General features: G+C 71.5%; 46 protein-coding genes, 1 tRNA gene and 3 pseudogenes. 20 read left to right on the top strand and 30 right to left on the bottom strand.

What is annotated here, in order from left to right:
* Positions 1 to 156, bottom strand: a pseudogene (locus Q0R63_RS13115) (aminotransferase class I and II); the annotation flags it as partial.
* Between the two features lie 29 nt (positions 157 to 185).
* Positions 186 to 1,466: an MFS transporter gene (locus Q0R63_RS13110; protein WP_295697926.1), complete on the bottom strand. Its 1,281-nt coding sequence runs from the start codon at positions 1,464 to 1,466 to the stop codon at positions 186 to 188.
* Positions 1,467 to 1,692: 226 nt separating this feature from the next.
* Between Q0R63_RS13110 and Q0R63_RS13105 the strand changes: the two genes are divergently transcribed.
* Positions 1,693 to 2,229 (top strand): YbhB/YbcL family Raf kinase inhibitor-like protein, encoded by a 537-nt coding sequence (locus tag Q0R63_RS13105; protein WP_295697923.1) that lies wholly within the window; start codon positions 1,693 to 1,695, stop codon positions 2,227 to 2,229.
* Between the two features lie 15 nt (positions 2,230 to 2,244).
* Here Q0R63_RS13105 and Q0R63_RS13100 read toward each other — a convergent pair whose 3' ends face one another.
* The 3 genes from Q0R63_RS13100 to Q0R63_RS13090 form a co-directional block, all read right to left on the bottom strand.
* The gene (locus Q0R63_RS13100) at positions 2,245 to 3,462 is read right to left on the bottom strand and encodes an acetate kinase (RefSeq protein WP_295697921.1); all 1,218 of its coding nucleotides are present in this window, start codon (positions 3,460 to 3,462) and stop codon (positions 2,245 to 2,247) included.
* Complete coding sequence (gene pta / locus Q0R63_RS13095; RefSeq protein WP_295697919.1) at positions 3,459 to 5,582, bottom strand: phosphate acetyltransferase; 2,124 nt, start codon at positions 5,580 to 5,582, stop codon at positions 3,459 to 3,461. The genes Q0R63_RS13100 and pta overlap by 4 nt, the downstream gene beginning before the upstream one ends.
* Before the next feature lie 67 nt (positions 5,583 to 5,649).
* A complete protein-coding gene (locus Q0R63_RS13090; RefSeq protein ID WP_295697916.1) occupies positions 5,650 to 7,050 on the bottom strand; it encodes an MFS transporter in 1,401 nt (466 codons plus the stop codon).
* A 108-nt stretch (positions 7,051 to 7,158) separates the two neighbouring features.
* Here Q0R63_RS13090 and Q0R63_RS13085 point away from each other — a divergent pair, with 108 nt between their 5' ends.
* The 4 genes from Q0R63_RS13085 (at position 7,159) to Q0R63_RS13070 (ending at position 9,932) form a co-directional block, all read left to right on the top strand.
* The gene (locus Q0R63_RS13085; protein WP_295697911.1) at positions 7,159 to 8,445 is read left to right on the top strand and encodes an alpha-hydroxy-acid oxidizing protein; all 1,287 of its coding nucleotides are present in this window, start codon (positions 7,159 to 7,161) and stop codon (positions 8,443 to 8,445) included.
* A 94-nt stretch (positions 8,446 to 8,539) separates the two neighbouring features.
* Positions 8,540 to 8,622: transfer RNA gene (locus tag Q0R63_RS13080), tRNA-Leu, on the top strand.
* Positions 8,623 to 8,979: 357 nt separating this feature from the next.
* Positions 8,980 to 9,453 carry a hypothetical protein gene (locus Q0R63_RS13075; protein WP_295697908.1) on the top strand — a complete coding sequence of 158 codons (474 nt, stop codon included), beginning with the start codon at positions 8,980 to 8,982 and terminating at the stop codon, positions 9,451 to 9,453.
* 293 nt (positions 9,454 to 9,746) lie between these two features.
* The gene (locus tag Q0R63_RS13070) at positions 9,747 to 9,932 is read left to right on the top strand and encodes a BldC family transcriptional regulator (RefSeq protein WP_295697905.1); all 186 of its coding nucleotides are present in this window, start codon (positions 9,747 to 9,749) and stop codon (positions 9,930 to 9,932) included.
* Between the two features lie 149 nt (positions 9,933 to 10,081).
* Here the strand turns inward: Q0R63_RS13070 and Q0R63_RS13065 are convergent, their stop codons facing one another.
* The 6 genes and pseudogenes from Q0R63_RS13065 to Q0R63_RS24605 form a co-directional block, all read right to left on the bottom strand.
* Positions 10,082 to 11,065, bottom strand: a complete 984-nt coding sequence (locus Q0R63_RS13065) for an NAD(P)H-binding protein (RefSeq protein ID WP_295697903.1) — start codon at positions 11,063 to 11,065, stop codon at positions 10,082 to 10,084.
* 47 nt (positions 11,066 to 11,112) lie between these two features.
* On the bottom strand, positions 11,113 to 11,547 hold the full coding sequence (locus Q0R63_RS13060) for an SRPBCC family protein (RefSeq protein WP_295697901.1): 435 nt from the start codon (positions 11,545 to 11,547) through the stop codon (positions 11,113 to 11,115).
* Between the two features lie 76 nt (positions 11,548 to 11,623).
* Entirely contained in the window at positions 11,624 to 12,400 is a 777-nt protein-coding gene (locus Q0R63_RS13055; protein ID WP_295697898.1) for a CPBP family glutamic-type intramembrane protease, read from the bottom strand.
* Positions 12,370 to 12,726: a TraR/DksA family transcriptional regulator gene (locus Q0R63_RS13050; RefSeq protein WP_295697895.1), complete on the bottom strand. Its 357-nt coding sequence runs from the start codon at positions 12,724 to 12,726 to the stop codon at positions 12,370 to 12,372. The genes Q0R63_RS13055 and Q0R63_RS13050 overlap by 31 nt, the downstream gene beginning before the upstream one ends.
* Positions 12,723 to 13,559, bottom strand: a complete 837-nt coding sequence (locus Q0R63_RS13045; RefSeq protein ID WP_366521126.1) for a TIGR03557 family F420-dependent LLM class oxidoreductase — start codon at positions 13,557 to 13,559, stop codon at positions 12,723 to 12,725. The genes Q0R63_RS13050 and Q0R63_RS13045 overlap by 4 nt, the downstream gene beginning before the upstream one ends.
* Positions 13,475 to 13,681, bottom strand: a pseudogene (locus Q0R63_RS24605) (LLM class flavin-dependent oxidoreductase); the annotation flags it as partial. The pseudogene Q0R63_RS24605 and the gene Q0R63_RS13045, both read right to left, overlap by 85 nt.
* A 109-nt stretch (positions 13,682 to 13,790) precedes the next feature.
* Here Q0R63_RS24605 and Q0R63_RS13035 point away from each other — a divergent pair.
* Entirely contained in the window at positions 13,791 to 15,599 is a 1,809-nt protein-coding gene (locus Q0R63_RS13035; protein WP_295697929.1) for a glycoside hydrolase family 15 protein, read from the top strand.
* Between the two features lie 109 nt (positions 15,600 to 15,708).
* Here the strand turns inward: Q0R63_RS13035 and Q0R63_RS13030 are convergent, their stop codons facing one another.
* Entirely contained in the window at positions 15,709 to 17,016 is a 1,308-nt protein-coding gene (locus Q0R63_RS13030) for a cation:proton antiporter (RefSeq protein ID WP_295697892.1), read from the bottom strand.
* A 163-nt stretch (positions 17,017 to 17,179) separates the two neighbouring features.
* Here Q0R63_RS13030 and Q0R63_RS13025 point away from each other — a divergent pair, with 163 nt between their 5' ends.
* Positions 17,180 to 19,519 carry an FdhF/YdeP family oxidoreductase gene (locus Q0R63_RS13025; RefSeq protein WP_295697889.1) on the top strand — a complete coding sequence of 780 codons (2,340 nt, stop codon included), beginning with the start codon at positions 17,180 to 17,182 and terminating at the stop codon, positions 19,517 to 19,519.
* Here the strand turns inward: Q0R63_RS13025 and Q0R63_RS13020 are convergent.
* Positions 19,516 to 20,493 (bottom strand): annotated as a pseudogene (locus Q0R63_RS13020) (TIGR03557 family F420-dependent LLM class oxidoreductase); the annotation flags it as partial. The gene Q0R63_RS13025 and the pseudogene Q0R63_RS13020 overlap by 4 nt on opposite strands.
* Before the next feature lie 315 nt (positions 20,494 to 20,808).
* Here Q0R63_RS13020 and Q0R63_RS13015 point away from each other — a divergent pair.
* Positions 20,809 to 21,588, top strand: a complete 780-nt coding sequence (locus Q0R63_RS13015) for an ANTAR domain-containing protein (RefSeq protein WP_295697887.1) — start codon at positions 20,809 to 20,811, stop codon at positions 21,586 to 21,588.
* Positions 21,589 to 21,625: 37 nt separating this feature from the next.
* Here Q0R63_RS13015 and Q0R63_RS13010 read toward each other — a convergent pair whose 3' ends face one another.
* Together Q0R63_RS13010 and Q0R63_RS13005 are read right to left on the bottom strand one after the other, a co-directional pair.
* On the bottom strand, positions 21,626 to 22,336 hold the full coding sequence (locus tag Q0R63_RS13010) for a GAF and ANTAR domain-containing protein (protein WP_295697884.1): 711 nt from the start codon (positions 22,334 to 22,336) through the stop codon (positions 21,626 to 21,628).
* Complete coding sequence (locus Q0R63_RS13005) at positions 22,336 to 23,037, bottom strand: ANTAR domain-containing protein (RefSeq protein WP_295697881.1); 702 nt, start codon at positions 23,035 to 23,037, stop codon at positions 22,336 to 22,338. Before Q0R63_RS13005 ends, Q0R63_RS13010 begins: the two co-directional genes overlap by 1 nt.
* A 214-nt stretch (positions 23,038 to 23,251) precedes the next feature.
* On the opposite strand from Q0R63_RS13005, the gene Q0R63_RS13000 reads away from it, so the two are divergent.
* The 3 genes from Q0R63_RS13000 to Q0R63_RS12990 are packed head-to-tail and all read left to right on the top strand — an operon-like array spanning position 23,252 to position 26,138.
* A complete protein-coding gene (locus Q0R63_RS13000; protein ID WP_295697878.1) occupies positions 23,252 to 23,587 on the top strand; it encodes an ANTAR domain-containing protein in 336 nt (111 codons plus the stop codon).
* 51 nt (positions 23,588 to 23,638) lie between these two features.
* Positions 23,639 to 25,066: an aldehyde dehydrogenase family protein gene (locus Q0R63_RS12995; protein ID WP_295697875.1), complete on the top strand. Its 1,428-nt coding sequence runs from the start codon at positions 23,639 to 23,641 to the stop codon at positions 25,064 to 25,066.
* Between the two features lie 52 nt (positions 25,067 to 25,118).
* Complete coding sequence (locus Q0R63_RS12990) at positions 25,119 to 26,138, top strand: NAD(P)-dependent oxidoreductase (protein WP_366521125.1); 1,020 nt, start codon at positions 25,119 to 25,121, stop codon at positions 26,136 to 26,138.
* Between the two features lie 51 nt (positions 26,139 to 26,189).
* Here the strand turns inward: Q0R63_RS12990 and Q0R63_RS12985 are convergent, their stop codons facing one another.
* The 8 genes from Q0R63_RS12985 to Q0R63_RS12950 form a co-directional block, all read right to left on the bottom strand.
* Complete coding sequence (locus tag Q0R63_RS12985) at positions 26,190 to 27,077, bottom strand: NAD(P)-dependent oxidoreductase (protein ID WP_295697870.1); 888 nt, start codon at positions 27,075 to 27,077, stop codon at positions 26,190 to 26,192.
* A 94-nt stretch (positions 27,078 to 27,171) separates the two neighbouring features.
* Positions 27,172 to 27,966: a FadR/GntR family transcriptional regulator gene (locus tag Q0R63_RS12980; RefSeq protein WP_295697866.1), complete on the bottom strand. Its 795-nt coding sequence runs from the start codon at positions 27,964 to 27,966 to the stop codon at positions 27,172 to 27,174.
* A 51-nt stretch (positions 27,967 to 28,017) separates the two neighbouring features.
* Positions 28,018 to 29,034: an ABC transporter permease gene (locus Q0R63_RS12975; protein ID WP_295697863.1), complete on the bottom strand. Its 1,017-nt coding sequence runs from the start codon at positions 29,032 to 29,034 to the stop codon at positions 28,018 to 28,020.
* Complete coding sequence (locus tag Q0R63_RS12970) at positions 29,027 to 29,305, bottom strand: hypothetical protein (RefSeq protein ID WP_295697860.1); 279 nt, start codon at positions 29,303 to 29,305, stop codon at positions 29,027 to 29,029. The genes Q0R63_RS12975 and Q0R63_RS12970 overlap by 8 nt, the downstream gene beginning before the upstream one ends.
* A complete protein-coding gene (locus tag Q0R63_RS12965; RefSeq protein WP_295697858.1) occupies positions 29,232 to 30,542 on the bottom strand; it encodes a sugar ABC transporter ATP-binding protein in 1,311 nt (436 codons plus the stop codon). Before Q0R63_RS12965 ends, Q0R63_RS12970 begins: the two co-directional genes overlap by 74 nt.
* 64 nt (positions 30,543 to 30,606) lie before the next feature.
* Positions 30,607 to 31,620, bottom strand: a complete 1,014-nt coding sequence (locus Q0R63_RS12960; protein ID WP_295697855.1) for a sugar-binding protein — start codon at positions 31,618 to 31,620, stop codon at positions 30,607 to 30,609.
* 164 nt (positions 31,621 to 31,784) lie between these two features.
* Positions 31,785 to 33,284 carry a four-carbon acid sugar kinase family protein gene (locus Q0R63_RS12955; RefSeq protein WP_295697853.1) on the bottom strand — a complete coding sequence of 500 codons (1,500 nt, stop codon included), beginning with the start codon at positions 33,282 to 33,284 and terminating at the stop codon, positions 31,785 to 31,787.
* Positions 33,281 to 33,952, bottom strand: coding sequence for an aspartate/glutamate racemase family protein (locus Q0R63_RS12950; RefSeq protein ID WP_295697851.1), 672 nt, complete (start codon positions 33,950 to 33,952; stop codon positions 33,281 to 33,283). Before Q0R63_RS12950 ends, Q0R63_RS12955 begins: the two co-directional genes overlap by 4 nt.
* A gap of 161 nt (positions 33,953 to 34,113) precedes the next feature.
* On the opposite strand from Q0R63_RS12950, the gene Q0R63_RS12945 reads away from it, so the two are divergent.
* A complete protein-coding gene (locus tag Q0R63_RS12945) occupies positions 34,114 to 34,707 on the top strand; it encodes an excalibur calcium-binding domain-containing protein (protein WP_295697848.1) in 594 nt (197 codons plus the stop codon).
* Positions 34,708 to 34,779: 72 nt separating this feature from the next.
* Here the strand turns inward: Q0R63_RS12945 and Q0R63_RS12940 are convergent, their stop codons facing one another.
* From Q0R63_RS12940 to Q0R63_RS12930, 3 genes are read right to left on the bottom strand one after another with little or no spacing between them, the layout of a single operon-like run.
* A complete protein-coding gene (locus Q0R63_RS12940; RefSeq protein WP_295697846.1) occupies positions 34,780 to 36,252 on the bottom strand; it encodes an MFS transporter in 1,473 nt (490 codons plus the stop codon).
* A complete protein-coding gene (locus Q0R63_RS12935) occupies positions 36,249 to 36,779 on the bottom strand; it encodes a PadR family transcriptional regulator (RefSeq protein WP_295697843.1) in 531 nt (176 codons plus the stop codon). Before Q0R63_RS12935 ends, Q0R63_RS12940 begins: the two co-directional genes overlap by 4 nt.
* A 48-nt stretch (positions 36,780 to 36,827) precedes the next feature.
* Complete coding sequence (locus Q0R63_RS12930; protein ID WP_295697841.1) at positions 36,828 to 37,763, bottom strand: MucR family transcriptional regulator; 936 nt, start codon at positions 37,761 to 37,763, stop codon at positions 36,828 to 36,830.
* A gap of 218 nt (positions 37,764 to 37,981) precedes the next feature.
* Between Q0R63_RS12930 and Q0R63_RS12925 the strand changes: the two genes are divergently transcribed.
* Positions 37,982 to 38,392 (top strand): PPOX class F420-dependent oxidoreductase, encoded by a 411-nt coding sequence (locus Q0R63_RS12925; RefSeq protein WP_295697838.1) that lies wholly within the window; start codon positions 37,982 to 37,984, stop codon positions 38,390 to 38,392.
* 11 nt (positions 38,393 to 38,403) lie between these two features.
* Positions 38,404 to 39,534 carry a 5-methyltetrahydropteroyltriglutamate--homocysteine S-methyltransferase gene (locus Q0R63_RS12920; RefSeq protein WP_295697836.1) on the top strand — a complete coding sequence of 377 codons (1,131 nt, stop codon included), beginning with the start codon at positions 38,404 to 38,406 and terminating at the stop codon, positions 39,532 to 39,534.
* A gap of 14 nt (positions 39,535 to 39,548) precedes the next feature.
* Here Q0R63_RS12920 and Q0R63_RS12915 read toward each other — a convergent pair whose 3' ends face one another.
* Positions 39,549 to 41,555, bottom strand: coding sequence for a DUF5107 domain-containing protein (locus Q0R63_RS12915; protein WP_295697835.1), 2,007 nt, complete (start codon positions 41,553 to 41,555; stop codon positions 39,549 to 39,551).
* A 243-nt stretch (positions 41,556 to 41,798) separates the two neighbouring features.
* Between Q0R63_RS12915 and Q0R63_RS12910 the strand changes: the two genes are divergently transcribed.
* Positions 41,799 to 43,079 carry an ROK family transcriptional regulator gene (locus Q0R63_RS12910; RefSeq protein ID WP_295697832.1) on the top strand — a complete coding sequence of 427 codons (1,281 nt, stop codon included), beginning with the start codon at positions 41,799 to 41,801 and terminating at the stop codon, positions 43,077 to 43,079.
* 51 nt (positions 43,080 to 43,130) lie between these two features.
* Here the strand turns inward: Q0R63_RS12910 and Q0R63_RS12905 are convergent, their stop codons facing one another.
* Positions 43,131 to 43,964, bottom strand: coding sequence for a DeoR/GlpR family DNA-binding transcription regulator (locus Q0R63_RS12905; RefSeq protein WP_295697829.1), 834 nt, complete (start codon positions 43,962 to 43,964; stop codon positions 43,131 to 43,133).
* 131 nt (positions 43,965 to 44,095) lie between these two features.
* Here Q0R63_RS12905 and Q0R63_RS12900 point away from each other — a divergent pair, with 131 nt between their 5' ends.
* From Q0R63_RS12900 to Q0R63_RS12885, 4 genes are read left to right on the top strand one after another with little or no spacing between them, the layout of a single operon-like run.
* Positions 44,096 to 45,007 (top strand): SIS domain-containing protein, encoded by a 912-nt coding sequence (locus tag Q0R63_RS12900; protein WP_295697826.1) that lies wholly within the window; start codon positions 44,096 to 44,098, stop codon positions 45,005 to 45,007.
* A 21-nt stretch (positions 45,008 to 45,028) separates the two neighbouring features.
* Positions 45,029 to 46,030 carry an ROK family protein gene (locus tag Q0R63_RS12895; RefSeq protein WP_295697823.1) on the top strand — a complete coding sequence of 334 codons (1,002 nt, stop codon included), beginning with the start codon at positions 45,029 to 45,031 and terminating at the stop codon, positions 46,028 to 46,030.
* A complete protein-coding gene (locus Q0R63_RS12890; RefSeq protein WP_295697820.1) occupies positions 46,027 to 46,965 on the top strand; it encodes a 1-phosphofructokinase family hexose kinase in 939 nt (312 codons plus the stop codon). The genes Q0R63_RS12895 and Q0R63_RS12890 overlap by 4 nt, the downstream gene beginning before the upstream one ends.
* A gap of 13 nt (positions 46,966 to 46,978) precedes the next feature.
* Positions 46,979 to 47,815: a class II fructose-bisphosphate aldolase gene (locus tag Q0R63_RS12885; RefSeq protein WP_295697818.1), complete on the top strand. Its 837-nt coding sequence runs from the start codon at positions 46,979 to 46,981 to the stop codon at positions 47,813 to 47,815.
* A 110-nt stretch (positions 47,816 to 47,925) separates the two neighbouring features.
* Here the strand turns inward: Q0R63_RS12885 and Q0R63_RS12880 are convergent, their stop codons facing one another.
* A complete protein-coding gene (locus Q0R63_RS12880) occupies positions 47,926 to 49,140 on the bottom strand; it encodes an amidohydrolase family protein (protein ID WP_295697815.1) in 1,215 nt (404 codons plus the stop codon).
* 140 nt (positions 49,141 to 49,280) lie between these two features.
* Here Q0R63_RS12880 and Q0R63_RS12875 point away from each other — a divergent pair, with 140 nt between their 5' ends.
* Positions 49,281 to 51,608: an FUSC family protein gene (locus Q0R63_RS12875; protein WP_295697812.1), complete on the top strand. Its 2,328-nt coding sequence runs from the start codon at positions 49,281 to 49,283 to the stop codon at positions 51,606 to 51,608.
* 39 nt (positions 51,609 to 51,647) lie between these two features.
* Here the strand turns inward: Q0R63_RS12875 and Q0R63_RS12870 are convergent.
* On the bottom strand, positions 51,648 to 52,483 hold an 836-nt coding region (locus tag Q0R63_RS12870; RefSeq protein WP_295697809.1), incomplete at its 5' end, for an AraC family transcriptional regulator.

Below are 52,483 nucleotides of genomic sequence, written 5' to 3'. Positions count from 1 at the left end.
GACGATGATCTCCGCGACGAGGACCTTGACGCCCTGCCCGGCGCCCCGGAACTTCAGGACGTAGGTGCCGTCGTCGCTGGCCTCGACGATCCCCGGGAGCGACCCGCCCTCCCGCAGGGGGGTGACGTAGCGGGTCGCGGTCAGCTGCTCGAGCACCACCTGAGCCTAGGGGAGGGCCCGGCAGCCTAGGGGAGGGCGGGGTGTGGGGGGAGCCGTGGGCCGGCAGCCCGCGACCACCGGCGGCCGATGACGAGCGCGAGGCCGAGGTACCAGAGGGAGGCGGCCCCGAGCACGGCATACGACTTGCCGGTGGGGGGCAGGACGAGGGCGGCGATGACGGTCGCGAGGACGAAGACGGCGTTGAGCGCGACGTCGTAGATGCTGAACACCCGCCCGAGGTAGATGTCGCCGACGACCCGTTGGATGGTCGTGTCGACGCAGATCTTCACCGACTGGGTGGTGATGCCGAGGCCGAGCGCGGAGACAACCACCGCCCAGGGGACGAACAGCGCCGCCGGGACGACCTGCACGACGGCGCCGAGCAGGGCGACGGCCACCAACCAGCGGGCGGTGCCCCAGCGCCGGACGAGCGACGGCGTGATGACCGCCGCGATCCCGAAGCCGACCCCTGAGGCCCCGACAGCCAGCCCGAGACCCGCGAGCCCAGCGGCGCCCGGACCACCGAACTGGTTGCGGTAGAGCAGGACCGTCGCGACGATCATCAGGGCGTAGGGGAGTCGTGTCGCGGTGACGACGCCGAGACCCAGCCGCGCCAGCGGTGGCAGGTGGCGGGCGGCGTCGAGCAGCCCGCGGTAGACGTTCCCGACCGCGTCGCGGACCTCTGCGGTGACCTCGTCGAGGGACGGGCCGAGCGGCGGGAGCCGGGTGGCCGCCAGCGCGGAGAGGGCGTAGACGAGGGCCCCGAGCAGCAGCACGATCGCGTTGCTGCCGGTGAGGCCGTCCACGCCGCCCCCGATCCCGAGCCCCACGAGGTAGGCCAGGCTGCCGGCGGTCGGTGCGACCGCGTTGGCCGTGACGAGCCGGTCGCGGGAGACGACGTGCGGCTGCCCGGCGGAGAGGCCCGCGAGCTGGAAGCGGTTGACGGAGAAGGCGGTGAGGACGAGCAGGTAGAACAGCGGACTGACGTTGTCGCGCTGCACGAGGACAGCGATTCCGAGGAGCAGCACGGTGCGGATAGCGTTGCTCAGCAACAGGATCCGGCGCCTCGACCAACGGTCGAGGAACACCCCGACGAAGGGTCCGAGGACCGTGAAGGGCAGCAGGATGGTGGCGAACGCCGCCGCGATCGCTCCGGCCGTGGGCGCTCGCTCGGGGGAGAAGAGCACCGTGGACGCCAGTGCCGCCTGGAAGATCCCGTCGGACAGCTGGGAGACCAGGCGCACCCCGAGGAGCCTCCGGAACCCGGCGAAGCGCAGGAGGACGACGAGGTCCCGGAAGAACGTCACGGCCGTCAGCCTAGGTCCCGCGACGATGGGCCAGACGCACCTCGGACGAACGGGCGACGCACCCAATCCGCTCCTTGGGCGGCCCCGAACAACTGGTGGGGCGGCCGGTCGCCGGAGCGGGTCATCGATCCGATCGGGCGAACACGGCCCGGCCGCCCCACCTCATCGGCGCCTTCGTGGTGAGGGGTAGCGTGCGAAGCCACGTCCCCGACCTCAAGGAGCTCCCGTGCCCGACCACTCCTACGACCCGTATGCGGCCCTGCCGCAGGTCCCGTCGTTCACCGTCACCTCCACCGACGTGGTCGAGGGTCAACAGCTGCCCAACGACCAGCTGAGCGGCATCTTCGGAGCCGGCGGCAAGGACATCTCGCCGCAGCTGAGCTGGTCCGGATTCCCCGAGGCGACGAAGAGCTTCGCCGTCACGGTCTACGACCCCGACGCCCCCACCGCCGCCGGCTTCTGGCACTGGGCGGTCTTCAACATCCCCGTCTCGGTCACCGAGCTCGCCACCGGCGCCGGCGACGAGGCGGGCAGCGGACTGCCCGACGGCGCGGTCCAGCTCAAGCACGACGGGGGAGTGCGGCAGTTCCTCGGCGCGGCGTCACCGGCCGGCCACGGACCGCACCGCTACTTCATCGTCGTGCACGCGGTCGACGTGGAGTCGCTCGAGGTCCCGGCCGACGCCACGCCGACCATTCTCGGCTTCAACCTCTTCACCCACACCCTGGGTCGGGCGCTGATCATGCCCATCTCCGAGTCCTGAGCGGGGCGCCGGCCCTCACCCTCGGCCGAGGAGCTCGACCACCTGACGGGCGATCTCGAGCTCCTCGTTGGTCGGGACGACGAGGACCGCGACCTCGCTGTCACCGGTCGAGATCCGGTGCTCCCCGGAGGTTGCGGCCGCGTTGGCGACCGGATCCAGCTCGAGGGTCCGCCCGCCGAGGCCGCCGACGCCGTCCAGGGCGGCGGCTCGTATCTCCGGGCTGTGCTCCCCGACCCCGGCCGTGAAGACGACGGCGTCGACGCGGCCCAGCACGGCGGCATACGCGCCGATGTACTTGCGGATCCGGTATGCCGTGATCTCGAGCGCCAGCCGCGCCTCGTCGTCGCCGGCGTCCACGCGGTCGGTCAGGACCCGGAAGTCGCTGTCGCCGATGAGCGCCAGCAGCCCGCTCTCTTTCGTGACCCCCCGGTCGAAGTCCTCGACGCTGATGCCGGCCCGGGCCAGGTGGCCGGGGACGGAGGGGTCGAGGTCGCCAGAGCGCTGCCCCATGACGAGTCCCTCGAGGGGTGTGAGGCCCATCGAGGTGTCGATGCTCCGACCGCCCTCGATCGCGGCCGCGCTCGCACCGGCACCGAGGTGGAGGACGACGAGGTTGGTCTCGGCGACCGGCCGGTCGAGGACGACGGCGGTCCGCCGGGAGACGTAGGCGTAGGACGTGCCGTGGAAGCCGTAGCGGCGCACGCCGTGGACCTCGCGCCAGAGCTTGGGCACGGCATAGGTGTAGGCGTGCGGCGGCAGGGTCTGGTGGAACGCCGTGTCGAAGACGGCGATCTGCGGGGTGTGGGGGAAGTGCTCGGTCGCGCCGCGGATGCCGTCGAGGTGGGCCGGGTTGTGCAGCGGCGCGAGGGGCACGAGGTCGGCGATGGCCTCCCGCACGGCGTCGGTGACGAGGGTCGGAGCGCTGAACCGGTCACCGCCCTGGACCACCCGGTGGCCGACCGCGGCCAGCTCGCTCTCGACCAGGTCCGGACCGTGGTCGCGGAAGGCGTCGACGAGCACGTCGAAGGCCGCTGCCGCGTCGGCGCACGGTGCGCGGCGCCGGTGCGTCTGCCCGTCGCTCCCGGTGTGGGTCGCGTTGTCGCCGAGGTCGTCGCCCGTGCGCCCGATCCGATTGACCAGTCCGGCGGCCAGCGTCGCGCTGGTGTCGGCGTCGATGAGCTGGTACTTCAGCGATGAGGACCCGGCATTGATGACGAGGACGAGGGTGCTCATGCGTGGGATACCGCTGTCGTCGTCGGGGATTGGTGGTCCTCGAGATCTGACGTGGCCGCGGCCTGGATCGCCGTGATGGCGATGGTGTTGACGATGTCGCGCACCAGCGCTCCGCGGCTGAGGTCGTTGACCGGCTTGCGCAGGCCCTGCAGCACCGGGCCGATGGCGACGGCGCCGGCGCTGCGTTGCACCGCCTTGTAGGTGTTGTTGCCGGTGTTGAGGTCCGGGAAGATGAAGACCGTGGCCCGGCCGGCGACGGGGCTGTCCTTGAGCTTGGTCGCGGCGACGGCCTGGTCGACCGCGGCGTCGTACTGGATGGGTCCCTCGACCGACAGCTGCGGCGCCCGTCTGCGGACGAGTTCCGTTGCGGTGCGGACCTTGTCGACGTCTGCGCCGGTGCCGGACACCCCTGTCGAGTAGGACAGCATGGCGATCCGCGGGTCGATGTCGAACTGCCGTGCGGTGGCCGCCGAGGAGATGGCGATGTCGGCGAGCTGCTCGGCCGTGGGGTCGGGGTTGACGGCGCAGTCGCCGTAGACCAGGACCCGGTCGGCGAGGCACATCAGGAAGACGGACGAGACGATCGTGGTGCCCGGCGTCGTCCGCACCACCTCGAGGGCGGGCCGGATCGTGTGCGCGGTCGTGTGGACCGATCCTGAGACCATCCCGTCGGCAAGACCGTCGAGCACCATCATCGTGCCGAAGTAGCTGACGTCGAGCACGACGTCGCGGGCCTGCTCGAGGGTGACGCCCTTGGACGCCCGCAGCGCGGCATACTCCCTGGCGAAGCGTGCGCGCAGCGCCTCGTCCTGGGGGTCGATGAGAGCAGCCGCGGAGACGTCGAGGCCGAGCTGGTCGGCGCGGGTGCGGATGACCGACGGGTCACCGAGGAGGGTGAGCCGGACGACGCGACGGCGCAGCAGCTGGTCCGCCGCTCGCAGGATCCGGTCCTCCTCGCCCTCGGGCAGGACGATGTGGCGGTCGGCCTCGCGGGCCCGGTCGAGCAGCCGGTGCTCGAACATCAGCGGCGTGACGACGGTGCTCGGCGTGACGTCGAGCCGGTCGAGCAGGGCGGCCACGTCGAGGTGCTGCTCCACGAGGGCGAGGGCGGTCTCGATCTTGCGGGTCGCCGACCGGGTGAGCCGGCTCGTCACGGCGGCCAGCCTGGCGGTGGTCTCCATCGTGCCCGAGTCACAGGTGATGACCGGCACGTGGACGTCGAGCCCCTCGATGAGGCGCGAGATCGGCCCGGGGAGGTCGAACCCGCCGTTGAGGACGATCGCCGCCGGGCTGGGGAAGGTCTTGGAGCGGTGGGCGAGGAGCAGGCCGAGGAGGACGTCACCGCGGTCGGCCGGCGCCACGACGATGCAGCCCTCGAGGAGCCGGTCGAGGACGTTGGGCATCGTCATCGCGGCGACGACCAGGGCCAGCGCCTCACGGTCGAGCAGCGACTCGTCGCCGTAGAGCAGGGCTCCGTCGACGGCGGCCATCAGCTCGCGGACGGTGGGGGAGTCGAGGATGGGGTCGGAGGGGATGGCGTATGCCGGTGCGGCGCCGGTGGAGGTCCGGGCCAGAACGGCGAGGGTCGCCGCGAGCTGCGCCGGTGCGACGCGGTTGGCGACGACGGCGAGCACCGCGGCGTGGTGGGCACGGGCCTCGTCCGCGACGACCTCGACGGCGGTCCGGACCTGCTCGGGTGACCGCCCCGCCCCCGTGACGACGAGGATCATCGGCGCATCGAGGTTGGCGGCGATGATCGCGTTGTAGGAGAACTCGGTCGGCGAGGTGACGTCGGTGTAGTCCGAGCCGATCACGAGCATCGCCTCGTGGTCCTGGGCCACCGTGTGGAAGCGGTCGACGATGGTGGACATCGCGGCCTCGGGGTCGGCGTGCACCGCGTCGTAGCCCACCCCCGAGGCGCTGCGTGCCGTGAGGCCGTTCCCGAGGCGTGAGAGCAGGAGATCGAGCACGTAGTCGGCGCTGGGGTCGTCGGTGCGCACGATCGGTCGGAAGATCCCGACCCGCCCCACCCGTCGACTGAGCTGGTCGAGCAGTCCGAGGGCGACGGCCGACTTGCCCGAGAGGCCCTCCGCGGACGCGAGGTAGACGCTCGTGGCCATGGGGTCACGCTATCCCGCTCGGGCCCGACTCCGAGTCGAGCGGGCTCGACTCCGAGTCGAGTGCGCGTCAGGTCGGCGGCGCGGCGGCGCGGTCGTCGCGGATCAGCGCCCACGAGATGGCGCCGCCGACGGCGAGCAGAGCCGCGCAGATCCACATCGCGGTGCCGTAGGCGCGGGAGAACGCCACGGGGCGTTGGTAGTCAGCGCCGGACAGGCCCACGATCGCCGGCAGCGCGGCGACGGCGAGCAGGCTCCCGGCGCGGGCGACGGCGTTGTTGACTCCACTGGCCACACCGGCATACCGGTCGGGGGCGGCGCCGAGCACGGTCGCGGTCAGCGGGGCGACGAGCAGGCAGAGACCGAGGCCGAAGACGGTGATGCCGGGGAACACCCCGAGCCAATAGGAGTCGCCGGCACCGAGCCCCGCGAGGAGGGCGACCCCGACCCCGCAGACGAGCGGGCCGACCGTCATCGGGATCCGTGGCCCGATCCGCGTCGCGAGGGCGCCACCGCGCGAGGCGAGGAACAGCATGAGGACCGTCAGCGGGAGCGTCGAGAGACCGGCCGCGAGCGGGCCGTAGCGCAGCACGGTCTGCAGCTGGAGGGTGAGGAAGAACATCACGGCGCCGAGGGCGGCATACGTCAGCAGGGTCATCAGGTTGGCGCCGCTGAACTGCCGGCTGGCGAACAGGCTCGGGGGCACCATCGGGTGACGGGTGCGGTCCTCGACCACGACGAACAACGCCCCGACCAGCAGGCCGGCCACGATGACTCCCACCGTGCGGAACATGCCCAGTGCCTCGGACTGCACCAGGCCGTAGGTCGTCACCGCGAGCGCGAGCGTCGCGAGGACCGCGCCCGCGGTGTCGAAGCCGTGGACCGCCTCCTCGTCGCGCGTCTCCGGGACGCTGGCGAGAGTCATCCACACCGTCAGCGCACCGAGGGGGATGTTGAGGAGGAAGGCCCAGCGCCAGCTCGCGTACTGGACGAGCCAGCCGCCGACGAACGGCCCGGCCGCCGACGCGATGCCACCGAGACCCGACCACGAGCCGATCGCCTTCGCCCGGTCGAGCGGACGGATCGACGCCTCGATCATCGCCAGGCTGCCCGGTGTGAGGAGCGCGGCGCCGATGCCCTGCACGACCCGGGCGACGATCAGCTGACCGGGGGTCTGGGCGAGGCCACAGGCTGCCGACGCCACGGCGAACCACACGACCCCGACCAGGAAGACCCGCCGCCGGCCGTAGCGGTCACCGAGCGAGCCGCCGAGCAGGATGAGGGCCGCCATCGTGAGCAGGTAGCCGTTGGTGATCCACTGCAGGTCGGTCAGGCTGGCGTGCAGGTCCGCGCCGATCCGCACGAGGGCGACGTTGACGACGGTCCCGTCCAGCATCGCCATCCCCGACCCGAGCACCGCGGCGGTGACGATGCCGCGACCGGTGCGGGAGCTGAGCACGATGCCGGACACCTCGGCAGTGTCGCAGGGCCAGCGAGCCCAGGACCCGAAAAGCGCGTACTTGAGGGCAGAGCGCCCGAGCCCGTATGCCGCGGAAAGAGTGGGCGGTAGCGTGCCAGCGTGACGATCGGCGTCGGGCGACTGCGGCAGAACTCCATCTATCGGGCCGGGGTGCTCGGCCGGCGGCCGCTGGTCCCCACTGACCCGACGGAGCTCGAGGCACGGGCGCGCGCGGCGATGTCGGCGCGGGCGTGGGCCTACGTCGCCGGGGGAGCGGGCGACGGCGCGACGATGCGAGCCAACCGAGCCGCCTTCGACCGGTGGGCGATCGTCCCGCGGATGCTGCGCGACGTCTCGCAGCGGGACCTCTCGGTGGAGCTGCTCGGACGCACCCTGCCGGCGCCGGTGCTCGTGGCGCCGGTGGGGGCCGCGGGTCTCGTGGCCCGCGACGCGGACGTCCTCATCGGGGCCGCGGCGGCCGAGCTCGGGGTCCCCTACATCTTCTCCAACCAGGGCAGCGCGCCGATGGAGGCGACGGCGGCGGCGATGGGCGACTCGCCGCGGTGGTACCAGCTCTACTGGAGCACGGACGAGCAGCTCGTCGACAGCCTCGTCGGCCGGGCCGAGGCGATGGGCGCCGAGGCCCTCGTCGTCACGCTCGACACGACGATGCTGGGCTGGCGGCCGCAGGACCTCAACCTCGGGTCGCTGCCGTTCGCGCGCGGGGTCGGTATCGCGCAGTACACCTCCGACCCCCGCTTCCTCGAGATCGTCCGGGAGCGGGTGGCGAGGGCGTCCGGGGGCGAGAAGCCCTCTGCCGCAGTCACGCTCGGTGCGCTGCGCACCCTCGCGTCGATGGCGCGCGAGACCCCGGGCGGCTTCCTCGACAACCTCCGCTCGCCGATGCCGCGCGCCGCCGTCGAGACCTTCCTCGAGATCTACTCCAAGCCATCGCTGACGTGGGACGACATCGCGACCCTGCCCGGACGGACTCGACTTCCGGTGCTGCTGAAGGGAATCCTCCACCCCGACGACGCGCGTCGGGCCCTCGACCTCGGCGTCGCGGGGATCGTCGTGTCCAACCACGGGGGCCGGCAGGTCGACGGGTCCGTCGCCGCGCTCGATGCGCTGGTCGACGTCGTGGCGGCGGTGGCGGGGCGGGCGCCCGTGGTCTTCGACAGCGGCATCCGCTCCGGCGCCGACGTCGTCAAGGCGGTCGCCCTCGGCGCCACGGCTGTCGCGGTGGGCAGGCCACACATCTACGGACTGGCCCTCGCCGGGCAGGCCGGCGTCCGAGCCGTGCTCGAGAACATCATCGGCGAGCTCGACCTGACCCTCGGCCTGAGCGGGGTCGCGTCCGTGACGGAGCTGCGCGAGCACGGGACCGACGTGCTGCGACGGGTGTGACGGGTGGGACCCGCCGTTTCGTGGATAGCGGCTGCTGCGTGCTACCGTTTCCGGCGCAGCAGGGGGCCTTCCACGAGGCCCTGATGCACACCCTGTCCGGGTGGCGGAATGGCAGACGCGCTAGCTTGAGGTGCTAGTGCCCTAACGGGCGTGGGGGTTCAAGTCCCCCTCCGGACACCGCAGCTCAGCACCTCTTACGACTCAGCCCCTCCTACGACCCAGCCCCTCCGCCGTCGCGGAGGGGCTTTGTCGTGCGTCGGCAGCGCCAGGGCTGCCCTCGGCTCACAGGCTGTGCCCAGAGATCTCCCTGCCGTTCCGCACGTTGCCCGACTCCTGCCACGGCATACCATTAGTCCGAATTGCTCCAATTGGGGTTTCGCGACGGAGGAGGTGAGGCATGGGATCCGTCCGGAGGAACACGTGGGGTGGCAGGCCGCATCCCGATCGGCCTCCCCGCGCTGTTCGGCAGGCGCCTGGGGGCGCTCGGGGTGCAGGACCACCGACCCAGGGGACCCATCACACAGGAGCACCATCATGCGCAGAATCATGGTCGCCGCCGTAGCAGTCCCGTTGATCTTGGCCGGATCGACAGGAACTGCCAACGCCGACACCCCCTCCACAGCTCGGGCCGTCTTCTCCCACAACCTCCTCGGAGCCAGCTCGTTCGCCCAGTCCGGGACCAGCATCAGGGTCACCGGCCTCTACTCCGGCCTCAAGCCGAACCGCGCCTACTTCACCGTGGTCTACGGGAACGGCATCTGCGATCCGGCCCAGGCGTTCCCGGTCGGACCGTTCTGGACCAACCAGAACGGCATCGCGACGCTCGACACGACCGTCACGGCTCCCGCCGGGCTCGTGTCCGGCACCATGTCGATGTCGGTCCGTCGTGGTGACAACCAGACGGACATCGACCACGACGGGAAGAAGGGCCCGACGGACGTCGTCGCGGTACCCGGTCACCCCTCCATCGGTCTCATCGAGTGCAACGGACACCCGACGGTCGGCTGATCGTCGCGATGCCCATCGGGCGCGCGTCCACGGGAGGAACCGTGGGCGCGCCGCCCGGGTCGGCGGGCACGGGTCGACCGCGGAGCGTCTCGCCCAACGGAAATGCCGCTAAAATGGGGCAAAGAGTCGCAGATCGACGGTGCGGACGATTTTTAGTGATCGAGACCACAGATTTTGGGCAGACATTTGCCAAGAAACAGTAAAGGAATGGCAAAAGCCGCGTAGAGTCCTCTCGTAGACAGCCGCGGTGGGGGACACCCGGCGCACCCGATGACTCTGGGGAGAGACTAGACATGATGCAGCACGAGATCCAACACGAGCAGCTCCTGACGCCGCGCGAGGTGGCCTCACGGTTCCACGTCGACCCGAAGACGGTCACCCGCTGGGCCAAGGAGGGCAAGCTCACCGCACGGCGCACCCTCGGTGGTCACCGGCGCTACCTCGACAGCGAGGTCACCCGCCTGCTCGGGGCGCACTGACACTTCACCGCACCGCACCGCGACGGTGACCAAAAGGGTCGCCACCGATCCCGGCGCAGGGCCACCCGGCCCGGCGCCGGGATCTGCCGTCGAGAGGGCCACGTCCGCCCGGCTCAGCGGCCGCCGACGGGCCAGCGTCCCCGGGTCGACTAGCGGGTGCGGGTCCATTCCGGGTCGCCGATGGAGGGGGCGCAGGGGTCTGCGCCGATCGACGCCCCGTCGGCACCCTCGCCGAAGCGCAGGAGCGAGCGCTCCACGGCCTGCCGCAGCCCGGTCATCTCGCGCCCCGGGTCACCGAGCCGCTCGCGCACGTCCTCCGAGGCGACCATGTCGTGGCGGAGGCTGGCCATCAGGGACTCGACCGTCGGGGTCGGCACGTCGGTGAGCTGACCGGCCAGCCAGCCGACGATGTCGTCCGGAAAACCGGGGATGGGGATCCGCACCCGTGTCAGGTGGGCCACGTCGGCATACAGCTGCAGGAGCTCGGGATAGGTCAGCCGGTCCGGACCGGCCAGGTCGACCTTGCCGGTGACCTCCGGGGCCTCCACCGCGTCGGCGAGGAGCACCACGGCGTCGCTGACCGAGACGGGTTGGACCCTGGTGTTCTGCATCCAGCTCGGGATGGTCTGGACGAGGGGGATCCGCTCGGAGATCTGGCGGACGATCTCGAAGCTCGTGGAGGCCGAGCCGATGACGATGGCCGCCCGCAACGTCAGGGTGGAGGCGGCGGACTCGGCCAGGGCCTCCTCGACCTCCAGCCGCGACACGAGGTGCTCCGACAGGTCGTCACGGGGGACGTCCGGGATGATCCCCGAGAGGTAGACCACGCGGCCCACGCCCTCGATGTTCACGGCGTCGCGCATGTTCTCCGCCGCTTCCCTGTCGGTGCGCCGGAAGTCCTCCGCGTCGAGCCCGTGGATGAGGTAGACCGCGGCGTCGACGCCCCGGACGGCCGCGACGACGTCAGGGAGGTCGAGGGCGTTCATCTGTCGCCACTCCACCTCGCCCGCCCACGGGTAGTCGCAGGACAGCTCGCCCGTATGCGTCGCCACGACGTCGTGCCCTCGTGAGAGCAGCTCGGGGACCAGGCGCGAGCCGATGTAGCCCCGGGCTCCCGTGACGAGGATCCTCACCGGTGCTCCGTCGCCCAAATGCCGACAGCGTTGGGAGACACGGCTGCTCAGTGACCGGGCAGCCGGTTGAGGACCTCGGTCATCTGCTTCTCCGTGTCGGTCGCGACCTTCTCGAAGACGAGCTTCATGGCCGGCGCCGCCAGCACGGCGAGCCCGTGCATCTCGAGGTCCGCGGTGTAGGTGATCTCGCTCCCGCCTGCGCCGGACGCCACGACGACGATCGTGTCCGTCGAGGTGGCCGAGTCGTTCTCGCCGACGAGGACCACCCGGTCGTGCGAGACCTCCTTCAACGTGTAGGTCAGCTCGGTGGTCACACCGGCGATCTTCGAGACGTTGTGCCAGGTCGTGCCGACACCGATCGGACCGGCGCCCTCGCGGGTGCAGGACTCGGTCCCCGGGTCCCACTCCTCGGCGTGCGAGAAGTCCTGGAGGTAGTCGAGCACGGTGGACGGCGAGGGGGTGACGGTGAACGTCCGGGACACGCTGGGCACGGGATTCCTCCGGGGAGTCAAGGTGTGGCAAGGCATGGACAGGTACCCGCGATGGGCTGCGGGCAACCTAGCCGAGGATCGGCGGCAGCAGGAAGAGCATGCCGAGGGACCAGGTCAGATGGGTGATCATCGGCGCCAGCAGGCCGCCCGTCATCCGGCGCTGGAGCGCCACGAGGAGCCCGAGGACGAGCGCCGCGAACACGAGCATCGCGTTGCCCGACGTCACGGTGGTCAGGGTGTAGACCGCCGTCGAGACGAGGACGGGCTGACGACGCCCGATGGCAGCGAAGAGCGCCCCGCGGAAGAAGAGCTCCTCGGCCAGGCCGTTGACGACGGCGATGACGGCCACCACGGCGAACGAACCCAGCCGCGCGTGGTCGAGGACGGCGTTCACGGCCGCCCGGAGCGGCGGGACCTGACGCACGACCAGCGCCCCCAGCACGAAGAGCGTCACCACCGTCAGGCCGAGCAGCAGGGCCGCGAACCACGGTCGCACCAGCCCGTCCGCGCTGTGCTGTCGGATCGAGCGGTGCCGCCGGATGTATCCCAGGTGCAGGGGACCGGACAGCAGGGCCCCGACGACCCAGCACCCTGCGAGCAGCGCCGTGGCCAGGTAGAACAGAGGGTCACCCGGCGGCAGGCGCAGCGACCACCCGAGCAGGCCGGACCCGATGACGAGCGTGAGGGCGGCGACCCAGCGCCGCCGCCGGAACTCGGCGTCCGACTGTTGGTGGTCACGGGGCACGGGCTCGCCGACGATGCTCGAGCCGACGAAGGACGACCACGACGGCCCCATCCCCCGCGCGCGACCCGTCACGAGGCGGCGGCCGCGCAGTCGAGGCACAGCTGCGCAAACGGTCGCGCCTCGAGGCGCGCCGCACTGATCTGCTTTCCACAGACCGCGCAGCGCCCGTGCTCCCCGGTCTCGACCCGCTCGAGGGCGGCGGTGATCTCGTCGAGCCGCTTGCGCGATGCCGTGATCAGCGTGGCGAGGCGGGACCGCTCGAAGGCGATCGTCGCGCCCTCCGGGTCGTGCTCGTCGTCGGCGTTCGAGTCGGCCGAGGACTCGACCACCGCCTGCATGTCCGCCTCCATGGCCACGACGAGCGCGAGCGTGGTCTGCTGCTCGTGCCGGAGCCGAGCGCTCACTGACTCGAGTGCCTCGCTCACCCGCGCAGCACCGGGAGGACGTCCGTGCCGTAGGCGCGGATCATGTCGGCGTAGTGGGGACCCATGTTGGCAACATAGATCTCGTCGAAGCCGGCGTCGAGGAAGGGCCGGTATGCCGCGACGTGCGCCTCGGGCGAGCAGCCCGCCGTCGCTCCTTCGGCGATCTTCTCCCGGGTCACGAGGGTGGACGCCTGCTCGAAGTGCTCCACCGTCGGCAGGACCTGGGACAGCTCGCCGGGCAGCCCGGCATTCGGCCAGATCTCGTGGGCGAGACGGACGCCCTCGTCCTCGTCGGGCGCCCACGCGACCTTGAAGCCGGCCTGCGTCACCGCCCCCGCCTTCGCCTTGGCGCGGAAGCGCTCGACCAGCTCCTTGTCGGGCGTGGTGTTGACGTAGCCGTCCGCGATCCGGGCCGCGAGATCAGTGGCGATCGGTCCGAACCCGGACATCAGGATCTCGGGCGGCGTCTCGGGGAGGGTCCAGATCCGGGCGTTCTCGACGGTGTAGAACTCGCCGTGGTGGGTGATGTCGTCACCGGTCCAGAGCTGGCGGATGACGTCGATCGCCTCCTCGAGCATGGCCAGGCGCACCGGTGCCGGCGGCCAGGCGTCGCCCAGGATGTGCTCGTTGAGCGCCTCACCGCTGCCCAGCCCGAGGCGGAACTTCCCTCGCCGAGGAGCACCGCGCTCGTGGCCGCCGCCTGGGCGATGATCGCCGGGTGGATCCGCACGGTCGGGCAGGTGACGGCCGTCGTCACCGGCAGGTCGCAGACCTGCGAGATGGCACCGATCATTGACCAGACGAGGGCGCTCTCGCCCTGGGCCCGCGTCCACGGGTGGTAGTGGTCGCTGATCCAGAGCGCGTCGAAGCCGGCCTCTTCAGCGAGCCGCGCCTGCTCGAGGATCTCGGCGGGCGAGAACTCCTCGCAGGAGAGGAAGAATCCGAACGTCGTCATGGTGCGTCCCTTCTCGGTTTCTCAGGCACTCGGTGTCCGCGGGCCGTCGGTCCCGTGAGAGAACTGACCCATGCCCTCCGACCCGTCCGTTCATGCGTCGACCGCCGAGATGCCGGGGGACGACCGGGGCGCCCGCGCACCGCGAGCCCTCAGGGACCCGGACGGCTACGCCGACCTCGAGTCGTATGCCGCGATCGGTGACGGTCGCACGATCGCGCTGATCGCCCGCGACGGGCGGATCGACTGGCTGCCGCTGCCCGACATGGACTCCCCGCCGGCCTTCGCCGCCGTGCTGGACGCCGATCACGGGGGCTTCATCGCCCTCCGGCCGACGGCCGCGTTCACCGTGGAGCGGCAGTACGTGCCCGAGACCAACGTCCTGACGACGACCTTCACCACCGCGACCGGGCGGGCCCGGGTCACCGACTCGCTCAACACCGGCGTGGCCGGGCGGCTGCCCTGGGCCGAGCTCGGTCGCCGCATCGACGGCCTCGAGGGGAGTGTCGGGCTCGAGGGTGTGGTCGCGCCCGGCACCCGGCTCAACACGGCGTCCCCCTGGGTGCAGGAGACCTCGGTCGGGATGGTGCTGCGCCTCGGCGGGCTGACGATGGCGGTCCGCACCCTCCACGAGGACGACGTCACGATCACCGACGACCGGATCCACGCGTCCTTCACCACCGCTCCCGGCTCGCGCCACCTCCTCGGCCTCGTCGCCACCGAGGGCGAGCCCCTGTTCGTGCCCACGCCCGAGGCGGTGGACGAAGGGGTCGGCCGCACCATCGCGAGCTGGCAGGCCTGGAGCTCGACCTTCGACTACGACGGCGACTGGGAGCCGGCCGTCCGACGGTCCGCCCTCGCGCTGAAGCTGCTCATCTACGCCCCCTCCGGCGGCGTCGTCGCGGCGCCGACGACGTCGTTGCCCGAGTCGGTGCGGGGAGGCAAGAACTGGGACTACCGGTATGCGTGGGTGCGCGACACGGCATACACGCTCACGGCACTGTTCCGGTTCGGGCTGCGGGAGGAGACCCACGCCGCCATCAGCTGGCTGCTGGCGACCATCCGCCGGCACGGACCGGAGCCGCGCATCCTCTATCGCCTCGACGGGTCGCTGCCGCCGAACGACGTCGAGGAGCACGACGTCCCGGGGTGGCGGGGGATCGGTCCGGTGGTCAGCGGCAACCGGGCCTCCGACCAGCTGCAGCTCGGAGTCTTCGGTGACCTGTTCAGCATCGTCCAGCTCTACGTCGACCACGGCAACGTCCTCGATGCGGACACGGGACGGATGCTCGCCTACGTCGCCGACATGGCCTGTGACGCCTGGCGGAGCAAGGACTCCGGCATGTGGGAGCTGGAGGAGCCGCAGCACTACACGACCTCCAAGCTGGGCTGCTGGCACGCCCTGACCAACGCCGTGCACCTGGCGGAGCTCGGCCAGATCCCCGGTGACCCGTCGCGGTGGCGCGCCGAGGCCGAGCACATCCGCGCCTGGGTCGACGCCAACGCCTGGTCTGCGGAGGTCGGCGCCTACGTCTGGTATCCGGGCACCCCCGACCTCGACGCCTCGATCCTGCTGCACGCGATCAGCGGCTTCGACCGCGGCGAGCGGATGAGCTCGACCCTCACCGCGGTCCAGCGCGAGCTCGGCGTCGGGCCCCACCTCTACCGGTTCACCGGGGCGGCCGACGAGGAGGAGACCTTCGTCGCCTGCTCGTTCTGGATGGTGTCAGCCCTCCACCTCGTCGGCCGCGAGGAGGAGGCGCACGACCTCATGGACGCCCTGCTGCCGTCGGTCAACGACGTCGGGCTGCTCGCCGAGATGCTCGATCCGCAGACCGGCGCGCACCTGGGCAACCTGCCCCAGGCCCTCAGCCTGCTCGCCCTGATCAACGCGGCCATCACGGCGACGACCGACCGGTAGTCGGCGCCCCCCCACCCTCGTTCCGGACACCCGTTTTATCAAGTCCTTGGCCGCCCTGACGCCGAGGACTTGACAAAACGTGTGCTTGGAACGAGGCAGCGCACCCGGGTCAGGACGTGGCGACCTGGGCCGCGGCGTCCCGCCGGCGTTCGAGCCAGGCCAGCGCCGGGGTGGCCGCCACGCCGTGGACGAACACCGACAGCACGATCGTGAAGGCGACCGTGGACCAGAGCCATCGCACCTCGGGGAAGCTCGCCTGACCGGTGGCATAGGCGAGGTAGTAGATCGAGCCGACGCCCCGGACGCCGAAGAAGGCCGTGACGACGGCCTCCCGGGGGCCGAGGCTGCCTGGCCCCTCGCGGCGACGGGCGACTGACAGCGCGAGCCAGCCGCTGAGGGGCCGGATGACGAACACCAGGGCCAGCCCGAGGGCGACGCCTCGCCCGTCGAGGTGGTCGAACACCCCACGGGTGGCGGCGACCCCGAGCACGAGCAGGACGAGGAGGGTCAGCAGCCGCTCGAGCCGCTCGACGACCCCGTGCATCGCCTCGTGATAACCGTGGGTGCGGTCGGTGGCCCGCACGGTCATCGCGCAGACGAACACGGCCAGGAAGCCATAGCCACCGACCAGCTCGCTCAGCCCGTATGCCGTGAGCAGCGCCGCGAGGGCGAGCAGGGGATCGCCCCGCTCGGCGACCCGCAGCGACGCCCGCGGTGCCCGGAACGCCACCGCCGCGAGCACCTTGCCGACGACGACGCCGGTCACGACGCCCAGGACGGACTCGAGGACGAGGTCCTTGCCGACCCAGCCCAGCCCCCACGTGGCGACCGAACCGGCGCCGGCCAGAAGGATCGCCGCGTGCACGAAGGGGAAGGCGAGCCCGTCGTTGAGCCCCGCCTCCGAGGTCAGGGCGAAGCGCACCTCGTCCTCCTCGTCGATGTCCGCGTCGCTGCCGACCTGGGGGCCGTCCACCTGGACGTCGGCCGCGAGGACGGGGTCGGTGGGCGCGAGCGCGGCCCCGAGCAGCAGGGCCGCGGCGGGACCCAACCCGGCGGCCCACCACCCGAGCAGGGCGACGGCGGCGATGGTCAGCGGCATCGCGACGAAGAGCAGCCGCCACGCCGGTGACCAGTGCCGCCAGGACGCGCGGTCCCGGAAGGTGAGCGGTCGGTCGAGCGCCAACCCGACCCCCATCAGCGCCACGAGGAGCGTGATCTCGGTGAAGTGCTGGACCACTTCGCGGTGGACCACCGGATCGGCGTCGAGACCGTCGGCCACCGGGGTCAGGCCGATGAGCATCCCGACGCCGACGAGCACCATCGGGGCCGACACGGGGAACCGGGTCAGGGCCGTCGGCAGGACGACCGCGAGCAGGAGCGACAGCCCGATGACGAGGTAGGTCGCGGTGGGGGACACGGTCTCCGTCTCACGTCGGCAGCGGCTCTGGCAGGCGCCGCCTCGCGCGTTCCTGCTGGGCGCGACGGGTGTCGAGTGTGACACGCTCGATCGGATCCGGGGGATCCGGACGGGAGCCCCCCTGGCAGTGTGGCTGACATATCCGTGGGGTAGAAAGACCGTTATGGTGCAGCTGGTCGGACGGCAGATTCCCGCAGAGATCCACGAGATCGACGAGGATGACCTCGAGGTCACCCCACCCAAGTCGGCCGCGGCCGGCATCCCGGCGGTGGCGGTGTCGATGAAACGGGCCATCACCTCGATGGGGCCGGTGCGGACCGCGCAGGCGCTGCTCAAGCTCAACCAGGCGGACGGCTTCGACTGCCAGGGGTGTGCCTGGCCGGACCCCGACCCGAGCAAGCGGCATACGGCGGAGTTCTGCGAGAACGGCGCGAAGGCAGTCTCCGAGGAGGCGACGACCCGGCACGTCGAGCCGGAGTTCTTCCGGCAGCACAGCATCGAGGAGCTGGGGCAGCACACCGACTACTGGCTGGGGAAGCAGGGCCGGATCACCCAGCCGATGGTCCGGCGCGCCGGCGCGACCCACTACACGCCGATCGCCTGGGACGAGGCCTTCGACCTGATCGGCACGACCCTGCGCTCGCTCGACACCCCCGATCGCGCGGTCTTCTACACCTCGGGCAAGACCTCCAACGAGGCGGCGTTCACCTACCAGCTGCTCGCCCGGGCGTTCGGCACCAACAACCTCCCGGACTGCTCCAACATGTGCCACGAGTCGACGTCGCTCGCGCTCGCCGAGGTGATCGGTATCGGCAAGGGCAGCGTCAGCCTCGACGACATCCACGACGCCGAGCTGATCGTCATCGCCGGCCAGAACCCCGGCACCAACCACCCACGCATGCTCACCGCGCTCGAGATGGCCAAGCAGAACGGTGCCAAGATCCTCGCGATCAACCCGCTGCGCGAGGCGGGCCTCATCCGATTCGACAACCCGCAGACCCCTCGTGGACTGACCGGGGTGGGTACCGCGCTCGCCGACCTCCACCTTCCCGTCCGCGTCAACGGCGACCTCGCGCTGTTCCAGGCCATCGGCGCGCTGCTGCTGGAGGCCGAGGACGAGGCGGCCGCTGCCGGGTTGCCGGGCAGCGTCCTCGACCTCGAGTTCATCGAGCGCCACACCTCGGGCTTCGCCGCTTGGGCGGAGGGCCTGCGCGGCCTCGACTGGGACCTCGTGCTCCGTGCCACAGACCTCACGATGGACGACATCCGTTCTGGTGCACAGATGTTCGTCGAGTCGAAGAAGACGGTGATCTGTTGGGCGATGGGGATCACCCAGCACCGCAACTCCGTCGCGACGATCAAGGAGATCGCCAACCTCTCGTTCGCGCAGGGCAACATCGGCAAGCCCGGGGCCGGCCTCTGTCCGGTGCGTGGGCACTCCAACGTCCAGGGCGACCGCACGATGGGCATCTGGGAGCAGATGCCCGACAGCTTCCTCGACGCGCTCCGGGACGAGTTCCACTTCGAGCCGAAGCGTGAGCACGGGCTCGACACGATCAACTCGATCCGGGCGCTGCGCGACGGTGAGGCGAGCGTCTTCATCGGGATGGGCGGCAACTTCGTCGGGGCGACCCCGGACACCGCGGTCACCGAGGCGGCGATGAGCTCGGCCCGCCTGACGGTCCAGGTGTCGACCAAGCTCAATCGGTCGCACGTCATCTGCGGCGAGACCGCCCTGATCCTGCCCGCCCTCGGGCGCAGCGAGCGCGATCTCACCGGTGGCGTCGTCCAGCGGGTCACCGTCGAGGACTCGATGTCGTCGGTCCACGCCTCCCACGGACCCCTGCAGCCGCCCAGCGAGCACTGCCGCTCGGAGGTCGACATCATCTGCGGCATCGCGGCGACCACCGTCCCGGGGGTCGGCCAGATCCCCTGGGAGGAGTTCCGCGCCGACTACACGACCATCCGCCACGCGATCTCGCGCGTGGTGCCCGGTTGCGAGGCGTATGCCGAGAAGGTCGACCGCCCCGGCGGCTTCGTCCTCCCGCACCCGCCGCGTGACTCGCGGACCTTCAAGACGGCCACCGAGCGGGCCATGTTCACCGTGTGCCCCACCGACGTCCTGCAGGTCCCGGAGGGACGGCTGCTGCTGCAGACGCTGCGCAGCCACGACCAGTTCAACACGACCATCTACGGGCTGGACGATCGTTACCGGGGAATCAAGAACGGGCGGCGCGTCGTGTTCGTCCACCCCGACGACATCGTGGGGCTGGGGGTTCACGACGGCCAGCTGGTCGACCTCGTCAGCGAGTGGACCGACGGGTCGGAGCGGACGGCCCCCGACTTCCGGGTCGTCTCCTACGACACCCCGCGCGGCTGCGCCGCCGCCTACTACCCCGAGACCAACGTCCTCGTGCCGCTCGACTCCAGCGCCGTCGGAAGCAACTGTCCCGCTACGAAATCGGTGATCATCCGGCTCGAGCCGAGGCTGCGGGACGCTTAGGCGCCCGGTGCGGCCGCCCGGAGCTTCTCGAGCAGCGGTGCGGCCGCCTCCTGCAGGAAGCGGTCGGTGGTGTCGCCGCCGATCTGGACGAGCGCGATGTCGGTGAAGCCGGCCTCCCAGAACGGCCGGACCGCCTCCACCACGGCGTCGAGGTCGGGTCCGCACGGGATCGAGTCCGCGACGTCCTTCGGGGTGATGAACTTCGTGGCGCCGTCGAAGCCTGCGGTCGTGGGTAGGTCGGCATTGACCGCCCAGCCACCACCGAACCACCGGAACTGCTCGTGCGCCCTCGCCACGGCGTCCTCGGTGCTGGACGGGTCCCAGCTGATCGGCAGCTGACCGATGGCCCTGGCCCCCGCACCGATCTTCGGCCGGTCCGCGAGGCCGTTCCAGGCGCTCACCAGGTCGGCGTCCGGCTCCGTCGCGACGAGGTGGTCGGCCAGCGGCCCGAACGTCGCCACCGCCTTGGGCCCCCCTGCGGCGACGGCGATCGGCACACCGCCGTCGGGAAGGTCCCAGATGCGCGCGGAGTCGACCTCGAAGTAGTCGCCGCGGTGCGTGACGAGATCGCCCGTGGGGAGGGCCCGGATGATCTCGATCGCCTCCGCCAGCATCGCCTGACGAGTGTCGACCCCCGGCCAGCCGCCACCGATGACGTGCTCGTTGGGGCTCTCCCCGGCCCCGAGCCCGAGGGTGAACCGGCCGTCGGACAGCAGCTGCATCGTGGCCGCCTTCTGGGCCACGACGGCGGGGTGGTAGCGCATCGTCGGACAGGTGACGTAGGTCATCAGCTCCATCTCGCTCGTGGCCTGGGCCACCGCCCCGCCGAGCACGCTCCACGCATACGGGGCGTGCCCCTGGGCCGCGAGCCAGGGTGAGTAGTGGTCGCTGGACACCGCGAAGGAGAAGCCGGTGCCCTCGGCCAGCTGGGCGAACCGGACGAGATCCTTGGGGCCACTCTGCTCGGTCATGAGGGTGTATCCGAATCAGGTCATGCCTGGGGGTACCCCTGCGGCCGACCACCGAACCGGACCCCGCCGATCCGGGCCCTGCCGATGCAGGCTCGGCCTGCGACAGGCTCGCTCGACACCGACCGGATCGGGAGGGCTCTCGGTTTGAACCGGTCCCGAACTGGCCGACGGGACCACCCCCCACTCCCAAGGAGACCCCGCTGAGGTGTGCCGGTACCCGCTGAGGGCGGGGGTCACACGTCCGATCTGCGATAGTTGCGTCTCAGGACGTTTCGGCTCAACCACTGCCGTCGGGTCCCGCTCGAAGGAGGCCCCTTCATGAAGGTCGACGCGAAAACTCAGCAGCCGCTCTCCGATCTCGCGGCGCGTTTCGTGGACATCGTGGCCTCGGTCAACGCCGGCGGCGCGTCGTCGGCCGTGGAGCAGGTGGTGCAGCAGGCCCGGAGCCGGGTCCCCGGCGCGGACTCGGCCAGCATCACGACGTACCGCCGAGGTCAGTTCACGACGACGGCGGCCTCCGACGACCTCTCACGGCACGGCGACGACCTGCAGTACGAGCTGGGCTCCGGCCCCTGCGTGGACGCGGTGGTCGACGACGCGATCTACACCCCGCGGGACATCGCCGTCGACGAACGCTGGCCAGAGTACGGTCCCCGGGTCTCCGACGAGCTCGGGGTGTCCTCGATGCTCTCCTTCCGCCTGCACACCGGAAGCACCGAGTCGCTCGACGGCCTCAACATCTACTCCCGGACCGTGGGCGCGTTCGACGAGGATGCGTTCCTCACGGGGCTGTTCCTCGCGACCCAGGCATCGCTGGCGATCAGCCGTGCGAAGGTCGAGAACCTCGAGAAGGCGCTCGCCACGAGCCGGGAGATCGGGACGGCGATCGGGGTACTCATGAGCAGCTCGAAGCTGACCCGCGAGCAGGCCTTCGGGCTGCTGCGGGTCGCCAGCCAGGAGTCCAACCGTCGACTGCGGGAGGTCGCCGCTGAGGTCGTCGACACCGGGACGCTGGGGCCGGCACGGCCTGCCCGTGCCCCTCGAACGGCTCGACCGGTCCGACCCCTCCGACCTGCCCCGCCGCCTCGACCGGCCTGACCCGCTCGACCGCCACCCGCGATCGACCGGGACGACGTCAGCGTGCTGCGGACCCGGGCTGCACGCTGCGGAGGATGTCCTCGGCCACTTCGGTGAGGGAGTGTCCTGCTCGCTGAGCCCGTCCCAGCAGATCCCCGTATGCCGCGGCATACGACAGCCCCTCGCGGTATCGGAGGACGCCCTTCGCCTGCTCGATCACCTCCCGCCCGAGCAGTGCCGCCTCCACTCGCTCCCGGAGCTCTGCGGAGGTGAACTGCGATGTCGTGACGATGGCGAGGCTGGCGACGTTGGCGAAGGCCTGCTGGAGGCGAGCCTCCTCGGCGCTGAGGCTCCGTTCGACGGTGGCGAAGGTGCTGAGCACCCCGAAGGTCTCCCCGTGCCACCGCATCGGGACAGCGTGCACGGAGTGGAAACCCGCGTCGACGACGACCTGACCGACATCGTCCCATCGCCTGACGATCTCCTCCGCCGAGGCGGCGGCGATCTCGTCGTCGGTGCTGAGGACCTCGAGGCAGGGACCCCGGTTCTGCTGGATCTGAAAGAGCTCGAGGTGGGCAGCATCGTGGGAGGTGCTGCTGAGGAGCTCGAGCTCCCCGTGATCGGTGGTGACCAGGACCCCGACCGTGTCGGCCGAGAGGGCGCTGGCGCATTCGTCCAGGAGGGCGACGAGCACTCCGGCGACGTCGTCGACCGAGACGCAGATGGCCATCGCGTCGGCCAGCGACTGGGCCGCGGTCTTGGAGGTCATCAGGGTCGGGCGCCGTCGTCGCGCGAGAAGTCGAACGTCAGCTCGTTGACGCTGCGGGCCATCTCGGTGAGCGACACGTTGTCGGCGAAGGCGTGGGCTCGCAACAGGGCCATCGCGTCGTCGCTGTGGATCCCGAGCTGGGCCATGACCATGCCGGTCGCCTGGTGGACCAACGCCCGGGAGGCCCACGACCCGAGTCCCTCCGGCGTGTCGCTCGCGGGATCGCTGAGGATGGCCGCGCCGATGGAGTTCGCCACGAAGGACGCGATGTCGGCGTTCTCCGTCAGCAGCCGAGGAGGCAGCTGGTAGACCGTGAAGACACCGATGACGGAGGCGCCCGACGACATCGGGAAGGCGTGGACGGACACCTCGCCGACCGCCGCGAACGCCGCCTCGACGAACACCGGCCAGACCGCCGAGCGGCCTTTTGAGACAATGGCGCTCATCATCGAGCCGCGGCGTGAAGCGTCCGCGCCCGGACCCTCGCCGAGGACCTCCTGGAGGTCTTCCAACCGCGCCGCCGCGTCCGTGGTGGAGCACAGGGTCAGGCGCTGGGGTTCGGTGTAGGCGAGGGTCAACGCGCCACCGTCACCCCCGAGGAGGGAGACCCCGGCGGCACACAGCCGGTAGGGGAGCGAACGGGTCCGTTCGTCGAAAGCCACCGCACGGGTGAGTCGGGCGAGCACTTGGGCCTTCTCCACTGTCCGTCCGTCCCTCGTCCGCTTCGGCCAATGTACGCGCAATCCGGAAGGCGAGACATCACATCGCGCACCACGGGTGCGCATCGGCGGCGAGTTTGGCAGGATTTGGCGTTGTGGGGCGGCTGCTGGGAGTGACGCGTCGCCGACCGCCGCGCAACGACACGGGACGACACGGGAGAACGCCAGCATGACGACATACCGCGAAGAGAGTTCCGTGGACACCCGCGAGGACGATCTCGGCACCACGCGAGGCGATCCCGCTGCGCCGACCTGGGCGGACCGGCAGGACGCCATCCGGGGTCGCCAGGACGCGGAGCCGTTGATGGGTGCGGTGCTCGACCTGGTCCACGACCTCGACGAGCAGGTCACGAACCTCAAGGTCGCGCTGCAGAGCAACCGGCGGATCGGGATCGCCATCGGCATCGTGATGAGCCAGCGCCGGATCACGGACGAGGCGGCCTTCCTCGCACTGCGCGGGGCGAGCCAGAACAGCAATCGCAAGCTGCGCGACGTGGCCGAGGACGTGATCTACGCCGGTCGCCTAGATTGAGGGCCGACGGCAGCCGCGACGAGGCGCTGCCACGGACGGCAAGGACCCCCCATGCGCGAGATCACGAGGTTCTACATCGACGGCGAGTGGGTGGAGCCGGCCCTGCTCTCCCTCCTCGACGTCGTCGACCCGGCGACCGAGAAGGTGTCCGGGCACGTGGCCATCGGCAGCGCCGCAGACGTCGACAAGGCCGTCGCTGCCGCTCGGGCGGCGTTCGAGTCGTGGTCGCAGACCTCGGTGGCGCGGCGCGTCACGGTGCTCGACGCGGTCATTGCCGAGTACCAGCGGCGGATGCCCGACCTCGCCGCAGCGGTGACCGCGGAGATGGGGGCGCCGGACAAGCTCTCCGCCAGGGTCCAGGTGCCCATCGGGCTCGCCCACCTGATGACTGCAGCCGCCTCCCTCCCCGGCTACTCCTTCGCCGAGGACCGCGGCACCTCGCGGATCGTCAAGGAGCCGATCGGGGTGTGCGGATTCATCACGCCGTGGAACTGGCCGCTCAACCAGGTGCTGTGCAAGGTCGCCCCGGCGATGGCGTGCGGTTGCACGATGGTCCTCAAGCCGTCGGAGCAGGCGCCGTTCAGCGCGGCCATCCTGGCCGAGATCATGGATGCCGCGGGCGTTCCTGCGGGGGTCTTCAACCTCGTCAACGGTGACGGCGCCGGAGTCGGCGCCGCCCTCGCCGCGCACCCCGACATCGACATGATCTCGTTCACGGGGTCCACCCGCGCCGGCATCGAGGTGGCCCGCAACGCCGCCCCCTCGGTCAAGCGGGTCGCGCAGGAGCTCGGTGGCAAGAGCCCCAACATCCTGCTCGACGACGAGGATCTCGCCAAGAACGTCGGCACCGGGATCCTGCAGATGATGAGCAACTCCGGGCAGAGCTGCAACGCCCCGACCCGGATGCTCGTGCCGCAGCAGCGGATGGACGAGGTGGTGGCCGCGATCATGGCCGTGGCGCCGAAGCTCACGGTCGGCGGCCCCGCATCCGGGGCGATGCTCGGGCCGGTGGTCAACGCGTCGCAGTTCGACAAGATCCAGGGGCTCATCGGCCGAGGCCTCGAGGAGGGCGCCACGGCGGTCATCGGCGGCACCGGACGCCCGGCCGACCTCTCGACCGGCTACTACGTGCGCCCCACCGTCTTCACCGGGGTTACCAACGACATGGACATCGCACGGACCGAGATCTTCGGACCGGTGCTGGTCGTCATCGGCTACGACGACGTCGAGCAGGCCATCGCGATCGGCAACGACACGGAATACGGGCTCGCGGGCTACGTCTCCGGTCGAGACATCGACGAGGCGCGCCGGGTGGCCTCGCGGCTGCGGGCCGGCTCGATCTCGGTCAACGCCGCCCAGCTCGACCCGGGGGCTCCGTTCGGCGGCTACAAGAAGAGCGGCAACGGCCGGGAGTGGAGCGACTACGCCTTCGGCGAGTTCCTCGAGGTGAAGTCGATCCTCGGGTATGCCGCGGTGTGAGTCACCGGAGGAGTCGCCGATCTGAGCGGCATCGAATCTGAGCGGCATCGAAGTGAGGAGCAGGGAAGTGCAGCAGGACGAGTCGCCGGCCGGCACGGCTGGCACGGCTGGCACGGCTGGCACGGCTGGCACGGCTGGCACGGCTGGCACGGCTGGCACGGCTGGCACGGCTGGCACGGCTGGCACGGCTGGCACGATCGGGTGGCTGGGCCTCGGGGCGATGGGGTCCCCCATGTCACTGCGGCTGACCCGGTCGGGCTACCGGGTGCAGGCCTTCGACCCCAGCCCTGACCGGGCGGCGGCGCTGGGTCCGGCCGTCACCGCCGCGCCCACTCCGGCGGCGGCGGCGTCGGGCGCCGACGTGGTCGTGGTCATGGTGGCCTCTCCCGGGCAGGCGGAGAACGCGATGTTCGGCGCCGACGGCGCCGTCGCCGGCCTGCGGCCCGGCACGTCGGTGGTGGTCCTCAGCACGCTCGGTCCGGCCTGGGTGCGCAAGCTCTCCGGGCGGCTGCCCGAGGGCGTGCGCCTGGTCGACGCACCGGTCAGCGGTGGAGTGTCGCGGGCCGTGCAGGGGACGTTGCTCATCATGGCCGCCGGAGCTGAACCGGTCGACCGGGAGGTGCTCGGCGCCCTGGGGGAGGTTGTCACGGTGGGCACGACCCCAGGGCAGGGGCAGGCGATGAAGATGGTCAACCAGGTCCTGTGCGGTGTCCACATCGCCGCCGCCGCGGAAGCGCTCACCCTGGCGGAGTCGCTCGGCATCGACCCCCAGCTGGCGTGGGAGACGGTGCGGCGGGGAGCGGCGGCGTCCTTCATGCTCGACGACCGCGGCGAACGGATGGTCGCACCCACCGGCGGTCCGGTCCGCAGTGCGGTCGGACTCTTCGTCAAGGACCTCCACCTGGTGCTCGCCGAGGCCGCCGCCACTGGCCTGCCGATGTCCGTCGTGGCTGCGGCAGCAGGGGTGTTCGACGACGCAGCGGACGCCGGCCTGGCCGCTCATGACGACAGTGAGCTCTTCGACCACCTGCTGCGCCGACGGGGCGCCGCCGGTGGCGCCCGGTCGTCCTGACGACCGGACACCCCGGTGGCACTGCCCGGCGTCCCTCGTGCTCGCCAGGGATCAGCCCTGCGGGAGCGCCCGGCCCTGCTCGTCCAGGTAGTCGCGCCAGGAGCGCTTGGGCGACCACCCCAGCACGTCCATGGCCTTGCGGGAGCTGATGCCCGAGGCGTCGGTGCGGTCGAGCGGCCGCAGCTCGATCTGGTCGCCGTAGTACTCCGTGAGGATGGCGGCGAAGTCCCGACCCCCGACGTTGTCGGGTGAGGCGATGTAGAAGACCTCGTGCCCCGGGAGGTCCGACTCGGCCGCCAGCACGATGGCGTCCGCAAGGTCGTAGGCGTCGATGTAGCTCCACAGGTTGGGGCTGAGGACCGCTGCGTCACGGATCTGCGGTCCGAGGTTCTGCTCGTAGTTGCCCTCGAACTGCACCCAGCTCGGCCGCAGCGAGATGGCGCGGATGTCGGAACGCTGGACGGCGGCGTCCATGAGCTGCTCCCCGAAGAGCTTGGTCAGGGCGTAAGGGTCCTGGGGGTGCGCAGGGTGGAGCTCGTCCACCGGCGCGTAGTCGGGCAGGAAGGGACGCTCGGGGAAGAAGAACCCCGGCACCGTCTCGCTCGAGATGTTGACGAAGCGCTTGACCCCGAAGCGGATGGCCGCCTCGATGACGTTGAAGGTGGCCATGATGTTGGTCTGGAACACGACGTGAGGAGGATTGCCAGTGGGCTCGGGGATGGCGGCCGTGTGCACGACGACGTCCGCGCCGCGGATGACCGCGAAGGCGTCGCCGGCATCGGTGAGGTCCGCCATCCGGTAGTCGGCGCTGCCGTCCGGTTTGCGCTCGAAACCCGGACGGGTGAGGTCGGTGGCGAGCACGTCGTGCCCCGCGTCGAGAAGGGCCTGGGTGGCGGCGCGACCGACTTTGCCGTGCGCTCCGGTGACGACGATCTTCATGGGGATGTCCTTAAGGTCGAGAGGGGTCGGGAGGGGGCCGCGCACCGAGGGGTCGGCGGCGGGGAGGTTAACGGTGGGCCGGGTGGGGACCGGTTCAGCTGGTGCGGGCACCGGAGGAGCCGGCCCGACGCCGCTGCGGCAGGTCGTCGTCCCCGGCCCGGATGGCCAGGATCGAGGCGCCGGGGTCCAGCACGTAGGTGTCCATGTCCTTCTCGGTCTGGTCCATGTGGTTGCGCATGGCCCGGCCGGCCTTGGTCGAGCTCCCGCGACGCACGGCATGGAGGATGAGCTGGTGGTGCTCGATGGCGTGCGCGCGCACGGGCGCGTGCGCCGACGTCTGGTGTCGCGTGAGCTGCATGATGCGCGAGAGGGGGTCGAAGAGCGCGGTGATGAAGTTGTTGCCCGCCGCATCGAGGACCCGCTGGTGGAAGGCGATGTCGGCCGCCACGAAGCCCCTGACATCGCTGGTCGAGGCCGTGGTCCGCATCAGATCGAGCTGCCGCTGCATCTCCTCCAGGTCCGCGTGCGTCCGTCGTTCTGCCGCCAGCTCCGCCACCGCCACCTCCACCACGCGTCGGGCCTCGATGAGCTGGCGCGGCAGGGCCAGTCGGTCCGTGTGGTGCGCGGAGCGGGCGATGAGGAGCACGGGGTCGAGCACCGACCAGCTCGTCGGAGGGTTCACGAAGGTCCCCCGCCCCTGCTCGACCCGGACGACGTCCTTGCTCGCCAGCTCCTTGATCGCCTCGCGGACCGTCAACCGGCTCACGCCGGTGCTCTCGGCGAGGTCGGTCTCGCTGGGCAGGGGGACGTTGGTGAGGTAGCGGCCCTCGAGGATGTCGTTGAGCAGCTGCTGCGCCAGTCCCTCGGCCAGCGAGCGCCGAGCCGTCATGGTTCTCCTCGGTGGGTTCTGAGGTGTGTCGATCGAAGGTAGCGTCGCCCATCAACCGCGCCGCCGTCTCTGTCGCCAGATGTTGAGGGCTACCGCCGCAACGATGATGACACCGCTGAACACCTGCTGCCAGTAGGCGGAGATGCCCAGCAGGATGAGCCCGTTCTGGATGAGCGCCAGGAGCAGGGTGCCGAGGACCGTGCCGAGGATGCTCCCCTCACCACCGAACAGGCTGGCCCCGCCGATGACGACCGCACCGATGGCCACGAGCTCGTAGCCGTTGCCCGCCGACGGTTGACCGACGCTCAGCCGGGCGGTCTCGATGACCGCCTCGAGCCCGGCCAGCCCGGCAGCGATCGCGAAGATGATGATCTTGGTGCGCCGGACACGGATGCCGGAGAGGACTGCGGCCTGCTCGTTGGAGCCGACGAAGAACACGTTGCGGCCGAACCGGGTCCGGCTGAGCACGAGGTGGGCCACGACTGCGACCCCGGCCGCGATCCAGATGGGGATGGGGATCCCGGCGAGCGACCCCTGCCCGAGGACGAGGAACGGGGCCGGCAGCCCGCTGATCGTCTGGCCCTGCGTGATGCCCAACGCCAGCCCCCGGGCGACCGCCAGCATCCCGAGCGTGACGACGAACGGAGGGATGGCCGTGGTCGCGACGATGACGCCGTTGACGAGCCCCACGAGCACGCCGCAGACCAGGGCCAGCCCGGCCGCCAGGAGCGGTGGCAGGGTGAGGTTGACCATGAACTCACCCGTGAGGATGCTGACCAGCGCCACCGTGGAGCCCACCGAGAGGTCGATGCCGCCCGCGAGGATGACGAACGTCATGCCGACCGCGATGAGCAACGACAGGGACGCCTGGCGGCCGACGACGATGAGGTTGCCCGAGGTCAGGAAGTAGGGCGACCGCAGGGCCAGGAAGACCACGAGAAGGACGAGGACGCCCGCGAGGCCGGCCTCTCGGGCGGCAAGGACCCCCCGCACCCGGGAGGCCGCGGCAACCCGGGGGGATCGGTCCGCGTTGGCGGCTGGTGCTTCGGTCGTGGTGGTGTCAGACATCGTCGTCTCCTGGTCGGTCGTTCGTTGAGTCGTGCACTCCGGTCGCGAGCGCCATCACCTGCTGCTCGTCGGCGACCACACCGGCGAGCTCGCCGACCAGGTGGCCCTCACGCATCACGAGCACGCGATCGGCGATCCCGAGCACCTCGGGCAGCTCCGAGGAGATGACCACCACGGCCACACCCTCGGCCGCCACCTCACGCACGAGGCGGTAGATCTCGGCCTTGGCGCCGACGTCGACACCGCGGGTCGGCTCGTCGAGGATGAGCACCTTGTGGCGCGAGAACGACCTTCTGCTGGTTGCCCCCGCTGAGTGTCCCCACGGCCGTCTCGACGGACGCCGCCTTGACGGTGAGGTCGGACGCGAGCCGGGTCGCCATGGCGGAGTCCCGGCGCCGTGACATCAGCCCGCGGGTCGACACCTCGTCGAGGCACGCCGACGACATGTTCGTGCGGATCGGGAGTCCGAGGAAGAGGCCCTGCTGCTTGCGGTCCTCCGGGACGTAGGCGATGCCGCACTCGATCGCCTCCCGAGGGTTACGGGGGCGGACCTCACGGTCCCCGACGTGGACGGTGCCAGCCGTCGGGCGGGTCTGCCCGAAGATCGCCAGTGCGGTCTCGGTCCGCCCTGCGCCGACGAGGCCGGCGACGCCGACGATCTCACCGGCACCCACGTCGAAGCTGATGTCGACGACGCGCGGACCGGCGTGCAGACCGCGGACCGACAGACCCGGCATACCCCCCTCGGGCAGGTCCACCACCCGGCTGCCGTACATGTCCACGAGGTCCCTGCCCACCATCATGTTGACGACCCGACCGGGGGTCACGTCGCCGACGGGATGCACCCCGACGACCGCCCCGTCACGCATCACCGTGATGGCGTCCGAGACCGCAAAGACCTCCCGCATGCGGTGCGAGACGTAGACGACGGCGACCCCCCGCTCTCGTAGCCGATGGACCAGGGCGAGCAGCTTCTCCACCTCGTCCTCGGTCAGCGACGAGGTGGGCTCGTCCATCACGATCAGTCGCGCGTCGAGGGACAGCGCCTTGGCGATCTCGACCATCTGACGCCGGGCGAGGTTGAGCCGGCCGACCTGTGTGGTCGGCTCGGCATCGACGCCCAGCTCGGCCAGCAGCATGGCCGTGGCCCGGTTCATCGACCCGAAGTCGACGGCGCCGAAGCGGGTCGGCTCGCGTCCGGCGAAGACGTTCTCCGCGATGCTGAGGTGCTCCGCGAGCATCAGCTCCTGGTAGATCACCGCGATCCCGGCGGCCTGGGAGTCCCGGGGGTTGCGCAGCACGGTCGCCTCGCCGGCCACCTCGATGCTGCCGGCGTCGGCGCTCGCCGCGCCGGCGAGCACCTTGAGCAGGGTGGACTTGCCGGCACCGTTCTCGCCGACGAGACCCATGACCTGCCCGGGGTCGACGCTGAGGTCGACCCCGCGCAGCGCCTGGACGCCGGGGTAGTTCTTGACGATGCCCTGCATCCTGATCAGGGGTGACGTCACGGGGCACCGTGCCTCTCCGCAGCTCGGGACTCGCCCGACGGCTGCACCGGAATGGGTCGGGGCATCAGTGCGGCGCGGTGCTCTGGAACTGGTCCAGCGTGGCCGGGGTCACGACCTCGACTCCGGTGTCGACGTTGAACCCGTCCTGCTGGACCGGCTTGTTCGTGTGCGCCCCGACGAGGATGTCGAGGGCCTGGGCGGTCATCGCGTAGGGCTTCTGCGAGATCAGCGCATTGACGCAGCCGTCCTTCATGCCCTGCACGCCCTGGGGGACGACGTCGAACCCGACGGCCTTGATCTTCCCGCAGAGGTTCGCCGACTTCAGGGCCCCGGCGATGCCGGGCAGGTCCGATCCGCCGATGCCGACGAAGCCGGTAAGGTCGGGGTGGGCCTGGAGGATGGTCTCCGCCTTGCCCTGGGCGTCGGCGATCGACTCCCCGGACTCCTCCGTGGCGACGATCTGGATGCCAGGGTGCTTGGCGAGACCGGCCTTCAGCCCCTCGAGGCGCTGGTTGAGGTTGGTGGCGCTGAGCGACCCGATCACGATGGCGACCTTGCCGGTCTCTCCCATCGCGGCGACCAGGGCGTCGGCCTGGCGTTCTCCGGCGGTCTTGTTGTCGGTGCCGATGTAGCCCTGCACCTTGCTGTCGGGCACCGGTCCGTCCCAGGCGATGACGGGGATCCCGGCGGCGCGGGCCTGGTCGATGATGCTCTTGACGCTCCCGGGGTCGTTGGGGGACACGGCGATCCCGGCAGGCTTCTTGGCCAGGATGGACTCGAAGATCGACACCTGGGCGGCGGCGTCATCGGTGTCGGGGCCGAGGAACTGCGCCTTGACCCCCAGCTTGGTCGCCTCTGCCTCCATGCCCTTGCGGGCAGCGACCCAGTAGGGGTTGTTGAGCGACTTCGGCAGGAAGACGTAGGTGTCCCCACTGACGTTGTTCGCACTTCCGCCCGCAGCCCCGGCCGTGGCGTTCGCGGCCAGTCCGGTCCCGGGGCTCGAGGCACCCGAGCTGCAGGCGGTGACGGTGAGGGTGAGGCTGAGGGCGATGGCTCCGCCGAAGGCAACGCTGCGCATGACGACTCCTAGGAGTGGGGGTTGGTGGTGATGTCGGTGAAACAGGTGGTGGAGCACTCGGGCCGGGTCACGGTGCGACGCGGCGATGGACAGGTCTTGGGGACGGACGACGTGGTGGGACGACGGGCCGAAGGTCGGCCCGGAGGCCACTCCGGGTGCGGTGGTCACGCACGCGTGGAGCCCCTCAGGGTGAGGACCGCGTCGCGCAGCGTCGTCTCGTCGCCGACGTTGCCGGCGAAAACGACATAGGGAAGTCCGGACAGCGGGCCGGGGGACGCGGGTCGCTCGGCGGCGTCGTCGGCGGCGTCGTCGGTCGCGGCGTCGGTCGCGGGCTCGTTGCGCCACACCGACACGATGCCCGGGAAGAGCTGGCCGAGGACGAGGGCGCGCCTGATACCCAAGCCGTGCATCGCGATGTCGTGGGAGGTGATACCCCCTTTGCCGATGACCCAAGCGAGCTCGACCGCCCCGACGAGGCCCTGGGTCAGCTCGACCAGTGCCGACGAGACCCGTTGGGAGAACTCGAGACTCGACTCGCCGGCGCGAAGGACGATGCGCTGCCGGCTGGTCACGAGCAGCACATCGCCGCGGGCGGACCCGGCGAGCAGCGCGTCGCGGCACCTTTCGATCTCGGCGCGCGCGCCGTCTGCGGAGGTGAGCGCCGAGACCGCCAGCTCGACGGTGGTCAGGTCCGGCAGCTCCCGCAGCCGCTCCACCTGACGGGTCGTCAGCTCGACGTGGGAGCCGACGACGACCAGGCCGTGACCGGCTCGGGGGTGACCACCGAACACCTCGTGATGTTGCAGCGGCGGGCGGCGCGGCATACCGACCCTGACCGGGACGAAGCTGGGACCGGTGCGGTACAGGGCGCGCCAGCCCGTTGCCTCGGCGGCGGCGAGCCCGAGTGCGACGACCTCGAGGTCGGCCTCCTCGAGCGCGTTGACGACGACGACGGTGCCGTCCCTGGACCCCAGCAGGAGCTCGGTCACCCGCGCGACCCCGCCGACCCTGATGTCGCGCAGGGACAGGCTGCCGACCCGTGTCGGAGCGCCCACCTTCTCCACGACCCAGTCCGGCAGCGATGAGCTCGAGTAGCCGAACGCGTCATCGGTCGCATAGTCGGTGCCTCCGACAGGGACGAAGCCTTCGGGAGTGCGGGCGTAGTGGATGTCGTCGACCGTCACCCGCCCGGCGTCGAGGTATGCCGGCACGAGAAGGGTCGCATCGTAGGGCCGACCACGTCGCAGCGCACCCTCGGCGAGGACGTCGGTCTCGAGGGGGAAGTGGCCCCGGAGGGTGGAGTCGCTGCGGCTGATGACGACGACATCGACGCCGACCTCGTCCCCGATCCGGTGCACCCGGTCGTCCAGGTCCTCCACCAGGCTCCGGGTCGCGGCCCCCCCGAGGCTGCGGGTGTTGGTGAGGATGAAGACGCCTCCTCCCGGGTGCGTCAGGGCCCAGCGCAGATCGGCGTCGTCCCAGCCGGTCAGGACCGGCAGGTCGTGGACGACCTGGCTGCCGGTGGGGTCGTCATCGAGGACCACGACGACCTTGCCGGCGCCCGCGGTGGCGGACGCGATGAGCTGCAGGGCATCCGGCACGACGAGCGCGGGCGGCTGGTCGGCGCTCAACGCCTCGAAGGTCGTCACGGCCGTCATGGTCATGCGCTGTGCTCGCGGAGCGTGCGAGCCAGGAGCTCGACGCCCATCCTGGGGCTGGAGAGGACCGTGAGGCCAGTCTCCTGCTCGAGCCGCCCGACGAGCCGCTGCATCGAGGCCTGCGCCAGGACGATGACGTCGACCTCGCGCGCGAGGTCGGTCGCCTGCTCGGAGACCATCTGGTCGTGTCCCGGTCGGTCGCCGCCCATCAGGGTGTCGAAGGCTCCCGGGCAGAGCCGCTGGGTGATCTCGGGGGAGCGTCCGGCGTCCTGCGCCCGAGCCGCGATGAGGTCGCTCGTCGGTCCGAGGGTCGTGGGCACGGTGGCCAGCACACCGATCCGGTCGTAGGCCGCGGCGGTGATGGCCATCGCCTCGTCGATCTTCACGACGGGGACGTGCACCGCACGACGGGCCGCATCGAGGGTGGGGCCGAGGGAGGAGCACGCGGAGAAGATGATGTCGGCTCCGGCGGCCTCTGCGGCCTGGGCCAGGTGCACCATCCGGCTCTCGCTGCTGGCCGAGATCGACTGCTCACGAACGACGGTCGCGAGGACGTCCGAGTCCACGAAATGCAACAGCTCCGCATCGGGGATCAGCTCACCGATGAGGTCGGCGATGACCGGTTCCACGGTCACGAACACGAAGCTGGTGTGCAGCACCGCTACCTTGGCCACGAGTACTCCTCTGATGTATCCAACAGACGTCTGAGGACTATGCGCCGGATCTCGGGCCGTGTCAAGCGACCTGGACTCGTGTCCCGAGCGCGGCACGGCAACCGTGCGAATAACCGTCAAAGCCGGGACAGGAGCGGCTGCCTCACCCCAGACTGCGGCGCATGCCGACAGCGCCGTTGACCCGCACGTCGAACGCCCGGGCCCCGAGGGAGGCGATCCCGGTATGCCTGCTGGCCATCCTCGTGCTCGGCGGCTGCGGGGCCGGCGCACTCTCGGCTGCGGGTCCGGTCGCGCAGACCACCGCGATCTCCTCGACGAGAGCGACCCCTTCGGCGGCGGACGAGGCAGCGGCGGACGCTGCCGTTGCCGCCAAGGCGGCGGCGGACAAGGCGGCGGCGGATGCTGTCGCCAAGGCGGCGGCGGACAAGGCGGCGGCGGACAAGGCGGCGGCGGACAAGGCGGCGTCGGACAAGGCGGCGTCGGACAAGGCGGCGTCGGACAAGGTGGCGGCGGACAAGGCAGCCGCGGCACCGGTACCGCTGGCTGCCGAGCCGCCACCCCCGGCCGCCCAGGACTTCGCCAACTGCACCGAGTTGAACGCGGTCTACCCCCACGGCGTCGGTATGCCGGGTGCGGTGGACCACGTCTCGGGCGGGAAGCCCGGGGTGACGAACTTCGCCGTCAACTCCGCTGTCTACCAGACGAACTCGGGAAGCGACCGGGATGGCGACGGGATCGCCTGCGAGAAGCACTGAGCGGCGCAGCTGGGGACCCGCCTCGGCGGACGCGGCATACGACCTCGGCGTGGGTAGGCCTCGGCGGGTGGGTCAGGCGGTCGCCATCTCACCCTGCTGACGCAGGGCGCGGATCGCCATCAGGAGGGCCAGCAGCAGGACGACGACCCCGGTCACCAGCGCGGCGCGCAGACCCTGCTCGGGGGAGACCCGGTGGCTGACCAGCTGGTAGACGGTCATCAGCAGTGCGGCTCCGATCGAGGCACCGATCCGTTGGCTCGTCTGGAGGGCGCCGCCGACGGCGCCACCCATCACCGGCGGAACCGCGGCGAGGGTCAGGGTGATGTTGGGGGAGACGACCGCGCCGCCGCCGATCCCGGCGATCAGGAGGGTCGGGACGAGGACGACCCAGAGGGAGGCGGCGGGGTGGCCCGGTGCGAGGACGGCGACGAGGGTGACGCCGACGATGATCACCACGAGCGCGCCGACGGTGAGCCGGCGCCCGATCGTCGTCACGACCCGGCCGGCGAGCGCTGCGCTCACGGCCGACCCCGCGGCGAACGGGGTGACGAGCAGGCCGGCCGACAGGGGCGAGAGGCCGAGACCCTCCTGGAGATAGACCGAGAGCACGAGGACCAGCCCGGTGAACCCGGTGAAGTAGAGGGCGCCGACGCCCAGCCCGTTGAGGTAGCCAGGGAGGCCACGCAGGAGGGCGAGGTCGAGCAGGGGCGCGTGCCCGGTGCGGGTCAAACGGCGTTCCCACCGAAGGAAGGCCATCGCGAAGAGCGGGACGCCGAGCAGCACGAGCAGGGTCAGGCTGTGACCGCCCTCGACGCTCACGACCGGGTAGAGCAGGCAGAGGACCACGCCGCCGAGCAGGATGGCCCCGAGCACGTCGATGCTGGTGTCGACGGCCCCGGTCAGCACCTTGCGGGGAAGCAGCCGCGCGACCGCGACCATCCCGGCGATGCCGATCGGCACGTTGATGAGGAAGAGGTAGCGCCACCCGTTCTGCTCGCCGGCGAGACCGATGATCAGTCCGCCGATGACCGGGCCGGCCGCCGACGACACGGACACCGTGAAGCCGAACAGCCCGAACGCCCTTCCCCGCTCGGCCCCCCGGAAGAGCTGCTGGATGAGCCCGGAGTTCTGCGGTGTCAGGAGGCCGGCCGTGGCGCCCTGGACCAGACGGGCGATGACGACGAGGGCGGCGCTCGGGGCGAGGCCGACGGCCGCGCTCGAGAGGATGAAACCCACCAGGCCGATGAGCATCAGCCGTCGTCGACCGTAGGCGTCGCCGAGCCGTCCGCCGGCGACGAGGGTGAGCCCGAAGGTCAGGGCATAGCCCGACACCACCCACTGGATCGTCCCCGCGGTCGTGCCGAGGCCGGACTGCATCGACGGGATCGCGACGTTGACGATCGAGACGTCGAGCAACGACATGAAGCCGACGACGAGCGTGACCCCGAGGATCCGCCAACGCCGCGGGTCCGGGACGTAGTCGTCGTCATCTGTATGACGCTCGCGCTCGTGCTGCTGGGGGAGGGGCAGGGCGTCGTCGGTCACGGGCCACCCGCGGCCATCTCGTCGAGGAAGGCCAGCGTGGCGCGCGTCGTCGAGCGGCGCCACGACACGAGGGTCGCCTCGAATCCCTGCGCCTCGGTCGGCGCCGGACGATCGAGGGCCGAGGCGATGGGGACGAACCGAAGGCGTTGTGCCGCCACGAGGTTGGCGACGGGTTTGCCGCGACGGTCGAGCAGAGCCAGCTTCAGCAGCAGGTGCGACCGCACGTCACGGACGTGGTCCACCGGTGTCCGCAACCAGAGCAGGACACGTCGGTGCCCGGTCGACGTCACGGCATACACCTGCCGGCGGGGGCCGCGGCCCGCTTCGGTCCCCTCGGCGGAGATCAGGCCGGAGGCCTCGAGCCGCTGGAGGGCGCGGTAGACGATCGGTCGCGGGATCTGCCAGACCCGCCCGAGCTGGCCCTGCTCGCCGGTGAGCTGCGCGACGGCGAAGCCGTGGGTCGGGCCCTCGTCCACGACGGCGAGGACCACCCACTCCGCGAGGGAGAGCGGGGTCGGGATCGTCACCGGATCAGCGTAGGAGACGGGTCGCGGCCACCGGCCGCCGGGCGCGGCTCAGGCGCCTGCGTCCGAAGCCGCCGTCGCGCCGGTCGCGCCGTTCCCCACCCGGTGCATTCCGTACCGGAGCAGTGACGTCTCGATCGTGCTGCGCGCGACCCCCAGCTCGAGCGACATGGCCCGGACGGTGAGGCCGTCCTCCCGGTGACGCGTCTGCAGGTAGGCCTCGACACCGTCGTGGCCGCGCACCTCGACGAGGCGCGCGAGGCGGGCCTCGGCTGCCGGGAGCCGCCACGTGTCGAGGGTGGCGGCAACGTCCGGCGCCACGACGGCGAGGTGGCGCTGCAGCCAGTCCTTGCCCAGCCGCGCCTCGCGGCTGGCGGACGCGAGACTGACGCCTCGAGAGACCCGGTCGACGACGAAGTCGGCGATCGTGTCGTAGCCCAGTCGGTCGGCCGCCTGGTGCCCGGCGGCGACGATCTGCTCGACCCCACGGCGACGGTTGGCGGCGGCCTGGTTCGCGGGCGAGACGGCCGCCAGGGCGGCGTGCGTCTTCGCCAGGCGCTGGGGGGAGTGTGCCCGGCCGCGGGCCGACGTCGCCGCGTATGCCGCGAGCTCGCCGGACCGGGCCAGCTCGCGTCCGGTGGCGATGCCCAGGACGACGGCCGGCTCCGTGCGCTGCCTGCTCTCGAGGGCGCGCGCCCGGCGGTCACGGGTGCAGAGGCCCTCCAAGGGAGCCGACTGCTCCAGCCCGAGCTGCTCTCGGTAGCGCGCCACCGTCCAGCCGTGACTGCGCAGGTGGACGGTCACCGAGCGGAACCAGCGGCCGCAGAGGTGACAGCAGACGTGCGTGCCGTCGGTCCAGACCTCGCCGACCGGGACGAGGTGACGCGTGCCATCCGGGAGGACACCAACTTTCGCTCGGCCATCGGGCAGCGCGTGGCTCGGGAGGGTCACGGCCCGCCTCGACGACCGGTGCAGTGCCGGGGTCATGCGGGCCCTCCTCATCGTGTCGTTCCTCGGGATGTCGTCATCGCCCTCAGAGTAGTAACACTGAGACTACCCATGGGACTTCGCCTTGTCTCGGTCTGTTGCCGGGACCGTGCACGAGGTCGGCTTGGGGGCCGTGCGGATGCTGCCCATCACTCGACACAATGGGAGGTGACCACACGGCCGTTGTCGTCATCCACCCGAGGGAGTCGTCGAGTCTCATGTCCGATGCCGAGCGCTTCACCCCACTGGCGCAGGAGCGCTTCGTCGCTCTCACGACGTTCCGCAAAGACGGCACACCGGTGCCCACCACCGTGTGGATCGCCGGTGACGGTGCCGACCTGGTGGTGACGACCCCGGCCGGCAGCGGGAAGGTCAAACGGCTGCGTCGCGACCCGCACGTCCAGGTCGTCCCCAGCGGCCGTCGGGGACAGCTGCAGCCGGGAGCGACTCCCGTCGACGGCTCGGCGGCCATCGTCGACCCGGCGCAGGATCCCGGTGAGTTCGCCCGCCTGAGTGCGTTGTTCCCGGCGAAGTACGGTCTCGAGTACCGCGTCATGATGGTGATCGAGAAGGTCGTCACCAGGGGCAAGGGCGCCGACCGGTTCATGCTCCGCATCAGTCCGTCCTGAGGAAGTCCACGATGAGCAGACTCGACATCCCCCCGTTCCGTGCCGACCACGTCGGGAGCCTGCTGCGCCCGCCGGCCCTGCTGGCCGCGAGGGCCGACCGGGCCGCCGGCGTGATCGACGGCGAGGAGCTCCGGGCGGCCGAGGACGACGCGATCCGCGACGTGCTCGCCCTCCAGTCGGAGGCGGGTCTCCAGACGGTCACCGACGGCGAGTTCCGGCGGACCTCGTGGCACATGGACTTCATCTATGCCCTCGACGGCGTCTCGAGCACCGACGAGAAGCTCCAGGTCCATTTCCGCAACGCCGAGGGAGACCTCGACTTCGAGTCGCCGGCTCTCAGCGTCAAGGAGCGGATCTCGTTGGGGGACACCATCTTCGGCGACGCCTTTCGTTTCCTGCGTGAGGAAGCGGCGACGTCCGCGCCGGGTCTCACGCCGAAGCTGACGATCCCGTCTCCCAACATGGTCCACTACCGCGGCGGCCGGGCCTCGATCGACGAGAAGGTCTATCCCGACCTCGAGCCCTTCTGGGCCGACCTCACCGGCGCCTACGCCGAGGAGGTCTCCCGCCTCGCCGACCTCGGGTGCACCTACCTCCAGCTCGACGACACGAGCCTCGCCTACCTCAACGACCCGAAGCAGCGCGAGCTCGTCGCCGCCCAGGGTGGCGACCCCGAGCACCAGCACGAGCAGTACATCCGCAACGTCAACGCCGCCATCGCCGGCCGACCCGAGACGATGCGGGTGACGACCCACCTGTGCCGAGGGAACTTCCGTTCGTCGTGGGCCGCCGAGGGCGGTTACGACTTCGTCGCCGAGGCGCTGTTCTCCGGGCTCGAGGTCGACGGTTTCTTCCTCGAGTACGACGACGAGCGATCGGGGGGTTTCGAGCCGCTGCGTTTCGTGCCCGCCGGCAAGCTCGTGGTGCTGGGGCTCGTGACGACGAAGAACGGCCGGCTCGAGGACAAGGACACCCTCAAGCGGAGGATCGACGAGGCCGCGCGCTACCTGCCGCTCGAGCAGCTGTGCCTGTCACCCCAGTGCGGCTTCTCCTCGACGGTCGAGGGCAACGTGCTGACCCTCGAGGAGGAGCGGGCCAAGCTGCGGCTCGTCGTCGAGACCGCCGCCGAGGTCTGGGGGTAGCCCGGGTCGGCTGGCTACTGCTGGCTGTCCTCCTCCATCCGGAAGTCGAGCTCCCACGGCAGCGGTGCGACCCGTCGCGCTTCCTCGCGGATGGCGTCGTCCACCTCACCTCCCCGCTCGCTGGCCAACCGCGCCGAGGCGTAGTCCCACCAGAGCTGCTCGAGGTCGCGGGCGCCCTCGCGCAGGCCCGGCAGCTCGAGTCCGTCGTGCAACAGGGCCGACGCCCGCGGTATGTCGCGGAGAGCGACGGCGGCGCGCAGCTCGGCGAAGCCGACCCGCGGGGCGCTCCGTTGGCTCGGCGGCAGCGACCCGACGAGGTCGATCACGGCCCCAGGATCACCCGCGGCGAGCAGGGCCTCCAGTCGTTCGACGACGAGCGGCAGGACGCCCGGGGCGAGCTCAGCCGCCCTTGCGTATGCCGTGAGCGCGCCCCTCCCGTCGCCCCGAGCCTGCCGGGCGACCGCGAGGTTGCGCCAGGCCCATGCCGACGGAGTCGCGAGCAGCGACGCCTCCCACGCCGATTCGGCCTCCACCAGCTCCCCGGCCTGCCACGCTGCCACCCCCAGGCAGAGGAGCCCGAGCCAGTCCGTCGACCCCGCGAGCAGGGCCTTCCAGACCGGGGTGGTCTGGTAGGAGGCCGGGGGGGCTATGACGTCCGTGGCCGGCAGGACGCCGTCCTCGAGCAGCCGCACCCAAGGCGCCTGCTCGTCGCCGAGGGCGCCGTCGACGAAGGGTGTGCCCGGCAGGTCGAGGCTGCGGTCCCCGGCCCGCTCGCGTCGGATCCGCTCCAGCGCACCCCACCCCGACCCGTGCTGGAGGATCTCGGCGGGCGCCACGTCGGCGAGTCCCGTTGCCTCGGAGTGCAACCGGGCCAACCACTCCTGCGGCGTCGCAGCCTGCACCGCCGCGGCGACCGCTGAGCGGGCCGCCGCCCACCTGCCGTGGACCAGGAGCGGATCGACCTCCAGGAGGCCGTAGGCCTCGACCCAGGACCACTGTGCCCGCGCCGGCATCGGCAGGTGCTCGAGCTGGGTGCGCGCCAGGCCCGCCTGGATCTCGAGGTAGGCGCCGCCGGCGGGGGACAGCCACTCCTGCCAGTGCCGTCCGCCGGGACCGGTGCCCCAGAGGAAGAGCTTGCGCCCCTGCAGCTCCCGCGTCGAGGACTGCACGAGTCCCGAACCCGAAGCGTCCAGGGCTGCGACCCAGGGGCGTGGAGTGCGCTCGAGGTCGAAGAAGTAGTCGGCGGCGGACGTGCTCCGGGCGGAGTAGCTCCGGTCGACGCCGTCGAGGACGGGCATCGGGACGTGGTCCACGGACGAGCCGTAGGCGAACGTCCAGGCGGCGTCTGCGGGTGCAACGACCCGGACGTCCTCGGACTCCGGCACCGCCATGTTGGACCACCAGTACATCGGGACGTCGTGGTCGTGCGGGTTCGTGATCCGCACCGCCACCACGAGGCGCGTCGCGTCGTCCGGCAGCCAGGCGTCGAGCTGGTAGACGACCTCACGGACCCGTTCGAGCTCCCACATCCGCAGCACCGGCGTCCCGTCCGGGAGGTCGACCCGGGCGGCGTGCAGGGGAGCGCAGGTCAGGGGCGTGTGGCCGATCGTCCCAAGGTTCCACTCCACGCCGCCGGCGAACCAGGCGTCCCGCAGGGCGAGGTTGCCCGGCTGGACGACGGCGTTGCTGTAGAGCAGCTCGCGACCGGTTCCCTCGTGCCACAACGACCAGAGCCGCCCACCGGCGTTGAGGAGGAAGGTCGCCCGAAGGTGCTCGTTCTCGAGGATCGCGACCGGGTGCCCGGTGGGGACCCGTTCGCGACCGTAGTCGTCCTGCAGCAGGTAGGGCGCGATCGAGGGGACGTGACCGTAGCGGAGGTTGGCCCGCATCTCCTCGTCGATCCCGTGACCGACCTCGACGTCGGCATGGAGGTCGGCACCGGACCTGAGCGGCGGCAGCGGATTCTCCGGCCCGAGGACGGCGGTCGGCAGGGTGAGGGTGCTCAGGCGAAGGGAGCTCATGGCGCGTCATTCCACCACGCGCACCGACGCGCGAGCCGCGCCCGCGGCATACGGGCCGGGGGTGAACGATCTGCTGAAAACCGACGATCGGAGGATGGGAGTTCCCTGACGGTCTGCAAGATAGTTCGAGCGGTGTCCTAACAAAGGGTCCGACGAGCCCTACGCTGTCGAACGGGCGCCCGGGGTGCCTGACGGGCCCAGGTAGTCGTGGGTGGGTCGAGGCGGGTCGGACGAGGAGGTCAGGTGGCGACACCGATGGGCGGCGCGGCGGACACCGTCCGCGTCACGGCGGGCTCGGCTCGCGCGGACCAGGCCAGCATGCGCCGGAGCAACCTGGGCCTGATCCTGCGCCACCTCAAGGACCACGGCGGCCAGTCCCGCGCCCGAGTCGCCGCCCAGACCGGACTGTCGAAGGCGACCATGTCGAGCCTCATCAGCGACCTGGTGGAGCGGGGACTCGTCACCGAGGGGGAGCTCGAACGGGGCGGCTCGGTGGGCCGTCCCGGACTGGCGCTCCATCTCGACGGACGGCACGTCTGCGGCATCGGGCTCGAGATCAACGTCGACTACCTCAGCGTGACAGCGCTCGACCTCGTCGGTCAGGTCCTCGTGGAGTCGACCCGACCCATCGACACCGTCGCGCTGTCGGTCGACGAGGTCGTCGTCGAGGTCGCGAATCTCCTCGCATCGACGATGAAGTCGTTGCGGGCCAAGGGAATCCGCCCCGTGACGATCACTGTCGCCGCCCCCGGGAGCATCGACCACGCCAGGGGGGTGGTGAAGTTCGCGCCCAACGTCGGCTGGCGTGACGTGCCCCTCGTCGCGGACCTCACGAAGCGGCTCGGTCGCACGGCCCCGCCGGTCGTCATCGAGAACGACGCCAAGCTCGGTGCCGTCGCCGAGCACGCCCAGGTCTCGGCCGCGGGCATCCACGACCTCGTCTACGTCACCGGTGACGTCGGGGTCGGCGCCGGCATCATCGTCGAGGGCCGGGTGCTGCGCGGCGCGACGGGCTTCGCCGGGGAGGTGGGTCATATGCCGCTCGACCCGGAGATGCGCCAGTGCGCCTGCGGCCGGCTGGGGTGCTGGGAGACGATGGTCGGCCTCGCGGCTTTCCTTCGACTCGTCGCCGACCCGGGCGACCCGGTCCTCGACCCGTCCCGCGCCCTGGAGGAGCGGCTGGAGGAGATCCACCGGCGGGCCGACGAGGGGGACGCCCGGACCCTCGAGGCACTGCGCCGGATCGCTCTGGGAGTGGGGTCCGGGGTCTCGCTCCTCGCCGACGTCTTCGACCCGCGCCTGATCGTCCTCGGCGGGTACTTCGCCTTCTTCAGCGACCACCTCACCGAGCCCGTGACCGCCGAGATCCGACGACGGGCCCTGACCGAGACGGTCCCCGAGGTCACCGCCTCGACCCTCGGTCTCACCTCGGCCGCCCGTGGGGGGGCCCATCTCGCGCTGGAGAGCGTCTTCCGCGACCCCGGAGCGGTCGACCCTCCCCGCGCGGCGAGCCGCCCGGCCTGACCGGGCAACCCCCTGCGCCCTCCCGTCCCGGGGAGCGTCAGCCGAGACTCCTCACGGCAGCGTGGCGCCGGCCACGCCCTCCTGGGCGTCGGCGATGACGACGTCGACCCCGGCCCCACGCAGCTCCTCCACCGCGGCTGCGGGAGCGCTGGCGTCGGTGACGAGCGTGGTCACGGCCTCGATGCCGCAGATCCTCGCGAAGGTCGTGCGCCCCAGCTTGTCCCCGGTCGCGACGACGACGACCCGGTCGGCCCGGGCGACCATCGCCCCGTTGATGCCGGCCTCGTCCTCGTGCCGGCAGGTGGCGCCGCCCCCCCGGTCGATTCCGCCGACCCCGAGGACGAGCAGGTCGAGCCACAGCTGCTGCATGGTCTGGATGGCGAGGGAGCCGGTCTGCTCGTAGGACTCCGCCCGGGCGACACCGCCGAGGGTGACGCACCGGATCGCCGGCCGGAGGACCATCTCGGTGGCGATGTTGAGCGCGTTGGTGACGACGGTGGTGGGCTCCCTCGCCGAGCTCGCGGCGACGTCGGGGCGGGCCATGAGGTGTCGCGCGGTGGCCGTGGTCGTCGTGCCGCCGTTGAAACCGACCACCCCGCCGATCTCGACCAGCTGTGCCGCGCGGTGCGCGACCCGCTCGCGAGGGGACCCGGCGGGCGCCGTCTTGTAGCGGGCGGGGAGGTCGTAGGCGATCGAGTTGGCGACGACCCCGCCATGGGTGCGGGTCACGAGCTGCTGGGCGGCCAGGTCGTTGAAGTCGCGGCGGACCGTCGCGGGGGACACGTCGAGCAGCCTGCACGCCTCGGTGACGGTCAGTCGTCCACGCTCGGCGAGGAGTCCGAGGAGCTCGTTCCAGCGCGGTGCCCGCTCGCGGTCGCTCGCCATTCGACGCTCCTTCGATCGACGGGCCGGGTGGGTACCGTGTGATAGGATTATGTTTGGTATTCCCGAATAACAATCACTATCAGTCTAGTTCGGGCGATATCGACCGCCCCTGGACCGGCGCAGGAGTTGTGATGGCCTTCCACCCCGACAGCCACCTCCGGCGGGAGGTCTTCGGTCAGCCGGACGACTGGGCGGCCGTCACGGCACGGGTGGCCGAGCTCAGCCCGCTCCTCCCGGTGGCGGGTGCGCGGATCGCGGTGGTCGGCTGCGGGACCTCCTTCTCCGTGGCGAAGGTGTATGCCGCCCTGCGCGAGGAATCGGGGCAGGGAGAGACCGACGCGTATGCCGCGAGCGAGAACCGCCTGGCCCGCAGCTACGAGCACGTCGTCGTCGTCTCCCGGAGCGGCACGACGACCGAGGTGCTCGAGGTACTCGAGGGGCTTCGGGGTCGCGGCGTCACGACGACCGCGATCGTCGCCACGCCCGGGACCCCGATCACCACCGTGGCCGACCACGTGGTGCTCCTCCCGGAGGTCGACGAGCAGTCCGTCGTGCAGACCCGGTTCGCCACGTCGACGCTGGCGCTGCTGCGCGCGTCCCTCGGTGAGGACCTGTCCGCAGCCGTCGCCGACGCCCGCGTCGTCCTCGCGGAGGACGAGGAGACCGCACTCGCAGGTCTCGTCGACACCGAGCAGGTGACCTTCGTCGGTCGCGGCTGGACCGTCGGGCTCGCCGAGGAGGCGGCCCTCAAGCTGCGCGAGTCGGCACAGTTCTGGACAGAGTCCTACCCCGCGATGGAGTATCGCCACGGCCCGATCGCGATCGCCACGACCGGACGCGCGACCTGGGCGTTCGGTGAGGTGCCCGCCGGCCTCGGAGACCAGGTCGCCTCGACCGGTGCCCACTTCGAGCACCGTGACATCGACCCATTGGCCGAGCTCGTGCGGGTCCACCGGCTCTGTCTCGCCAAGGCGCGGCTCGCCGACCTCGACCCCGACCACCCCCGTCACCTCACGCGCTCGATCATCCTCGCTCCGGCCTGAGCCGGGTCGTCCCACGTGACCGTGACCGAGCCGTCGGACACCGCCGCTGCCCCCCTCGTCGCTACCGCGATCGACGTCGTTGCCGCCATCGACGTCGGTGGTTCACGCATCAAGGCCGCGCTGGTCGACCGCAGCCTCCGGGTCGTGACCCGGACGACCGAACCCACTCCGCCCGACATCGCGCACGACGTCGGCACCGTCGTCGCCGGCACCGTCGACCGGTTGGTGGCGGCCAGCGAGAAGGACGGAACCCCGGTCCGGCTGGTGGGGTGCGGCGTCGTCGTCCCCGGACTCGTCGACGAGGGCACGGGCACGGGGTTGCTCTCGGTCAACCTCGGCTGGCGTGACCTGTCGATCCGCGACCTCGTCCGGGCGACCGTCGGGGTGCCGACGGTCGTCGGCCACGACGTGCGCGCCGGGCTCCTCGCCGAGGTCCGGCTCGGTGCCGCGCGAGGGGCCCGGCACGCGCTGTTCGTGCCGATCGGGACCGGCATCGCCGGGGCCCTCATGGTCGACGGTGCGGTCCTCACGGCGGGAGGCTGGGCCGGCGAGCTGGGCCACGTCCAGGTCGAGTCGGACGGTCCACCATGCCCCTGCGGCGGCCGCGGCTGCCTCGAGGTGGTCGCCTCCGCGTCGGCCATCGCCCGCGCGTATGCCGCCCGCAGGCAGTCGGCCCCCGACAGCCAGTCGGCCGCCGACAACCCTTCCGCCACCCAGCACGCCGTCGACGCCCGGGCCGTCGCCGCGAAGGTCGCGGCGGGTGAGCCGGACGCCGTCGCGGTCTGGCAGCGGGCGGTCGCCGCACTGGCCCGCGCGGTCCTCGCGACCATCACGATCACCGGCATCGACCTCGTGGTGGTCGGCGGCGGCCTGGCCCTCAGCGGCGAGACCCTTCTTGCGCCGCTCCGGACGGAGCTCGAGGCGTTGCGGACGTTTCAACGGCCGCCGCGGGTCGTCCTGGCGGAGCTCGGGGACCGGGCCGGATGTCTCGGCGCGGCCTGCCTCGCCTGGGACGTCGGATGATCCTCGCCGTGACCCTCAACGCCGCCCTCGACGTCACCTACGAGGTCGACGCACTCGTCCCGGGCTCGACGCACCGGGTGACGACGTCGTGGGCACGCGCCGGTGGCAAGGGGATCAACGTCGCATCGGTGCTGCACGCCCTCGGGATCCCCGTCATCGCGACCGGCCTCGTCGGCGGGTCCACGGGTGACCTCATCGTCGCCGACCTCGAGGCTCGAGGCATCGTGCACGACTTCGTCGCCGTCAACGGCGACTCCCGTCGCACCGTCAACGTCGTCTCGGCGGCGACGGGGGACTCGACGATCTTCAACGAGGCCGGGCCGGTCATCGGCGCCGACGAGTGGACGGCCGCCCTGGCGACGATCGGCAGCCTCGTCGAGAGCCACGCGGCGACCGTCGTCGCGCTGTCGGGGAGCCTGCCCCGGGGACTGCCCGACACGGCATACGCGCAACTGGTCGAGGTGGCCCGTGACCGCGGTGCCCTGACCGTCGTCGACGCCGGGGGAGCAGTGCTGGCCGCGGCGGTGGCGGCTCACCCCGACGTCGTCAAGCCCAACCTGGCCGAGCTCGAGGCGGCAACCGGGTCCACCGACATCCCCGCCGGGGCAGCAGCCCTGCGAGACCTCGGTGCCCGCGACGTGGTCGTCTCGGCGGGCGCCGAGGGCGCCACGGTCGTGCAGGCCGACGGACGCGTCATCACCGTCCACCCCGGCGCGCGCCTCGCGGGCAACCCCACCGGTGCCGGTGACGCCATGGTGGCGGCCATCTGCGCCGGGCTGGCTGATGGTGACCCGTGGACCACGACCCTGACCGAGGCCGTGGCGTGGTCGGCGGCAGCCGTCCTCGAGCCGCTCGCGGGCGAGCTCGACGCAGCCGAGGTGGTCCGCCGCCGGTCGGCGGTCACGGTGGTCGCCGGATCGGCGGAGCGCCGATGACAGGCGCGCGCCGATGACGCTGGTCCGACTCGACGAGGTGCTCGGGGCGGCTGTCGACGCCGGGCGAGCGGTGGGGGCGTTCAACGTCATCCAGATCGAGCACGCCGAGGCGCTCGTCGCCGCGGCGGAGCGCACCGGCCTCCCGGTCGTGCTCCAGATCAGCGAGAACTGCGCGAGATACCACGGATCGTTGGCGCCGATCTCGTTGGCCACCAGAGCGATTGCCGAGCGGGCCGCGGTGCCGTGCGTCCTGCACCTCGACCACGCCGAGAGCGAGGGGCTCGTCGACGAGGCGGTCGCCCTCGGGTTCACGTCGGTGATGTTCGACGGCTCGAAGCTCGAGGACAGCGCGAACCGGCGCGCGACCCGCGGCGTCGTCGAGCGGTGTCACGCGGCCGGGGTGAGTGTCGAGGCAGAGCTCGGTGAGATCGGCGGCAAGGACGGGGTCCACGCGCCGGGCGTGCGCACCGACCCGGAGGCCGCCGCGGCCTTCGTCGCCGACACGGACGTCGACGCCCTCGCCGTCGCCGTCGGCTCCTCCCACGCGATGACCTCGCGCACGGCGACGCTCGACCTCGCACTCGTGGCGGCGATCTCCTCGGTCGTGCCGGTGCCGCTGGTGCTGCACGGCTCCTCCGGCGTCGGTGACGAGGACCTCGTGGCCGCCGTCCGGGCGGGGATGGCGAAGGTCAACATCGCCACGCACCTCAACGTCGTCTTCACGGCCGCCGTGACGGACTACCTCGCGACCCACCCCGGCGTCGTGGACACGCGGCGTTACCTCGGTGCCGCTCGCGCCGCCGTGACCGACGAGACCGCCCGACTGCTCGAGCTGCTCGCGCTTCGCTGACCTCTGAGCGCCCCTACGAGCCGTTGCATCCGCGGCGATGGTGGCCAGAGGGGGCATTCACGCGGACGAGAGGGTCCGGCGCATGCCGCAAGGGTTCCGGGTGTGCCGCGTCAGAGCCACGCGCCCCGGCGCATGACGCGCACGAGCGCGAGGGCGTCGTCGACGACGAGCACGTCCGCGTGGGCGCCGGGGGCGAGGCGACCGATGTCGACCAGGTCGAGCGTGCGGGCGGGGGTCGTCGACGCCGCGAACACCGCGTCCCGCAGGGGGACACCGACCTCGTGGACGCACCAGCGGACGACGTCGAGGAGGGTAGCGACCCCTCCGGCGATGGACCCACCCTCGACGAGACGCGCGGTGCCGTCGGCGACGGCGACCTCCTGGCCCCCGAGCGTGTAGGACCCGTCGGGCATCCCGCTCGCGGCCATCGAGTCGGTGATGAGGTCGATCCCGGCCGGTCCGACGACCTCGAAGAGCATCCGCACCGTGCCGGCCGCGAGGTGGACGCCGTCCCCGACGACCTCGAGCACCGCGTCACCCCGGGCGGCCTGCCCGAGGCACGCCGCGACCGGGCCGGGAGAGCGGTGGTGCAACGGCGGCATCCCGTTGAAGACGTGGGTGACGAGCGGTCGGCCGCCGCGGGGCGCGAGCTCGCGGCCGAGTCGCAGCGAGTGCCACGCCGTGTCGACGTCGGAGTCGGTGTGCCCGAGGGCCGGCACGATGCCGAGCGAAGAGAGCAGGCGCGGCAGCTCGATCCCGCCGACCCGCTCCGGCGCATACGTCATCTGCAGCAGCGCGCCCTCGGCGCCGGCGTCGGTGGCGGCCTGCACGAGTGCCTCGACGAGGGTGGCGTCGACGTCGGTGAGGACCGCGGGGTTCTGCGCACCACGACGGGCGAGCGAGAGGAACGGCCCCTCGAGGTGGATGCCGGCGAGCTCGCCGGTGGCGACGAGGCGCGCGCAGGCGGTGACGCCGGCGAGCAGCTCGGACCGGGTGTTGGACACGAGGCTCGCGACGACCGTCGTGCTCCCACTGCGGTGGTGGTGCTCCATCGCGGTGCGCGCACCCGCGTCGTCAGCCCCGAACTCCCCGCCCGCTCCGCCATGGCAGTGGGTGTCGACGAGCCCTGGCAGCAGAGTATGGCCCGCGACCCAGCCGTCAGGTGGGGTGATGCCGACGAAAGGCTCCGGCAGCTCGGACAGCGGACCGGCCCAGAGGATGAGGTCGCCCTCGACGACGACCACGCCGTCGTCAGCCGTCCCCTCGGGGGCGACGACGCGGCCGGTGAGGGTGAACGCTGCGGTGGACGTCACGGTGTCGGGCACCCTCCCATCATGGTGGCTCGTGCTTCAGCAGGGAGCGGACGCCCGGAGGCGTCGGACGCCCGGAGGGGTCGGACGCCCGGAGGCGTCGGGACCGTGTCGGGCCCGTCTGCCGGCTGGTGGCGACCCGGCATACTGGCGGGATGAGTGGTCCCGCGAGCATCCGGTCGCGGGAACTGCTCGTGGCGGGCCGGAGCAAGGCGTCCATCGAGGTCCGAGACCTCCGCGACCGGGTCGTCGCGTCCGACCCGGGACTCGCTCGGCTGCGCCAGGCGGTGAGCGCCATCCTCGCTGTCGGCACGACCGTGGCCGTCGAGTCCGTCGTCGTCGCCGTGGTCGGGCCACCGAAGCAGATCGGGTTGCTCGCCCTCCTGCTCGGCGCCGTCATCGCGATGCCGCTCTCGACCTCGGTCAAGGAGTCCGACCGGCGCGTCGCCGCCATCACCGTGGCGAGCGGCGCCGTCGCCGCGGTCACCGGTGCGATCCTCGGCGTGCTCACGGCCCAGGTCCACCTCCTCGGGCTCATCACCTTCACGCTCGTGTCCTTCGCGGCGGTCTGGCTGCGGCGGTTCGGGCCCCGCTGGTTCACCCTCGGTTTCCTCGGCTGGCAGGCCTTTTTCTTCTCCCTCTTCCTCGACCCTCCGGTCGCGTCCCTGCCGTTCATGGTGGGCGCCATCGTCATCGCGACCCTGTGGGTCGGGCTGCTCCTCGTCACCGTCCTCCACGTCGACCCGTCGGCCGCGGTCAGCCGGACCGTGGTCACCCTGCGGGCCAGGGCGCGCGCCGCGATCTCGGCGGCGATGGACGTCCTCGACGACCCCGAGGACCTCCGGTCGGTGCGCGCGATGCGGGGGCAGCTCATCCAGCTGTCCGAGGTGTCGCTCCTGCTCGACGGGCAGCTCTCGACGGCCCGCACGCTCCCGCACGGGCTGCGCGCGGGGTTCGTCCGTCGGTGGGTCGTCGACGTCGAGATCGGCATGGACGAGATCTGCGCGGCCGTCCTGGACCTCGCGACCCACGAGGACGAGATCCCGCCCGAGGTCCTGCACGACGTGCGGATCGTCCTGGGGTCGCTCGGCTGGGCCGACACGGCCATCGCCCTCGTCTCGGCGAGGGAGCTGCAGGCGACGGGGCACCACGGCATACCGGCTGCTCGTCGGCTGGGGGCCGCTGCGATCCTCCTGCTCGAGACGATCGACCAGTGGGACCACCCGGCGCTGCGGCCGGACCACACGGACGAGGCCCTCGAGGAGGGCAACGAGGACGACTTCGACGCGGTCGTCACGCTCTTCAGCGGCAACCTGCCGGGGTCGGCCGGGCTCGCCGCGATGACCCTCGACGTCGAGACCTCGCGTCGCTGGTCCCCGTCGCGGCTGCGGCTCACGACGCGGCAGGCGATCCAGGCGGGCGTCGCGGCCGGGCTGTCGATCATCCTCGGCGAGCTGATCTCGCCGCAGCGCTACTACTGGGCGGTCATCGCCTCCTTCATCGCCTTCACCGGCACGGCGACGTCGGGCGAGACGGTCCGCAAGAGCATCTCGCGGATCGCCGGCACGATCGCGGGTCTCGTTGTCGCCGTGGGCCTGGCCAACCTCACCGCCGACAGCACGCCGCTGACCGCGGTGATCCTCGGGGGCAGCATCTTCCTCGCCTTCTACCTCCAGGCGCTCTCCTACACCGCGATGACCTTCTTCATCACGCTGATGCTCGGGCAGCTTTACACCCTGCTGCACACCTTCACCGACCAGCTCCTCGTCGTGCGCCTCGAGGAGACCGCGGTCGGCGCGGTCGTCGGCCTGACGGTGTCCCTCGTCGTCCTGCCCGCCAGCACCCGAGCGACGCTGCGGGTGGCCCGGCGGGCCTTCCTCGCCAGCCTCGCCGCACTGCTCGACGCCTGCGCGGACCACCTCGCCGGTGTGCCCCGAGGAGGGGGTAGCCGCGGCGAGCCGGAGGGCACGGGGACCGCCGTCCCGACGTCGGACGGGTCGGTTCCGGCGGAGGTGGGCACCGACGGCGGGGTGGCGGACCACGACGGTGGGGTGGCTGACCGCGACCTGCTGACCCTCGTCGTGCAGACGAGCGCCGACGCGAGGCAGGTGGTGCGCACCCACCGCGCGCTCACCCGCGGCCGCGTCTTCGGCTCCGACCGCGAGGGGCTGCGGCACCGCATCTCGGTGCTGGGGTCGGCCGACTCGATCGCCCGGACCCTGGCGACGCGGGCCCTGGCCACCCCGCCGGGGTGCTCACCCCAGCTGGCCACGGCGTGCCGCGAGATCGCCGCAGAGGCCCGGCACCTGGCCGCCCTCCCGACCCTCATCACCGCGACGCCGCGCAGGTCCGACACGGGAGTGGGTCAGCGGGTGGGCGCCATCCTCGACGCCCTGCCGAACGACCCGGTCACCGACGGCGTCCGGATCACGATCCGGCGACTCGGCGACTCGCTGTCGTTGCTGACGCCACGCTCGACCTGAGGAGCCGTTGGCTTCGAGCTGTCCGCAGACAGCGCGGCTTCACACCGAGGTGGCGTAGGCGCCGGGGGTCACCCCGAGCACCTGGCGGAAGTGTCGCGTCAGGTGGGGTTGGTCGTGGAATCCGACCTCGGTCGCGACGTCGGCGACCGGGACACCGGCGAGCAACAGCGTTCTGGCGCGGTCGACCCGACGCCCGGTGAGGTATCGGTGCGGCGGCAAGCCGAACTCGCGACCGAAGGCGCGGACGACGGTGGTCGGGTCGACGTCGAGGTCCGCAGCCAGAGACGAGAGGCACGGTGGGCTGACGAGATCGGCGTCGAGTGCCTCGCGGACCCGTCGGGCGATGCGGGTGCGTCCGGGCGGGGACATCGGGGACACCGGGGACACCGGGGACACCGGGGACACCGCGCCATCCGGTATGCCGTGCCGCCCGTCCCCGCGCCGGTCCCCTCGCCCGCTCGGACGGGTCGGTGCGCTCGGCACGAGGTGGTCGATGACGCGCTCGCGCACGGCGGCGAGCCGCGTCTCCGCCTCGAGGTCGTCCCGGCGCAGGAGCGCCCCGTGCAGTGCCGAGACGGCGGCGACGAGCTGTGGGTCGGCCAGCGTCGGGTTGCGGACGGTGGATCCGACGGAGGCGGGCGGGAGCCAGTCGCTCTCGAGGTAGACCACGCGCTTGCGGAACCCGTGGGCGGTCGCCGCCCGACCGTCGTGGGCCACCTGCGGTGGCAGGATCGTCACCACCGCCCGGTCGGCGTCGTGGTGCGTCCGTTCGAGGTCGTAGAGGACCGTGCCCGCATCGACGAGGAGCAGCGTCCAGTGCTCGTGGGTGTGGGCGGGGTAGGTGTGAGCAGCGAACCGCGCGTGCAGTACCTCGA

It is taken from the genome of Lapillicoccus sp. (assembly GCF_025353065.1).
Taxonomy (GTDB): domain Bacteria; phylum Actinomycetota; class Actinomycetes; order Actinomycetales; family Dermatophilaceae; genus Lapillicoccus.
The sequence above is the reverse complement of the archived record's forward strand: the minus strand, read 5'-3'. Positions and strand labels throughout refer to the sequence as shown.

Excerpts from the sequence above, each read along its gene's own strand:
- Q0R63_RS13100 (WP_295697921.1), bottom strand. The coding sequence starts at position 3,462 with ATGAGCACCCTCGTCCTCGTCATCAATGCCGGGTCCTCATCGCTGAAG.
- pta (WP_295697919.1), bottom strand. The coding sequence starts at position 5,582 with ATGGCCACGAGCGTCTACCTCGCGTCCGCGGAGGGCCTCTCGGGCAAG.
- Q0R63_RS13075 (WP_295697908.1), top strand. The coding sequence starts at position 8,980 with ATGCGCAGAATCATGGTCGCCGCCGTAGCAGTCCCGTTGATCTTGGCC.
- Q0R63_RS13070 (WP_295697905.1), top strand. The coding sequence starts at position 9,747 with ATGATGCAGCACGAGATCCAACACGAGCAGCTCCTGACGCCGCGCGAG.
- Q0R63_RS13035 (WP_295697929.1), top strand. The coding sequence starts at position 13,791 with ATGCCGGGGGACGACCGGGGCGCCCGCGCACCGCGAGCCCTCAGGGAC.
- Q0R63_RS13025 (WP_295697889.1), top strand. The coding sequence starts at position 17,180 with ATGGTGCAGCTGGTCGGACGGCAGATTCCCGCAGAGATCCACGAGATC.
- Q0R63_RS13015 (WP_295697887.1), top strand. The coding sequence starts at position 20,809 with ATGAAGGTCGACGCGAAAACTCAGCAGCCGCTCTCCGATCTCGCGGCG.
- Q0R63_RS13010 (WP_295697884.1), bottom strand. The coding sequence starts at position 22,336 with ATGACCTCCAAGACCGCGGCCCAGTCGCTGGCCGACGCGATGGCCATC.
- Q0R63_RS12995 (WP_295697875.1), top strand. The coding sequence starts at position 23,639 with ATGCGCGAGATCACGAGGTTCTACATCGACGGCGAGTGGGTGGAGCCG.
- Q0R63_RS12985 (WP_295697870.1), bottom strand. The coding sequence starts at position 27,077 with ATGAAGATCGTCGTCACCGGAGCGCACGGCAAAGTCGGTCGCGCCGCC.
- Q0R63_RS12980 (WP_295697866.1), bottom strand. The coding sequence starts at position 27,966 with ATGACGGCTCGGCGCTCGCTGGCCGAGGGACTGGCGCAGCAGCTGCTC.
- Q0R63_RS12975 (WP_295697863.1), bottom strand. The coding sequence starts at position 29,034 with ATGTCTGACACCACCACGACCGAAGCACCAGCCGCCAACGCGGACCGA.
- Q0R63_RS12960 (WP_295697855.1), bottom strand. The coding sequence starts at position 31,620 with ATGCGCAGCGTTGCCTTCGGCGGAGCCATCGCCCTCAGCCTCACCCTC.
- Q0R63_RS12955 (WP_295697853.1), bottom strand. The coding sequence starts at position 33,284 with ATGACCATGACGGCCGTGACGACCTTCGAGGCGTTGAGCGCCGACCAG.
- Q0R63_RS12945 (WP_295697848.1), top strand. The coding sequence starts at position 34,114 with ATGCCGACAGCGCCGTTGACCCGCACGTCGAACGCCCGGGCCCCGAGG.
- Q0R63_RS12930 (WP_295697841.1), bottom strand. The coding sequence starts at position 37,763 with ATGACCCCGGCACTGCACCGGTCGTCGAGGCGGGCCGTGACCCTCCCG.
- Q0R63_RS12925 (WP_295697838.1), top strand. The coding sequence starts at position 37,982 with ATGTCCGATGCCGAGCGCTTCACCCCACTGGCGCAGGAGCGCTTCGTC.
- Q0R63_RS12920 (WP_295697836.1), top strand. The coding sequence starts at position 38,404 with ATGAGCAGACTCGACATCCCCCCGTTCCGTGCCGACCACGTCGGGAGC.
- Q0R63_RS12915 (WP_295697835.1), bottom strand. The coding sequence starts at position 41,555 with ATGAGCTCCCTTCGCCTGAGCACCCTCACCCTGCCGACCGCCGTCCTC.
- Q0R63_RS12905 (WP_295697829.1), bottom strand. The coding sequence starts at position 43,964 with ATGGCGAGCGACCGCGAGCGGGCACCGCGCTGGAACGAGCTCCTCGGA.
- Q0R63_RS12900 (WP_295697826.1), top strand. The coding sequence starts at position 44,096 with ATGGCCTTCCACCCCGACAGCCACCTCCGGCGGGAGGTCTTCGGTCAG.
- Q0R63_RS12890 (WP_295697820.1), top strand. The coding sequence starts at position 46,027 with ATGATCCTCGCCGTGACCCTCAACGCCGCCCTCGACGTCACCTACGAG.
- Q0R63_RS12885 (WP_295697818.1), top strand. The coding sequence starts at position 46,979 with ATGACGCTGGTCCGACTCGACGAGGTGCTCGGGGCGGCTGTCGACGCC.
- Q0R63_RS12875 (WP_295697812.1), top strand. The coding sequence starts at position 49,281 with ATGAGTGGTCCCGCGAGCATCCGGTCGCGGGAACTGCTCGTGGCGGGC.